Annotated in this window: 46 protein-coding genes, 8 tRNA genes and 1 pseudogene (1 of these 55 running past the window's edge); 14 read left to right on the top strand and 41 right to left on the bottom strand. The window is 63.2% G+C overall.

The annotated features are described in order from the left end of the window. The 7 genes from ACVOMF_RS01595 to ACVOMF_RS01565 form a co-directional block, all read right to left on the bottom strand. Window positions 1–1,645, bottom strand: partial view of a UvrD-helicase domain-containing protein gene (locus tag ACVOMF_RS01595; RefSeq protein ID WP_481507726.1) — the 5' portion only. The gene continues 32 nt to the left of window position 1, outside the view; 1,645 of the gene's 1,677 nt are visible here — the first part of the coding sequence; the start codon lies at window positions 1,643–1,645; its stop codon lies beyond the left edge, outside the window. After that, on the bottom strand, window positions 1,642–3,552 hold the full coding sequence (locus ACVOMF_RS01590; RefSeq protein ID WP_481507725.1) for an ATP-dependent nuclease: 1,911 nt from the start codon (window positions 3,550–3,552) through the stop codon (window positions 1,642–1,644). The genes ACVOMF_RS01595 and ACVOMF_RS01590 overlap by 4 nt, the downstream gene beginning before the upstream one ends. Next, window positions 3,549–5,177, bottom strand: a complete 1,629-nt coding sequence (locus ACVOMF_RS01585; RefSeq protein WP_481507724.1) for a type I restriction-modification system subunit M — start codon at window positions 5,175–5,177, stop codon at window positions 3,549–3,551. Before ACVOMF_RS01585 ends, ACVOMF_RS01590 begins: the two co-directional genes overlap by 4 nt. Then, window positions 5,174–6,658 (bottom strand): type I restriction-modification system subunit M, encoded by a 1,485-nt coding sequence (locus tag ACVOMF_RS01580; RefSeq protein WP_481507723.1) that lies wholly within the window; start codon window positions 6,656–6,658, stop codon window positions 5,174–5,176. The genes ACVOMF_RS01585 and ACVOMF_RS01580 overlap by 4 nt, the downstream gene beginning before the upstream one ends. 137 nt (window positions 6,659–6,795) lie before the next feature. Further along, a complete protein-coding gene (locus ACVOMF_RS01575; protein WP_481507722.1) occupies window positions 6,796–8,637 on the bottom strand; it encodes an N-6 DNA methylase in 1,842 nt (613 codons plus the stop codon). 2 nt (window positions 8,638–8,639) lie between these two features. Then, the gene (locus tag ACVOMF_RS01570; RefSeq protein ID WP_481507721.1) at window positions 8,640–8,855 is read right to left on the bottom strand and encodes a DUF4258 domain-containing protein; all 216 of its coding nucleotides are present in this window, start codon (window positions 8,853–8,855) and stop codon (window positions 8,640–8,642) included. Between the two features lie 723 nt (window positions 8,856–9,578). Further along, window positions 9,579–9,669 (bottom strand) — tRNA-Ser (locus ACVOMF_RS01565). 202 nt (window positions 9,670–9,871) lie between these two features. On the opposite strand from ACVOMF_RS01565, the pseudogene ACVOMF_RS01560 reads away from it, so the two are divergent. After that, window positions 9,872–10,573 (top strand): annotated as a pseudogene (locus tag ACVOMF_RS01560) (PP2C family protein-serine/threonine phosphatase); the annotation flags it as partial. Between the two features lie 41 nt (window positions 10,574–10,614). Here ACVOMF_RS01560 and dnaQ read toward each other — a convergent pair. The 3 genes from dnaQ to ACVOMF_RS01545 are packed head-to-tail and all read right to left on the bottom strand — an operon-like array spanning window position 10,615 to window position 12,362. Beyond that, window positions 10,615–11,337 carry a DNA polymerase III subunit epsilon gene (gene dnaQ, locus ACVOMF_RS01555; RefSeq protein ID WP_481507720.1) on the bottom strand — a complete coding sequence of 241 codons (723 nt, stop codon included), beginning with the start codon at window positions 11,335–11,337 and terminating at the stop codon, window positions 10,615–10,617. A gap of 8 nt (window positions 11,338–11,345) precedes the next feature. Next, complete coding sequence (gene rnhA / locus ACVOMF_RS01550; RefSeq protein ID WP_481507719.1) at window positions 11,346–11,798, bottom strand: ribonuclease HI; 453 nt, start codon at window positions 11,796–11,798, stop codon at window positions 11,346–11,348. 15 nt (window positions 11,799–11,813) lie between these two features. Then, window positions 11,814–12,362: a class I SAM-dependent methyltransferase gene (locus ACVOMF_RS01545; protein ID WP_481507718.1), complete on the bottom strand. Its 549-nt coding sequence runs from the start codon at window positions 12,360–12,362 to the stop codon at window positions 11,814–11,816. Window positions 12,363–12,478: 116 nt separating this feature from the next. On the opposite strand from ACVOMF_RS01545, the gene gloB reads away from it, so the two are divergent. Both gloB and ACVOMF_RS01535 read left to right on the top strand, forming a co-directional pair. Next, complete coding sequence (gene gloB / locus ACVOMF_RS01540; RefSeq protein ID WP_296247858.1) at window positions 12,479–13,243, top strand: hydroxyacylglutathione hydrolase; 765 nt, start codon at window positions 12,479–12,481, stop codon at window positions 13,241–13,243. After that, entirely contained in the window at window positions 13,240–14,457 is a 1,218-nt protein-coding gene (locus ACVOMF_RS01535; protein WP_481507717.1) for a lytic transglycosylase domain-containing protein, read from the top strand. Before gloB ends, ACVOMF_RS01535 begins: the two co-directional genes overlap by 4 nt. Window positions 14,458–14,798: 341 nt before the next feature. Here the strand turns inward: ACVOMF_RS01535 and ACVOMF_RS01530 are convergent, their stop codons facing one another. From ACVOMF_RS01530 to ACVOMF_RS01470, 13 genes are all read right to left on the bottom strand, one after another. Continuing rightward, complete coding sequence (locus ACVOMF_RS01530; RefSeq protein WP_481507716.1) at window positions 14,799–16,760, bottom strand: peptidyl-prolyl cis-trans isomerase; 1,962 nt, start codon at window positions 16,758–16,760, stop codon at window positions 14,799–14,801. Window positions 16,761–16,887: 127 nt separating this feature from the next. After that, window positions 16,888–16,964: transfer RNA gene (locus tag ACVOMF_RS01525), tRNA-Asp, on the bottom strand. Between the two features lie 31 nt (window positions 16,965–16,995). Next, window positions 16,996–17,070, bottom strand: a tRNA-Val gene (locus tag ACVOMF_RS01520). A 12-nt stretch (window positions 17,071–17,082) separates the two neighbouring features. Then, complete coding sequence (locus ACVOMF_RS01515) at window positions 17,083–17,355, bottom strand: HU family DNA-binding protein (RefSeq protein WP_282270927.1); 273 nt, start codon at window positions 17,353–17,355, stop codon at window positions 17,083–17,085. Window positions 17,356–17,560: 205 nt separating this feature from the next. Continuing rightward, a complete protein-coding gene (gene lon, locus ACVOMF_RS01510) occupies window positions 17,561–20,020 on the bottom strand; it encodes an endopeptidase La (protein ID WP_481507715.1) in 2,460 nt (819 codons plus the stop codon). A gap of 137 nt (window positions 20,021–20,157) precedes the next feature. Continuing rightward, window positions 20,158–21,447: an ATP-dependent Clp protease ATP-binding subunit ClpX gene (gene clpX / locus ACVOMF_RS01505; RefSeq protein WP_313173802.1), complete on the bottom strand. Its 1,290-nt coding sequence runs from the start codon at window positions 21,445–21,447 to the stop codon at window positions 20,158–20,160. 128 nt (window positions 21,448–21,575) lie between these two features. Continuing rightward, window positions 21,576–22,202 (bottom strand): ATP-dependent Clp endopeptidase proteolytic subunit ClpP, encoded by a 627-nt coding sequence (clpP, locus tag ACVOMF_RS01500; RefSeq protein ID WP_057629317.1) that lies wholly within the window; start codon window positions 22,200–22,202, stop codon window positions 21,576–21,578. Window positions 22,203–22,268: 66 nt separating this feature from the next. Then, window positions 22,269–23,564: a trigger factor gene (tig, locus tag ACVOMF_RS01495; protein ID WP_481507714.1), complete on the bottom strand. Its 1,296-nt coding sequence runs from the start codon at window positions 23,562–23,564 to the stop codon at window positions 22,269–22,271. Between the two features lie 176 nt (window positions 23,565–23,740). Then, window positions 23,741–23,825, bottom strand: a tRNA-Leu gene (locus tag ACVOMF_RS01490). Between the two features lie 158 nt (window positions 23,826–23,983). Then, window positions 23,984–24,059, bottom strand: a tRNA-Lys gene (locus tag ACVOMF_RS01485). A 77-nt stretch (window positions 24,060–24,136) separates the two neighbouring features. Then, window positions 24,137–24,213 (bottom strand) — tRNA-His (locus tag ACVOMF_RS01480). Window positions 24,214–24,247: 34 nt separating this feature from the next. Beyond that, window positions 24,248–24,324 (bottom strand) — tRNA-Arg (locus ACVOMF_RS01475). A gap of 44 nt (window positions 24,325–24,368) precedes the next feature. Then, window positions 24,369–24,445: transfer RNA gene (locus ACVOMF_RS01470), tRNA-Pro, on the bottom strand. A 140-nt stretch (window positions 24,446–24,585) separates the two neighbouring features. Between ACVOMF_RS01470 and ACVOMF_RS01465 the strand changes: the two genes are divergently transcribed. Next, on the top strand, window positions 24,586–25,347 hold the full coding sequence (locus tag ACVOMF_RS01465) for a Bax inhibitor-1/YccA family protein (RefSeq protein ID WP_481507713.1): 762 nt from the start codon (window positions 24,586–24,588) through the stop codon (window positions 25,345–25,347). Window positions 25,348–25,529: 182 nt separating this feature from the next. Here ACVOMF_RS01465 and ACVOMF_RS01460 read toward each other — a convergent pair whose 3' ends face one another. From ACVOMF_RS01460 to grxC, 3 genes are all read right to left on the bottom strand, one after another. After that, window positions 25,530–26,534: an isocitrate dehydrogenase gene (locus ACVOMF_RS01460; protein WP_481507712.1), complete on the bottom strand. Its 1,005-nt coding sequence runs from the start codon at window positions 26,532–26,534 to the stop codon at window positions 25,530–25,532. Between the two features lie 131 nt (window positions 26,535–26,665). Next, on the bottom strand, window positions 26,666–27,058 hold the full coding sequence (locus tag ACVOMF_RS01455) for a carboxymuconolactone decarboxylase family protein (protein ID WP_481507711.1): 393 nt from the start codon (window positions 27,056–27,058) through the stop codon (window positions 26,666–26,668). Further along, window positions 27,055–27,342, bottom strand: coding sequence for a glutaredoxin 3 (gene grxC, locus ACVOMF_RS01450; protein ID WP_481507710.1), 288 nt, complete (start codon window positions 27,340–27,342; stop codon window positions 27,055–27,057). The genes ACVOMF_RS01455 and grxC overlap by 4 nt, the downstream gene beginning before the upstream one ends. Before the next feature lie 153 nt (window positions 27,343–27,495). On the opposite strand from grxC, the gene ACVOMF_RS01445 reads away from it, so the two are divergent. From ACVOMF_RS01445 to lpxH, 8 genes are all read left to right on the top strand, one after another. Further along, window positions 27,496–29,151, top strand: a complete 1,656-nt coding sequence (locus ACVOMF_RS01445) for a M48 family metalloprotease (RefSeq protein ID WP_481507709.1) — start codon at window positions 27,496–27,498, stop codon at window positions 29,149–29,151. A 111-nt stretch (window positions 29,152–29,262) separates the two neighbouring features. Next, window positions 29,263–29,952, top strand: a complete 690-nt coding sequence (gene phoB / locus ACVOMF_RS01440; RefSeq protein ID WP_282269705.1) for a phosphate regulon transcriptional regulator PhoB — start codon at window positions 29,263–29,265, stop codon at window positions 29,950–29,952. Between the two features lie 80 nt (window positions 29,953–30,032). Then, window positions 30,033–31,373 (top strand): phosphate regulon sensor histidine kinase PhoR, encoded by a 1,341-nt coding sequence (phoR, locus tag ACVOMF_RS01435; RefSeq protein WP_481507708.1) that lies wholly within the window; start codon window positions 30,033–30,035, stop codon window positions 31,371–31,373. Then, window positions 31,370–33,454, top strand: a complete 2,085-nt coding sequence (gene ppk1, locus ACVOMF_RS01430) for a polyphosphate kinase 1 (RefSeq protein WP_481507707.1) — start codon at window positions 31,370–31,372, stop codon at window positions 33,452–33,454. Before phoR ends, ppk1 begins: the two co-directional genes overlap by 4 nt. Before the next feature lie 59 nt (window positions 33,455–33,513). Further along, the gene (ppx, locus tag ACVOMF_RS01425) at window positions 33,514–35,040 is read left to right on the top strand and encodes an exopolyphosphatase (RefSeq protein ID WP_481507706.1); all 1,527 of its coding nucleotides are present in this window, start codon (window positions 33,514–33,516) and stop codon (window positions 35,038–35,040) included. A gap of 171 nt (window positions 35,041–35,211) precedes the next feature. Next, window positions 35,212–36,351 (top strand): glycosyltransferase family 4 protein, encoded by a 1,140-nt coding sequence (locus ACVOMF_RS01420; protein ID WP_481507705.1) that lies wholly within the window; start codon window positions 35,212–35,214, stop codon window positions 36,349–36,351. Then, window positions 36,332–36,874 (top strand): phosphatase PAP2 family protein, encoded by a 543-nt coding sequence (locus ACVOMF_RS01415; RefSeq protein ID WP_481507704.1) that lies wholly within the window; start codon window positions 36,332–36,334, stop codon window positions 36,872–36,874. The genes ACVOMF_RS01420 and ACVOMF_RS01415 overlap by 20 nt, the downstream gene beginning before the upstream one ends. A gap of 20 nt (window positions 36,875–36,894) precedes the next feature. Beyond that, on the top strand, window positions 36,895–37,635 hold the full coding sequence (gene lpxH / locus ACVOMF_RS01410; RefSeq protein ID WP_481507703.1) for a UDP-2,3-diacylglucosamine diphosphatase: 741 nt from the start codon (window positions 36,895–36,897) through the stop codon (window positions 37,633–37,635). 162 nt (window positions 37,636–37,797) lie between these two features. Here the strand turns inward: lpxH and ACVOMF_RS01405 are convergent, their stop codons facing one another. From ACVOMF_RS01405 to ACVOMF_RS01365, 9 genes are all read right to left on the bottom strand, one after another. After that, complete coding sequence (locus ACVOMF_RS01405) at window positions 37,798–38,256, bottom strand: COG3650 family protein (RefSeq protein ID WP_481507702.1); 459 nt, start codon at window positions 38,254–38,256, stop codon at window positions 37,798–37,800. Window positions 38,257–38,520: 264 nt separating this feature from the next. Further along, window positions 38,521–39,291, bottom strand: coding sequence for a ferritin-like domain-containing protein (locus ACVOMF_RS01400; protein ID WP_481507754.1), 771 nt, complete (start codon window positions 39,289–39,291; stop codon window positions 38,521–38,523). Between the two features lie 172 nt (window positions 39,292–39,463). After that, window positions 39,464–40,930: an amidophosphoribosyltransferase gene (gene purF, locus ACVOMF_RS01395; protein ID WP_296251928.1), complete on the bottom strand. Its 1,467-nt coding sequence runs from the start codon at window positions 40,928–40,930 to the stop codon at window positions 39,464–39,466. Between the two features lie 29 nt (window positions 40,931–40,959). After that, complete coding sequence (locus ACVOMF_RS01390) at window positions 40,960–41,694, bottom strand: CvpA family protein (protein WP_481507701.1); 735 nt, start codon at window positions 41,692–41,694, stop codon at window positions 40,960–40,962. A 60-nt stretch (window positions 41,695–41,754) separates the two neighbouring features. Further along, window positions 41,755–42,771, bottom strand: coding sequence for an SPOR domain-containing protein (locus tag ACVOMF_RS01385; RefSeq protein ID WP_481507700.1), 1,017 nt, complete (start codon window positions 42,769–42,771; stop codon window positions 41,755–41,757). A gap of 66 nt (window positions 42,772–42,837) precedes the next feature. After that, window positions 42,838–44,112: a bifunctional tetrahydrofolate synthase/dihydrofolate synthase gene (gene folC, locus ACVOMF_RS01380; RefSeq protein WP_481507699.1), complete on the bottom strand. Its 1,275-nt coding sequence runs from the start codon at window positions 44,110–44,112 to the stop codon at window positions 42,838–42,840. Window positions 44,113–44,417: 305 nt separating this feature from the next. Further along, window positions 44,418–45,062, bottom strand: coding sequence for a histidine phosphatase family protein (locus ACVOMF_RS01375; protein ID WP_481507698.1), 645 nt, complete (start codon window positions 45,060–45,062; stop codon window positions 44,418–44,420). A gap of 893 nt (window positions 45,063–45,955) precedes the next feature. Next, window positions 45,956–46,171, bottom strand: coding sequence for a hypothetical protein (locus ACVOMF_RS01370; RefSeq protein WP_481507697.1), 216 nt, complete (start codon window positions 46,169–46,171; stop codon window positions 45,956–45,958). Window positions 46,172–46,445: 274 nt separating this feature from the next. After that, window positions 46,446–48,611, bottom strand: a complete 2,166-nt coding sequence (locus tag ACVOMF_RS01365) for a S46 family peptidase (RefSeq protein ID WP_481507696.1) — start codon at window positions 48,609–48,611, stop codon at window positions 46,446–46,448. A 135-nt stretch (window positions 48,612–48,746) separates the two neighbouring features. Between ACVOMF_RS01365 and tdh the strand changes: the two genes are divergently transcribed. Next, window positions 48,747–49,781 (top strand): L-threonine 3-dehydrogenase, encoded by a 1,035-nt coding sequence (gene tdh / locus ACVOMF_RS01360; RefSeq protein ID WP_303749069.1) that lies wholly within the window; start codon window positions 48,747–48,749, stop codon window positions 49,779–49,781. Window positions 49,782–49,913: 132 nt separating this feature from the next. Here the strand turns inward: tdh and ACVOMF_RS01355 are convergent, their stop codons facing one another. The 6 genes from ACVOMF_RS01355 to ACVOMF_RS01330 all read right to left on the bottom strand — a co-directional run bounded on the left by ACVOMF_RS01355 (window position 49,914) and on the right by ACVOMF_RS01330 (window position 56,098). Next, entirely contained in the window at window positions 49,914–50,666 is a 753-nt protein-coding gene (locus tag ACVOMF_RS01355) for a TorF family putative porin (RefSeq protein WP_481507695.1), read from the bottom strand. Window positions 50,667–50,786: 120 nt separating this feature from the next. Further along, window positions 50,787–51,830: a sulfate/molybdate ABC transporter ATP-binding protein gene (locus tag ACVOMF_RS01350; RefSeq protein ID WP_481507694.1), complete on the bottom strand. Its 1,044-nt coding sequence runs from the start codon at window positions 51,828–51,830 to the stop codon at window positions 50,787–50,789. Between the two features lie 7 nt (window positions 51,831–51,837). Beyond that, window positions 51,838–52,779: a sulfate ABC transporter permease subunit CysW gene (cysW, locus tag ACVOMF_RS01345; protein WP_481507693.1), complete on the bottom strand. Its 942-nt coding sequence runs from the start codon at window positions 52,777–52,779 to the stop codon at window positions 51,838–51,840. Further along, window positions 52,776–53,612 carry a sulfate ABC transporter permease subunit CysT gene (cysT, locus tag ACVOMF_RS01340; RefSeq protein WP_481507753.1) on the bottom strand — a complete coding sequence of 279 codons (837 nt, stop codon included), beginning with the start codon at window positions 53,610–53,612 and terminating at the stop codon, window positions 52,776–52,778. The genes cysW and cysT overlap by 4 nt, the downstream gene beginning before the upstream one ends. 23 nt (window positions 53,613–53,635) lie before the next feature. Further along, window positions 53,636–54,658 (bottom strand): sulfate ABC transporter substrate-binding protein, encoded by a 1,023-nt coding sequence (locus tag ACVOMF_RS01335; RefSeq protein WP_481507692.1) that lies wholly within the window; start codon window positions 54,656–54,658, stop codon window positions 53,636–53,638. 12 nt (window positions 54,659–54,670) lie between these two features. Beyond that, window positions 54,671–56,098 (bottom strand): OprO/OprP family phosphate-selective porin, encoded by a 1,428-nt coding sequence (locus ACVOMF_RS01330; protein ID WP_481507691.1) that lies wholly within the window; start codon window positions 56,096–56,098, stop codon window positions 54,671–54,673. A gap of 161 nt (window positions 56,099–56,259) precedes the next feature. Here ACVOMF_RS01330 and kbl point away from each other — a divergent pair, with 161 nt between their 5' ends. Then, window positions 56,260–57,474 (top strand): glycine C-acetyltransferase, encoded by a 1,215-nt coding sequence (gene kbl, locus ACVOMF_RS01325; protein WP_481507690.1) that lies wholly within the window; start codon window positions 56,260–56,262, stop codon window positions 57,472–57,474. Window positions 57,475–57,671 lie beyond the last annotated feature (197 nt).

The raw sequence follows: 57,671 nt of genomic DNA, 5'->3' as shown, positions 1-57,671 counted from the left end.
TGACGTAACCAAAGAACTCCTTGTGTGGAGTCCGTTCTTCCTGCCAACGATATGGATCAGAGGGCGGGGTTTTCCGGTGCTGACTCATGGTGACAACGAGCCGCCGCTTCGCTCGTGAAACACCAACAAAGAACCCGCAGCGCTCTGCATCAGGCTTGCCCCAAAAAGTCTGATTTTCAACACCTAGAATGATGACCGAGTCGAACTCCAAACCCTTGCTTTTGTGTATGGTCAGGATGCGCACGGCTTTGTCATCCGCAAAGCGTTCGAGCGCTTTAGGTAAGTCGGGCTCAAGTCTGAGCAGTTCTTCGATACGAGCCTTGGTTTCTCGTACCACCTCTTTGAGTCGATCCTGTGATTCGTAGTCGGGCGAGAGCGCCACCAAGGTTTCTCGTGGGATCTTGTTCAAAAATCCTCGCGCCGACTCCCACCAACCTGAGTGGGGCTGATCAATCAACTTCAGAAGTGATGCGCTCTTGCGCTGTGCTTTGATCAGGCGATCAAAGTCCCGGCGGGTTTTGCCCTGGATTTCATCGTCCGCAAAAGGTACCAGCAGATTCATCAGGCGCACCCATGGCTTGGGCTCACGCTTGCCGTAGATGCACGACAGGTAATCGACGACCAAGCGCGCTGCGGGCTCGGTGGTAATGTCTTGCAGCTGTTGTTCGTTGCGGTAGGGGATGCCTCTGGCTTCGAGCTGTTCAATGAGTTGATTGGCGTAGAGATCCGGTTGCTTTGAGATCAGTACGGCGATCTCCGAGTGTGGGACAAGTTCGTGATCAATCCACTCGGCAATCCGATCGGCCAAGTTCTCAGCTTCTTGTCGGCTGTTTTCGAAGCCCCAGGCGAAGACCTCTCCCTCATCCCCGGCAATTTGCTCTTCCGGCATGACCGATGCGGGGTCAAGCACGCGGATGATTTCGTTCTGCAAGCGCAGCAATCGAGGCTTGGAGCGAAAGTTGCGGTACATGTTGAGCGGAGTTGCAGCAAAATCGGCTGCAAAGGTCTGGAAGATGCCATCGAGCGCCCCGGCCCAGCCCATGATCTTCTGCTTGGTATCACCGACAGCAGTCAGCCGGATGCTTGTGCCTTGAAAGGCGAGCTTCACGAGATCGTATTGTTTGTCTGTGCAGTCCTGAAACTCATCCAGGAAGACGTCGCTGTAGGTCTGGCGAATAGCGTTCCGGGCAAGCTTTGACGTCTGAAGAATCTGAATAGCGAGGGGGATCAGATCGCTGAACTCAATCTGCTTATGCGTGACCTTCGGGCTGCCAAGTTTGTATCCTGGCTCAAGCGCATCTTTGCCGGTCAATACAGGACGGAAGCGATCAATGATGCGTTTGGCAAAGGCATGGAAGGTGTAGCTGTCAAAGCGTGAAGCGAGATCAGCACCACAACGGCGCTGCACGCGTTCTTTCAGATTCTTGCTGGCATCGACCTTGAACGAAATCGCCAGAATCCGTTTGGGATATCGGCAGGTGCCTGTGCGTAAAAGGAAGTCTGCTCGCTGCGCCAGCATCTCAGTCTTGCCTGCGCCGGGCCCAGCTGTGAGTGCAAGGCAACGCTCCTGCTCTTTTGCGGCAAGCAACGCGTTCGGTTCGAGCGTCAGCCCGTCTGCGGGCCGCCAGGCGTCGATAGCAATCACTCAGGCAGCTCCGCCAGTTTGGCGATAACGGCATCGGCCAGCCGGCTCAGTGATGCGGGCATGTCCTCCAGCAGCTCTGTATCCGTCAGTTGGGCAAGCGCCTCGATGTGGGCTGCTGGTTTGCTGCCAAGTTTGAACCGCTGGTGATAGGTGCTGAACAGATTCAGTTCATCTTCACTGTACTGGCCTGCGTCATGATGGCTTTTCCCAAGTACAGCCTTGATCGTTGATTCATCGGGCTCTTCTTCTTCGACTCCATAGGCTTCTGGGAAGGCAAGCAGCATGGCGAAATCGAGGTCTAATGGAGAAGAGAAATAAACGCCACGCTTTTCGAGCGCTTCGATATAGCAGCTGTAGTCATCGTCCCGGACCTTGTATTTTTCAGAGTCCCATTTAGGGATCTCGTAGTCATCCGGCAATTTCTTCTTGGGGCGATATAGACCTAGCTGATCGTTAACGTATTTGATTCGTCCCCAACCTGCGGCGTAACGCGCCACATCCAGATCAAGGAGCGTCAGGTAAGGGATCTGCAAAGCTGAGAGCAGGCGCCAGAAGTGATTGACGTGCCTGCCCCCCAGAGGCGCAATCGTGACTGCTGATTCATCAACTGGAGCGCCTTTGACTTGCAGCAGGCGTGGCAACACGATCTCTTCGCTATCGCCTTCGCCCAGGACGACGAGCCGCGAGAAATAGACCTCAGGAAATGCCTGGACGGCTTCCCGTACAAATTTGTGTGCGTCGTCCGTGTTTTCCGGCAATAGGATTTGAGTGACGCGTGATTGCCGATCTTCGGTCAGTCGAAGATAGCGGATGTGCTCTGGCGCAACGCGGCGCAGCATCGACGGCGCATGCGTAGCGATGAGGGCCTGGGCGTCCGGGTGCTGAACCATGGTGTTTAAGGCACTAACGATCCGCCCGAGGTAGTGCGGGGAGAGGCTGTTTTCGGGTTCTTCAACGGCGACCAGGGTAAAGACAGGTGGGCGCAATTTGTCGGGATCAAACGACGTGTCTTGCCCGGCGAGTACGGCGCGGCCGATGGCTTGAGACGACAGTGCGAGAGACAGGTACAGCATCGACTTCTGACCGTCACTCAGCCGCGAAAAATCGACCAGACTCTCATCGTGCCCAGGCGAAAATGAAACCGACATGTGGCGCAGTAAGGACTCGATCTCGGAGGCCACAAAGGTGATCTTCGGATCGGTGAAGAACTTGCCTTTGTGCAGCGTGTACCATGTTGTTTTGAGGCTTTCGCTCAACGCATTGACTGACGGGTTCATCGCCAAGCTGTCACTGATCTGATCGGTCAGCGTCTTGATCTCGTCACGCTCCGCATCCCACTTCACTGCGCGAAGCATTTTTCCTAGAAGGGCATTGGCGCCGTATGCGATGTGGTCGGCCGGATCACGCTGTGCCGGAAGATAGTGGACGTGGATTTGGTTACGCTCAGCTCTGGGAACTTGCGCAGTGCTGAGTGGCTCGCCGTCAGCATCCAGGTCCAGCACGTACGACATGGATTCTTCGATATCACCATCCACACCCAAGCTCGCATTGAGACGGTAACGAACGCGCGGAATACCGTCGAGCTCATCCAGCCGCATATGTGCAAAATGCGGGGCTACGGTTGTGTTGTCTTCGTCTTCTGCCAGCTCGGGAAAAAGGAAGTCGGCCTCGATCCATAGCTGACGCTCAGCAGGCGGCGCTGCTTCGTTTAATGGGACATGAAAGTCCGAGCGCAGGATTCGGCGTAGTGATGGATCAAAGGCAAACAGACGGCAAAGGGCTTGGAGTGCTGCTGTCTTGCCAGAGCCGTTAGGGCCGATGAGGTAAGTAATCTCCTCCAGCCGAATTTCGGTGGGCGCCGCTCCGAAGGATTGGAAGTTCGAGAGCCGGATCGTTTGAAGCTTCATTGGGTGTCCTCAGCCTTGGAAAGGCCATCAAGCGTTTCCATCAATGCGTCCATCTGAAGCCAAAATGCACGCCCTTCGGTATGCCATTGTTCCCAGGTAGAGCGTAGCGATACCGCGTCACCATTGCTGTCGGTGGCAACAGCGGCGGTAGTGCGCTTTACGTACAACGGGATCGATAGGTTACCTGCATTGGCACCGATCTCGGCCAGGGTGGCGACTTTGGCAAAGCCGGGCTCATCAGCAAAAGCATTCAAGGCGGCCAAAATACGATGCTGGTGCTCGGGCTTCAGAAAGCTCTGCGCGCGTTCCCGGGTGACCTCGTTCACCGCGTCGATGAAGATCACCTTCCCCTTGCGAGCGGCGGCCTTCTTGCGGTTGCAGATGACGATGCACGACTCCATCGGGGAGTTGTAGAACAGGTTGGGGCCCAAGCCGATGACTGCCTCGACCCAGTCCTGCTCGACCATCTTGGCGCGCATGGACTGTTCTTCGTTACGGAACAGCACACCGTGGGGCCAGAGCACGGCACTACGTCCCTTGGCCGTGAGGCTGGTCAGGATGTGCTGCTGGAACGCGTAATCGGCGCGGCCTTGCGGCGGCGTGCCAAGCGAATTGCGGCCCCACTTGTCCCTGCTCCAGGCCTCGCGATTCCATTGTTTAATGGAGTAAGGCGGGTTGGCCAGGATCACGTCGAACTGGCGCAGGCGGTCACCTTCGATGTGCTTGGGTTCTGCCAGGGTGTCACCCCGGATGATCTCGAAGTCCTCCACGCCATGCAGGAACAGATTCATGCGGGCGATGGATGAGGTAATGAGGTTGCGCTCCTGCCCGTAGAGCTTGAGCGTGCGGTACTCTCCGCCCGAGCGCTTCACTTCGTCCAGCGCTGAAATCAACATGCCGCCGGTACCGCACGTGGGGTCGTAAATCGACTCGCCCGCCTGAGGTGCAAGAAGTTGCGTCATCAAGTGGACGACGGTGCGGTTGGTGTAGAACTCGGCTGCCGTGTGGCCGGAATCGTCCGCGAACTTCTTGATCAGGTACTCGTAGGCGTTGCCGAGCTCGTCCTCTGGGACGTTGGCCACCGAGAGTGTCTGGGTCGAAAAGTGCTCGATCAGGTTTTTCAGTGTTTCATCGGGCAGCCGCTCGCGATTGGTCCAGGGGGCATCGCCGAAGATGCCGTCGAGCAGGTCCGGGTTGGCGGTCTCGATGGCGCGCATGGCCTTTTGGATGGCCGCGCCGACGTTCTTGGGCGCCTGACGGACATCGTTCCAGTGCGCCCCTTCGGGGATCTGGAAGCGGTGGTTCTCGGCAAACTGGGCATAGGAGAGGTCGCCCTTCGAGTTCGCCAGGGCCGCCTGGTATTCCTCCTCCCACACATCCGACACGCGCTTGTAGAACAGCAGCGGGAAGATGAACTGCTTGTAGTCGCCGGCGTCGATGAGGCCGCGCAGCAGAACGGCTGCGCCCCACAGGTAGCTTTCGAGTTCTTGTTGGCTGATGCGTTTGGTGCTACGAGCTTTCTCTTGTTCCATCTGGGCAAATTTTTCCTTCAGTCGAGCGCGCGCAGAATTAGCCAGTTCTTCAGTAAAGATCTTGTTGTCTTTGAATGGGCGGTCCGAACTCATTTCAGCCATCCCCCTTCAGTCATGACCTGCGCGAGCCGCTCTTCGGCTTCACGGCAGCGGGTGAGCGCGTCCTTGAATGCCGCGATGGCATCGGGCAGCGGTGGGATGTCTTCTTGCAATGGCGGCAGGACATAGCGCGAGATGTTCAGCGTCCAGTCCTCGGCTTTGATCTCGTCGAGGCTGACCACGCGGACCGCGTCCCGCACATCGGCAAAGCCGCGATACCAGCCGAGGATTTCGGTGGCGTGCTCGGGCTCCAGATAGTTTTGCGCACGACCCCGGCGGAACAGGCGTGACGCATCGGCGATCAGAACCTTTTTCCTGTGCTTAACCGGCTTGCGTTTGCGCAAGACCAGGATGCACGCGGCGAGGCCGGTGCCGTAGAAAAGGTTGGGCGCCAACCCGATCACCGCCTCGACCAGATCCATCTCCAGCAGCTTCTGGCGGATGTTGCCTTCCACACCTTTGCGGAACAGGGCGCCCTGGGGCAGCACCACGGCCATCCGGCCGCTGACGTCGGCCATCGACTTGACCATGTGCTGCACCCACGCGAAGTCACCGCTGGATGCCGGCGGCAGACCGGCAAAGTTGCGGCCGAAGGGATCGTTCAGCCACAGGTCCTCGCCCCACTTTTCCAGCGAAAACGGCGGATTGGCGATGACGCAGTCGAAGGTGGCCAGCCGGTCGCCCTCGAAGAAGGCCGGGCTGCGCAGCGTGTCACCACGCACCACATGGAAATCCTCGATGCCGTGCAGGAACAGGTTCATGCGAGCAATAGAGGAGGTGGTCAGGTTTTTTTCCTGGCCATAGAGCTTGCCCCACAGACGCTTGACGTCACCGTGGGTCTGGCGCACGTGCTCCACGGCCGCCAACAGCATGCCGCCCGTTCCGCAGGCCGGGTCATAGATCGTGTCTGCCTCCTTCGGGTCCAGCATGTCGATCATCAGGCGTACCACGCTACGCGGGGTATAGAACTCGCCGGCCTTCTTGTTGGTGGCGTCAGCAAACTTCTTGATCAGGTATTCGTAGGCATCACCCAGCTGATCGGAATCCACATCCTTGTTGCCGAAGGGCTGCATCGAGAAATGCTCGATCAGATCCTTGAGCAGCGCATCAGACAGACGCTCTTTGTTAGACCACTGTGCATCACCGAAAACGCCATAGAGCGTGTCAGGGTTGGCTTTTTCGATCTCGCGCATGGCGCGCTGCAGGGCAGCGCCGACATTGCTGGCGACCTCACGCACCTCGTTCCAATGGCAGCCCTTAAGAATCTGAAAACGATGGGATTCCGGGTACCAGGCCAACTGTTCATCGCCGGTCTCATCGACGATTTCCTGGTATTCCTCGTCCCAGACATCACAGATGCGCTTGAAGAACAGCAGCGGGAAGATGTAGGTCTTGAAATCAGCGGCATCCACGGGGCCGCGAAGGATGTTCGCCGACTCCCACAGATGGTTTTGCAATGCAGATGAAGTATTCAAATCTGTACTCATAAAGCGCCCTTGGACTTCAGTCGGCTGGACAGCTGGTTGACTCGAGAGTGACGCATCTCTCAACGTGAGACGCGCACTCTGAAATATTTCTGATGGATCATTGCCACGGGAAGCAGGTACTCGATTCAGCTCAGCAGCTCAGCCCAGAGATTTTCTGCCAAGCCAGACTGCTCTTCGCGCAGCTCATCAATACGTGCTTGCAGCTGCATCTCGTGCTGCAGGACTTCGCCAGCACGTGGCTGCTCAGCCAAGGCCACCACTGGAACTTCCAGCTTGCGCAGGGTCTGAATGGAAATCATCGGAATGGTCGAACCGGAAGTAATACCTGAAAGCACACCCTGACCCATCTTCGAACGCAGCCATAGTCCCAGCCAGCGCAGGTCTGCCTTGCCATCGGAACTGCGCAGAACGATGGCCGATTGCCCGGCAATCCAGCCACCTTGCCCAGCTGGCGGAACATCCTCCGGAACGATGCCAACCTTTCCGGTACTACCCTTGGTGATCAGCACCACATCGCCCGGACGGAGAAAGACATCGTTACCACTGCCACTGCGGCGCACAGGTAGAACGATATTGACCTTTTTCTCCGGGGTCTTGATGTAGCCGTTAGCAGGTAGGTCCTGGGCCCCTACTTCCAGCACCTCGATCGCCTCCGGGCCTTCCTGGTTGCGATCCTTGTTGGGCACAGGGTTCAACAACTCCGCGACCTCACCCAACTCAGCCGTTTCCAATCGCTGCATCTGCCCCTGCAGACGCCTCTGCGATTCCGAGACCACATAGCGCTCAACAGCGAATGAAAAATCGTTCGACTGGAGTTCTTCGAAGGAGGCAGTCACTGCCAGATCCTGGCCTAGCAGGGCACTTGCCCGCTCAGTGTCACCTTCAGAAAGTGCATTGCAGTAGGCAACGATGTCGCCGGTGTTGATCAGCGCCTTCCGGGTGCGGTTGATCGATTGGCAAAAATAGGGCTGGCCCGCATCGATGAAGCCGACCCGATCATGGGAACGACGGGTATCAAGAAGCAGCAAGCCACTGCCGATGCCAGTGTTCTTGTAGATCCCACCTGGCAAGCCAACGACCGCCGTCACCCAGCCATTTTCCAGCAGGTATTGTCGCAAGTCACGATCCCTGCCGGGACCAAACAGGAAACTGTTTGGCACAACAATCACGGCACGGCCATCGGTTTGTGCCAGGATGTGCTGGATCATCAGGCCCGTAACCGTTGCCTGCTTGATCGGGAAACGGCCATAAATGTCCTGGTTCGCCACCTCGCTCTTCGGTAGCATTCCGAAGGGTGGGAAAGACATCGCCGAATCAAATTTTTTCAGACGACCGCTTTTGATCGCTGTGGGCGTTGCCAACGGATCAGCCACCTCGCAAAGGATTTTGCCTTTGTGGAAGAGGGCAAAAAGCGCAACCAACGGCGACAGGTAAGGCGTTTCCACGAAAACTTCAATCGCTTCGCAGAGCGTCGCACTGATCAGTTGCCCTTCCATCTCCCACGGGCAGTAGACAGAACGAGCTCCGAACCCGACGGCCAATTCGGCCACCATGGCGACCAGCTCCTTGGGTAATCCAAGTGACGCATCGCGTGGCGTTGCCAGTTCTGCCGCGATATCGGCCGGCAAGAAACGCTCGAAGATGCCACCATCGGCCAGACGCTTGGCAGCAGACAAGGCGCTCTCGATATCCGTACCCGCCGCACGGGCATGGCTTGCCGCCCCGCTGAATGCATGCCCCAGCAGACCGTCAGACATGGAGAGACGGTTGAGCGCTTCGACAATTTCCCGGGAGCCACCGTGGAGCGCCGTCTCTGCCATATCGGCTGGATGAATCTGATGCTCTTCGCCGAGATGTGCCCAGACCAGCAATTGGAATGCCAGCAGTTGCGCGTCCTCCGGGCGTAGCGGCCCGCGCAGCTGATCGGTCAACTGAAACAGTACCTGCCCTGCTTTGCTGTCGGTCATGTTCAATGACTCCGACCTTCGTAGTTGTAAGTGGTCAGCTGGGATTCGCCGGCAGCAACAACGACCAAACCGCCCTTGTCCAGGATCTTGGCCAGCGTGCGTGCTGCATGCATCAGGCGCTCGGCGGCCTTGCGACTGAGGATGAGCTTGTCCCCCTGCTGCTCGCCGTACTCCATGACCAGCTGAACCATGTCCTTGTTGATGCCCCGCTGGGACATCCGCTTCTCGAAGTGAACCTTCTTTCGCATAGCACTTCGTCATCTTTGATGATGTAATCATACATCACAAAGGATCTTATATGGAATACTTTTTTCAAGAAGAGACAGTTATTTTTCCACCTTCTGCAGCTGCTCGACTGAATTGATTTGTAAGCTATTGATTTTTAAAGGAGGATAACACCGCACCTACAGCTCCCCCTTCATCTACTCCGCCCACAAAGCTTGCCAGACCAAGAGAGAGAATGAAGGTGCGCCTGCTCGCCTGCATCCTAAGCGTCGCGACCAAGGGCCAACCAACCAATCGCGCAACGCTACGGCGCATTGAAGCCCCGGAGCTCTAGCCTGACATCATGACCCACCTCGAAAGAACGACGTCTCCCGCCATCAGTAGCGGGGCGGTTTAGAGTCTAGGGGGCGACGTTACCTACACGCAGGCTGTCCAGATAGTCAGCTCACGCCTGCACCTCCGCCTTACGCAGCTCGCCAGGACGAGTAAAGACCAGCGGAGCCAGTCGCAAGGCGCGCAGCGTCGTGAACTGCCCAGTCTAGCGATCGATGGCATGCAAACGCCCCTTTCAGCAAGGCATATCTGCGCTAATTGCAGGCGTGCAGACGTCCAGAGTGATCCAGCAGCAGCCAGCTCCTCATGGCATACCAGATGGCATACCAGCCAGGCCATAAATGAAAAAAGCCCTTGGATATCAAGGGCTTAGTTCAAGTATCTGGCGGAGAGGGGGGGATTCGAACCCCCGAGGCGCTATAAACGCCTGCCTGATTTCGAGTCAGGTACATTCAACCGCTCTGCCACCTCTCCAGATGTCCCCGGCGAACCGGGCTGCGAATGATAAGGGGCATCAGCTGCGCGGACAAGCGGTTTTTAACAAAAAAGCACTATTGGCCATCCAGGCGCTGCATTCCGCCAGCCAAACGAGTGTCTGCGGGCGCTTGCCGTACACCTCCATGAACGCGATGATGCAGTGACCTTCACAACTGAAACACCGCCCGCTCGGGCACTCATGATCGAATTCGGACACCTCAGTCACGTCGGCCTGCGCCGCCAGCTCAATGAAGACACCTACTACGGTGACGGCGAGCTTGGCTTGTGGCTGGTGGCCGACGGTATGGGCGGCCATGCCTGCGGCGAGGTAGCCAGCGCCCTGGCGCGCGAAACCATCGTCCGCGAGGTACGCAATGGTGCCTCGCTGGTGCAGGCCATCCGCACCGCCGATGAGGAGATCATCCGCAGCTCCCGCCGCCGCAACGACAGCCTGCCGATGGGCACCACCGTGGTGGCCGCACGCGTGCAGGGCAATCGCTTCGAAGTGGCCTGGATTGGCGACAGCCGCGCCTATCTGTGGCGCGACGGCAAGCTGGGCCAGCTCAGCCAGGACCACAGTTATGTGCAGGAACTGATCGCCCAGGGCACGCTCACCGCCGAGCAGGCCCGCGCGCATCCGCACCGCAACGTGGTTACCCAGGCATTGGGCGTCACCGATCCGGCGCACCTCAACGTCGCCACCACCACCGGCGAACTCCGCCCCGGCATGCAGCTGTTGCTCTGCAGTGACGGGCTTACCGAAGAAGTCGACGATGCCGGCCTCACCGAGGCACTGGCCCACGGCGATTGCAGCGCGCAGGAATGCGTGGATGCGCTGGGCGCCGCCGCACTGGATGGCGGCGGCTCGGAAACCGCCCCGGTCGTCCTGGGCCGCGGCCACTACGCCAGGGGAATTCCATTTCATTCAACGACCGGCGCGACTCAGGCCGGCTCGCTCGGCGCTGGCTCGCCGTCCCACCACGCATGACCGGCTTTCTTGCGCAGCCTGGCCAGGCGCGCCTCGTGCGCCTCCTGCTCGGAGGCGGTCACCAGTACGCGGGGGCGCGGCAACAGCGCCGACACGTCGAACGTCTGTACAACACCGCCGGCACTGGTCGATTCGGCTTCCGGCTGACCAAAACCAATTTCCTCCTGGCCCGAGGTCAGCGCGATATAGACGTCGGCAAGGATCTGCGCATCGAGCAGGCCGCCATGCAGCGTGCGGTGGGCATTGTCCACGCCCAGCCGCCGGCACAGCGCATCCAGCGAGTTGCGCTGGCCGGGATAGCGCTCACGGGCCATCGCCAGGGTATCGGTCACCGTCACCCGGTTGGCCAGGCGGCCCTTGCCGGCCAGGCTCATCTCGTTTTCAAGGAAGCCCATGTCGAACGAAGCGTTGTGGATGATCAGCTCGGCGCCATCCACATAGGCGAGGAACTCATCCACCACTTCTTCGAAGCGCGGCTTGTCGGCGAGGAAGTCCAGGCTCAGGCCGGTGACTTCCGCCGCGCCGGATTCAAAGTCGCAATCCGGCTTCAGGTAACGGTGGAAATTGTTGCCACTGGGCCGTCGCTCAAGCAGCTCCACGCAGCCGATTTCGACCACGCGGTTGCCCTTCTTCCATTCCAGGCCGGTGGTTTCGGTATCAAGGACGATCTGGCGCATCGGCTACCTCAGTTGCTCGCGGCGCCAGCGCGCACGCGGATTGCAGCATCGCGGGCCAACTGGTCCACGCGTTCGTTGTCCGGGTCACCGGAATGGCCTTTGACCCAGCGCCAATCAATCTGATGGCGCTGGGTGGCTTCATGCAGGCGCTCCCACAGGTCACGGTTCTTGACCTGGTCACCGCCAGCGGTCTTCCAGTTGCGACGCACCCAGCCCGGCATCCACTCGGTGATGCCCTGGCGCACGTACTGCGAATCGGTGAACAAGGTGATGTTGCAAGGCTCGCTGAGCGTTTCCAGGCCCATGATCGCGGCCATCAACTCCATCCGGTTGTTGGTGGTATGTGCTTCGCCACCGGCCAGCTCGCGCTCATGGCCCTTGTAGCGCAACAACGCGCCCCATCCGCCGGGGCCTGGATTGCCGAGGCAGGCGCCGTCGGTATGTACTTCAATTGACTTCATAGTGTTCCGTTGAATTCAGGTCGCCACCGGGCCGCGCCAACTGACGCGACTGGCCTTGATCGGGCCGATGTAAGCCTCGGTGCGTTTTTCAGCTTCCAGCACGCACAAGGCGCGCAGGGCCGGCAAAGCCGTGCCCGGGGTGTTGCCCGACTGCGTCCATAGCGGGCCATAGTGCCGCAGCGAGCGACATCGTATGCCTTGCCGCTGCAATAGTGTCCTGCAACGTGTCACCGAGGGTGGCCGCGCGCCCTGCCACTGCCAGTGCGCGCGGTAGGGACTGCAGCGGTTGAGCAGGGTCACCCAGACCCGACCGCCGGGCATCAGCACCCGCGCGCATTCGGACAACAAGGGTTCCAGCTCCTCGGCCGCCGGGTGCTCGATGACGATCGCCTTGATCGACTCGCTGGGCAGCGGCAACGGCAGGCTGCAGCGCACATCTCCTACCCAGCCGGGCGTTTGCGGATTGCGATGCAGGCGCAGGCCACGCCCCTGTGGAGGCGGATCAGGCAGCCAGGAAGCGTCTGGTGCCAGCCACAGCCACGGCGGCGATGGAAATCCGCGCATTTGTTCAGACAGCAGCCGCTGCTCCCATTCGCGCATCGCCTGCGCCCCGGCTTTCTCAAACCAGGGCGAGACTGCAGCTTGACGGGGGGACGAGGCGGCAGGCATTTTTCAATTCTATGCGACTGATCGCCCTGCCCGCATTTCAGGACAACTACATCTGGGCGCTGCAAACGCCCGATGACCGCACGATTTTCGTCGACCCTGGCCAGGCCGGTCCGGTTTTCGAGGCCGCTGCGCAAGGCATGCAGCCTGCAGGTGTCCTGCTCACCCACCACCACGACGACCATATCGGCGGGGTGGCGGAGTTGCGCGAGCGCTGGCCGCGCTTGCGGGTCATCGCGCCGGTAGATGAACGCATCGCTCTGGAATGTGAACGAGTCAGCGAAGGCAACCGGGTAGAATTGTCGGGCTTCGACTTCAGCGTGATGGAAGTTCCCGGTCACACCCGAAGCCATATTGCCTACTACGGCCACGACCATTTGTTCAGTGGCGACATGTTGTTCAGCTTGGGCTGTGGACGCATGTTCGAAGGTACGCCGGCCCAGATGTTGGCCTCGCTCCGGCGAATGGCCGCCCTGCCCCCACAGACACTGGTCTGCTGCGGGCACGAATACACGCTGGCCAATGCCGTGTTTGCGCGGCATGTCGACCCCACCAACGCGGCATTGCAGCGCCGCCAACAGGAAGCCTCGGACATGCGCAGCAGTTCCCGTCCTACCGTTCCCGCCATCCTGGCAAGCGAACTGGAATGCAATCCGTTTCTGCGGACCGCCGATACCGCCATCGTTGCAGCGATCGCGGCGCGGCTTGGTCGCGCGCCCACCGACGAGGTGGAAGTCTTCGCCGAATTGCGGCGGTGGAAAGACGGTTTTCGCGCATGAGGCGGCTCTGCCTGCCGTTGGCGCTGGGGATGTTGTTGGGCACGGGCAGCGGCACGCTGGCCGCGCAGACGCTTCCAGTCAGCGCCGGCATGACCCAGAACGTCGCCGCGCTCACTGCATTACCGTTGGACCCGGCCTCGCTGCCGGCCCCGACCACCCGTAACGGCCGCGAGATCTTCGCCAACTTCCGTGAGGGCCTGGCCGCACCACAGTGCGACGCCGAAGCCACCAGCGCACGCTGGCGCAAGCAGTTCTCGCACGCCCCGTCGCGACTGGGCAATGTCGAGGACGATGCGCTGCCGCTGTTCGGCTACGTCGTCGACGAGCTGCGCAGCGCCGGCCTGCCGACTGAATTCGCGCTGATCCCCTTCGTGGAAAGCGGCTACCGCCCCGGCGCCCGCAACGCCAGCGGCCCGGCCGGGCTGTGGCAGTTCATCGCCACCACCGCGCGCAACCACCGCGTGCCGATGGAGAAGGGCTATGACGGCCGCCTGTCGGCCGTGGATTCCACCCGCGCCGCGGTGCGCTACCTGAAGACCCTGCACGGCATGTTTGCCGGTGACTGGCAGCTGGCGGTGATGGCCTACAACGCTGGTGAATACCGCATCCTGCAGTCGCTGCGCCGCGGCGGCATGAACGCACAGAACGCCACGGCTTCCGAGCTGCCGGGGCTGTCGCCGATCACCTACGCCTATGTTGAAAAGCTGCATGCCCTGGCCTGCGTGCTGGAACAGGCCGAGAACGAACCCGACCTGATGGCGGCGCTGGACCGGCAGGTGCCGATCCTGAAGGGCCACACCCTGCCGGCCAACACCACCTTGGCCGCCTGGTCGGCGCAGAATGCGCTGGATCCGGCCCGCATCGCCCGCCTCAACCCCGCCCTGACCAGCTCGCGCTCCGGTACCCGGGTGTTGGCACCGGCTGCGGCCATGGGCAGCGTGGAGAGCGACAACAGCGACAGCGTGCTGGTAGCCACCCGCGACGCGGCACCTGCCGCAGCGACGCCCGTCGCCAGCCGCCGTCCTGCTGCTCCCTCGCGCGCGGTCGCCTCGGCCAGCACTGGCAGCCGCCACACCGTCCGCAGCGGCGAATCGGCCTGGACCATCGCCCGCCGCTACGGCATTTCGGTGAAGACCCTGCTCTCGTCCAACAACCTGGATGCCAGCGCGGTGCTGAAGCCGGGCATGGTGCTGCGTTACGACGAGGCGCGCTGAGCCACCGCTCTCAAATGAAAGCAGAACCAGAAGCCCGGCCAAAAACCGGGCTTCTGCGTTTGATGTTGAGCTTCTGCGTTTGATGTAGTGCCGAGCCATGCTCGGCAGGGGCTTTGCCGCTGACCTCTTCGCTTGTGGGAGCGGTGTGAGCCGGGAAACTGGTGATCTTTACGGTTGCGCGGATGCCGGCGATTTCATTGCTGCCGGCTTCGCGGCTGACGCAGCTCCCACAAACTGGAAGAACACCGGTAACGCCCCTGCCGAGCATGGCTCGGCACTACATAACAAAAAGCCCGGCTTTCGCCGGGCTCTTGTTTGTTGCTGCTCAGATCCTCAGATGCTCAGAGCTGGGATTCCTGCACCTGCACCTTGTAGCGCTTGCGCATGCCGTCGACATAGGCCTTGGCTGCAGCGGCGCCGTCGATCTGGCTCAGCTGGTCCTTGAGCATGGCCTGCTGCGCTTCCGGCACTTCGGCCGGGTTGCCCGGCGTCACCTTGGTGACCGCGAACACGGCATAGCGGCCCGGCTCCATCTCGACCTTGCCATAGCTCGGCTTGTCGCCGACCGGAGCCGCGGCGGTGAATGCAGCGCGGTTGGCTTCAGCGGTCGGCATCGGCGCGGTGCGCGGCAGGCCCGGCATCGGCAGCAACTGCAGCTGCTCGCTACCAGCCAATGCCTGCAGGGTCTGGCCGGCATTCAACTTGGCCAGCAGGGCATCAGCCGCCTTCTTCGAGGCTTCTTCGGAACGGTGCGCACGTACCGCGGCAATCACCTGCTCACGCGCCTGCGCAAGCGGAATCGTCTGCTCCGGGGTGTGTGCGGTAACGCGGACCATGACCGTGTGGTTCGGCGCCAGTTCGATCGGGTCGCTGACCGTACCGTCTTCCTTCAACGTATCGGAGAACACAGCCTTCAGCACGGCCGGATTGGCAGCGATGCCGCTGGCGGTGGCGCGGTTGAACGGACCCAGGGTCTGCACCGGCAGGCCAACTTCCTTGGCGGCGCCACCCAGCTCGGTCGGGTTCTTGTAGACCAGATCGACCAGGCGACCGCTCAGCTCATTGAATGCCTTCTCGGTATCTGCCTGCAGCTGCTCGGCAGCCAACTGGTCACGCACTTCCTCGAACGGACGGCCTTCGCCACCCTTGATCTCGCGCAGCTTCAACACGTGGTAGCCAAACTCGGTCTTGACCGGGCCGACCACATCCCCGGCCTTCATCGCGAACAGCGCGTCTTCGAACGGCTTGACCATCACGCCCTTCTCAACCCAGCCCAGGTCGCCACCGGAATCCTTGGAGCCCGGATCTTCCGAGTTGGCCTTGGCCAGCGCGGCGAAATCGGCACCCGGCTGCTTGGCCTCCACGGCCAGCTTGGCCGCCTTGGCCTCGGCGGCCTTCTCATCGCTGCCCTTGGCAATCAGGATGTGCGAAGCCAGACGCTGGTCGGCGCTGACAAAACGCGCCTTCTCGTCTTCATAGCGCTGACGCAGCGTGGCTTCGTCAGCCGCCGTCGCTGCCGGCATGCTGGCAGCGTTGAGCTCGACGTATTCGATGGTGACGCTTTCCGGCTGGCGGAAGTCCTTCGGATGCGCCTTGTACCACTGGTCGATCTCGGCGTCCGTGACCGCTGCAGTATCAGGCGCAACGACCGGCAACAGTGCGAATTCCACGTCGCGGGTTTCGCCCAGCAGCTTCAGCAGACGCTCGCTCTCACCCTTGGTGGTGAAGCCCGAGCCGGCCAGCGCCGACGGAATGATCGACTGCTGCAGGCTGGTACGCACCAGCTGCTCGAACATCGCCGGCGTACGCGGCGGCATGCTCTGCGCAAGCGCCAGGCGGTACTGGTCCGGATCGAACTTGCCATCCTTCTGGAACGCAGGAATCGCAGCGATGTAGTCGCGCACGGCCTTGTCGCCGATGACGATATGCGCGTCTTCAGCCGCCAGGCGCACCACCTGCTCGTCGATCAGCTGATCGAGCACGAGGCGCTTGTTCTCGGCGGTTTCAAACTCGCGCGGGTCGAAGTTGTCGCCCTGCTGCTCGCGCGCCTGCATGCGCGCCTGTTCAAAACGGGTACGGAAGTCCTCGACGCTGACTTCGTGGTGGTTCCAAAGGAACGACATCGGCCACCATGACGGTGCCGAGGTCCACCACGACGGCGGCGCCGACACTTTGGCAACGTTCTGTGCGCCGACACCACCGAGGTAGCTGTTGTCGATCACAAACAGGAACGGGATCATCAACAGGCCCATGATCACCGTAACGATCCAGCCTGAGGTCTTGTCGCGAAGTTTCTGCAGCATGGGCAAATCGAGGCCTGAGTGGCGAGCCGGGCAGTTTAACCCGCTTCCTGCCCCGCGCCCAACTCGGCCGCTGCCAATAGCGGGGCAAAAAAAAAGCCCCGGCTTGCGCCGAGGGCTTTGAGACATCTGGCGGAGCGGACGGGACTCGAACCCGCGACCTCCGGCGTGACAGGCCAGCATTCTAACCAACTGAACTACCGCTCCACACTTTCAAACTGTACTGCAATGCTTAACTTGGTGGGTGCTGAGGGTTTCGAACCCCCGACCCTCTCCGTGTAAGGGAGACGCTCTACCGCTGAGCTAAGCACCCCAGCTGAGCCGCTTAGTTTACAGCGTCTTTCAGAGCTTTACCAGCCTTGAAGGCAGGATTTTTTGCAGCAGCGATTTTGATCTCTTCGCCGGTCTTCGGGTTACGGCCGGTGCGCGCAGCGCGCTCACGAACCTGGAACGTACCGAAGCCCACCAGAGTCACGGCATCACCCTTCTTCAGGGCCTTGGTGATCTCGGCGATGACGGCATCAACCGCACGGCCAGCTTCAGCCTTGGTCAGGTCAGCAGCACCGGCAACGCCATCGATCAATTCGGTCTTGTTCATTCTGTAAAACTCCCTTTGCGGTAATCCGCGGAATTATTGAGTGGCACCCGTACGTCCCCAAGACGCGCGACTGCCGAAGAACCTGCAAACACGCCGACAAAAAACCACTGCCGCGTGAGTCGCACTTTTATACCAGCGCCCCCCTACCCACGCAAGCTGAAAAGCCTTTAATGACGCGGGTTTTGAGGGGTTTTACGTTCACATTTCAGTGCTTGACGCGGGCCGTGGGAGCTGCCTTCGCCTTGCCGCGAACTGCGACACGCTGCGCACTTTTGCCTGCTTTCTTCGGCCTCAGCGGCGTTGCCAAGGCGATATCCAGCACTTCGTCGATCCACTTCACCGGCACGATCGTCAGGTCGCGGGTGACATTGGCCGGGATGTCCACCAGATCCTTGCGGTTCTCTTCGGGAATCACCACGGTGCGGATGCCGCCGCGCAGCGCGGCCAGCAGCTTCTCCTTCAGGCCACCGATCGCAGTGACGCGACCACGCAGGGTGATCTCACCGGTCATCGCCACTTCGGCCTTGACCGGCACCTTGGTCAGCGTGGACACCAGCGAAGTCACCATCGCGATGCCGGCGCTCGGACCATCCTTCGGCGTCGCGCCATCGGGCACGTGCAGGTGGACATCGTGTTTCTGCAGGAAATCCACGTCGATGCCGAGTGCTTCGGCACGTGCACGCACCACCGACAAGGCGGCCGTGGCCGATTCCTTCATCACGTTGCCAAGCTGGCCGGTGAGCGTCACCGCACCCTTGCCCGGGATCAGCGTCGACTCAACCTGCAACAGCTCGCCGCCGACTTCGGTCCAGGCGAGGCCGGTGACCAGGCCGATCTCGTTTTCTTCCTCGGCACGGCCGAAGTCGAAACGCTGCACGCCCAGGTACTTGTCCAGGTTCTTCGCATCCACAACCACCAAGGCCTTCGGCTTCTTGGCCGACTTCTTGGCGGCAGCCTTCTTCACCGGCTGCGGGCCGGCCAGGGCGATTTCCTTCACCACCTTGCGGCAGATCTTGGCGATCTCGCGCTCGAGGTTACGCACGCCGGATTCGCGCGTGTAATAACGCACGATGCCGCGGATGGCATCCTCTTCGATTGCCAGTTCTTCAGCCTTCAGGCCATTGGCCTTGAGCTGCTTGCTGAGCAGGTAACGCATGGCAATGTTGAGCTTCTCATCCTCGGTGTAACCCGGGATGCGGATCACTTCCATACGGTCCAGCAATGGGCCCGGAATGTTCAGCGAGTTGGAGGTCGCCACGAACATCACTTCGCTCAGGTCCAGGTCGACCTCGAGGTAGTGATCGTTGAAGGCGTTGTTCTGTTCCGGGTCCAGCACTTCAAGCAGCGCCGAGGACGGATCGCCGCGGAAATCCATCGACATCTTGTCGATTTCATCCAGCACGAACAGCGGGTTCTTGCTGCCGACCTTGTTGAGGTTCTGCACGATGCGGCCCGGCATCGAACCAACATAGGTACGGCGATGGCCACGGATCTCGGCCTCGTCGCGCACGCCACCCAGGCTCATGCGCACGAACTTGCGATTGGTCGCCTTGGCGATGGACTGACCCAGCGAGGTCTTGCCCACGCCCGGCGGACCGACCAGGCACAGGATCGGACCCTTCATCTGCTTCACTCGCGCCTGCACTGCAAGGTATTCAAGGATGCGATCCTTGACCTTGTCCAGGCCGTAATGGTCGGCATCCAACGTGTCCTGCGCGACCTTCAGGTCCTTACGGACCTTGGTGCGCTTCTTCCACGGCACGCCCAGCAGCCATTCCAGATAATTGCGCACCACCGCGGCTTCGGCCGACATCGGCGACATCTGCTTGAGCTTGTTGAGCTCGTTCTTGGCCTTGGTTTCAACCGACTTGGGCATGCCGGCTTCGGCGATCTTGCGCGCCAGCTCTTCCATCTCACCCGGCGCTTCATCCAGGTCACCCAGTTCTTTCTGGATGGCCTTCATCTGCTCGTTGAGGTAGTACTCGCGCTGGCTCTTCTCCATCTGCGATTTGACGCGACCGCGGATGCGCTTCTCCAGCTGCTGCACGTCGATCTCGCCGTCGACCAGGCCGACCAGCATTTCCAGGCGGTCGCCAACCTGCAGGGTTTCCAGCAGCTTCTGCTTGTCGGCCAAGCGCACGCCGATGTGGGCGGCAATGGTATCGGCCAGACGCGTTGGTTCTTCGATGCCAGCCAGGGTCTGCAACAGCTCCGGCGGCAGCTTGCGGTTGGTCTTGACGTACTGCTCGAACAGCGACATCAGCGAACGGGCAATCGCCTCGATTTCGCGCGGCTCGCGCGATTCGTCGGATTCGATTTCCATGCCATGGCCCTGCAGCGAGCCATCCTGCTCATAGACCTTGTCCACGGCAACGCGCGACAGGCCTTCAACCAGCACCTTGATGGTGCCGTCGGGCAGTTTCAACAATTGCAGCACCTGTGCCAGGGTGCCGACCGTGTACAGGTCAGCAGCCGCCGGGTCGTCGGTTTCAGCCGACTTCTGCGCAAGCAGCAGGATGCGCTTGTCGGCCTCCATCGCGCGCTCCAGCGCCTGCATGGACTTGTCGCGGCCCACAAACAGGGGGATGACCATGTGCGGGAACACCACCACGTCGCGCAGCGGCAGGACCGGCAGGTCGAGGACTTCGAGTTGGGACTGGGCCATGGGGGCTCCGAGATTCGGTGGAGGCTAAATAAAAAAGCCGATGGCCCCGTTATGGGGCCATCGGCGAGGTGTTGCAAGAGCTGTCGAAAGCTGAACGTGAGCGGCGCAACCGCCTATTCACCTCAGTTCGCCCGGGTTCACTCGCCAGAGGCGGTTTTGACCGGTTCCGGCGGCGTCTGGTAGACGATGTAGGGCTCGGATTTGTTCTCGATGACCGATTCGTCCACGACCACCTTGCTGACGTTTTCCTGCGAGGGCAGCTCGTACATGGTGTCCAGCAACACCGACTCGACGATGGTGCGCAGGCCACGGGCGCCGGTCTTGCGCTTGAGCGCCTTCTTGGCGATGGCCGACAGCGCATCGGGGCGGAACTCCAGCTCCACGTTCTCCATCTCGAACAGCTTCTTGAACTGCTTGGTGATGGCGTTCTTGGGCTCGGTCAGGATCTGGATCAGGGCGGCTTCGTCCAGCTCTTCCAGGGTCGCGACCACCGGCAGGCGACCAACGAATTCCGGGATCAGGCCGAACTTGATCAGGTCTTCCGGCTCGACTTCAGCCAGCACCTTGCCCACTTCCTGCTTGCGCTCGGCACTCTTCACCTTGGCACCGAAACCAATGCTGCTGGTATCGGTGGAACGGGCCTGGATCACCTTGTCCAGGCCGGCGAACGCGCCGCCGCAGATGAACAGGATGTTTTTGGTGTCGACCTGCAGGAACTCCTGCTGCGGGTGCTTGCGGCCACCCTGCGGCGGAACGCTGGCCACGGTGCCTTCGATCAGCTTCAGCAGGGCCTGCTGTACGCCTTCGCCGGACACATCGCGGGTGATCGACGGGTTCTCGCTCTTGCGCGAGATCTTGTCGATTTCATCGATGTAGACGATGCCCTGCTGCGCCTTCTCGACATCGTAGTCGCACTTCTGCAGCAGCTTCTGGATGATGTTTTCCACATCCTCGCCCACGTAACCGGCTTCGGTCAGGGTGGTCGCATCGGCCATGGTGAACGGCACGTTGAGCAGGCGCGCCAGCGTTTCGGCCAGCAGCGTCTTGCCCGAACCGGTCGGGCCGACCAGCAGGATGTTGGACTTGGACAGCTCAACGTCGTCGCTCTTGGAACGGCTCTCGATGCGCTTGTAGTGGTTGTACACCGCCACCGCCAGCGTGCGCTTGGCGCGATTCTGGCCAATCACGTACTGGTCGAGCACCTCGAGGATCTCGCGCGGCTTGGGCAGCGAACTGCGCGCCGACTGCGCCTTTTCCTCAAGTTCCTCACGGATGATGTCGTTGCACAGCTCCACGCATTCATCACAGATGAACACGCTCGGGCCTGCGATCAGCTTACGAACTTCGTGCTGACTCTTGCCGCAGAACGAGCAGTACAGAATCTTGCCGCTGCTGTCCCCGGTACGACCTTGCCGGTCTTCGCTCATGCTTCGCTTACCCAGTTGCTTCCCCCTCTGAACAGGGGGTTCAATTTCGAGAATAGCACAGGGCCGGAGGGACACCAGTCCGGTTCCGACCCTGCAAAATCAGGCCGATTTTCTGGCCGTTCAACGCATCAGGACGCCTGGATGCTCTCTTCCGGACGGCGCTCCAGCACCTGGTCCACCAGGCCGTAAGCCGCAGCTTCGGCCGCGCTCTTGAAGTTGTCACGCTCGGTGTCGCGGGCGATGGTCTCCAGGTCCTGGCCGGTGTGTTTGGCCAGCACTTCATTCAGGCGCGAACGCAGGGTCAGGATCTCACGGGCGTGGATGTCGATGTCCGTGGCTTGGCCCTGGTAGCCGCCAAGCGGCTGGTGGATCATCACGCGCGAGTTCGGCAGCGCGAAACGCTTGCCCGGCGCACCAGCAGCCAGCAGCAGCGCGCCCATCGAGGCGGCCTGGCCGATGCAGGTGGTGCTCACGTCCGGCTTGATGTACTGCATGGTGTCGTAGATCGCCATGCCAGCCGTGACCACGCCGCCCGGCGAGTTGATGTAGATGCTGATTTCCTTTTCCGGGTTTTCCGACTCAAGGAACAGCAGCTGCGCGACCACAACATTCGCCATGTGGTCGTCGATCGGACCGACCAGGAAAATCAGGCGCTCTTTGAGCAGGCGCGAATAGATATCGTAGGCGCGCTCGCCGCGGCTGGTCTGTTCGACCACCATCGGAACCATGTTCAGAGCTTTGGTTCGGTTGTCCATTACGTGAGGCACCTATTTTGGGAGGGAACTCCCCGCGCCGCAGCGCGGGGATGAAACACCGCCAGCTTACTGGCGGATGGCTTCCTGGAACGTCAAGGCCTGCTCGGTGTGCTGGGCACGCTCGGCGATCCAGTCGATGACCTGCTCTTCCATCACACGGTTCTGCAGACCCGACATAAGCTGGGGATCATTGCGGTACATCTCAATGACCTGCTCCGGCTCTTCGTAGGTCGAAGCGATCAGGCGCATGGTTTCGTTCAGGCGCTTCGGGTCCAGGCGCAGCTCGTTCTTGCGGGCCACTTCACCGACCAGCAGGCCGACCAGCACGCGCTTGGAAGCGGCGTCCTTGAAGCCTTCGTGGGCATCGGCCGGCACTTCGCCCGGGTTGCCGCCCTGGCGACGGATGGCATCGATCTGCTGGGCCAGCATCGAGCGGGCTTCACCCTCGACCAGGCGCGGCGGCAGCTCGACCGAGGAATAGGCGGCGATCAGCTGCTCACCCACTTCACGGCGCAGGCGGTTCATCAGCGCGCCCTTCAGCTCGCGCTCCAGGTTGGAACGGATGTCGGCGCGGAACTGCTCCACGTCGCCGTTCTTCACGCCGAAGCTCTTGATGAAGGCGGTATCGACTTCCGGCATGTCCTGCTCGGACACTTCAACAGCCTTGACGGTGACCTGCACGGTCTTGCCCGCCAGTGCCGGCACGCGCCAGTCAGCCGGGAACTCGACGTCCAGGGTCTTTTCTTCACCCTTGGCCAGGCCGATCAGGCCCTTTTCGATCTGCTCGAACATCATGCCCTGGCCGATGATGATGGTGCCCTTCTCGACACCCTCAGCCGGCAGACGCTCGTCGCCAGCCTGCGACCAGGTTTCCAGGCCAACCAGATCGCCTTCCTGGGCGCCGCGTGCAACCGGCTTCCAGGTGCGGCGCTGGGCACGCAGGTTCTCGATCATCTGGTCGATGTCGGCATCGCTGATTTCGGCGGTGTGGCGCACGACGGTCAGCTTGGTGACGTCGACGTCGCCGAAATCCGGGATCAGCTCAACGGTGGCAACGAAGTCGAACTCGCCTTCGCCGGCCTTGTCGATGCGCGGGTTACCGGCAATGCGCAGCTCATGCTGGCGCAGGGCTGCGTCAAAGGTCTCGCGCAGCAGGCCATCCAGCGCCTCGGCGCGCACCTGCGGGCCAAAACGCTGTTCGATCACCTTGGCCGGCACCTTGCCCGGACGGAAACCCTTGATGCGCGCGGTGCGCGCGATTTCGCCCAGACGGCCGCTGATATGCCCCTGCAGACGCTCTTCCGGCAGCGAGAAGCTCAGGCGGCGTTCCAGATTGCCGGTGGATTCGATCGAAGCTTGCATGTTGACTCCTGCCACCGGCGGCAACCGCGCCGGTTCGATGTGATGGATGAAACGGTTGTAGGGCGCGGTTATGCACCGCAGCCCTTTAGTTTGGCCGATATCGCCCGTGGCCGCCAGCGGGCAGACCCATACAGGTTGTCTGAAAAGGCCCGCAGCGGGCAGAGAACACCACTGACTGGTGCGAAAGGGGGGACTCGAACCCCCACGCCTTGCGGCACTGGAACCTAAATCCAGGGCGTCTACCAATTCCGCCACTTTCGCAATACTGACTCAGCGCAGCATTGTTGCAGGAGCGCCAGCAAAGCGGAAGCCGCTTCGCCCGCGCATCGCTCCAATAATGAGCGCCTCAACAACGACCGGACGGCATGCCGCCCCGGCTAAGAAAAAAGCCGCCAGATTTCTCCAGCGGCTTCTTGATTTGGTGGGCTGTCAAGGATTCGAACCTTGGACCTATTGATTAAGAGTCAACTGCTCTACCAACTGAGCTAACAGCCCTGAAAATCAGGAGGCGAATAATGCCGCAACCTGGTTTTTATTGCAAGCCCGGATTCTACTCCGAAGCCTTGAAACAGTGGGGTGGCTGAGGGGATTCGAACCCCCGACCACCGGAATCACAATCCGGTACTCTAACCAACTGAGCTACAGCCACCACTGAAACCTTGCTACCTACCGCTTGCGCCTGATGGCGCGCCCGACAGGAATCGAACCTGTAACCGCCGGCTTAGAAGGCCGGTGCTCTATCCAGTTGAGCTACGGGCGCTCTGACCGGATTGTCGCACTCCAACACGCGCTTGGTGCGTTGGATGGTCGGGGTAGAGGGATTCGAACCCCCGACATCCTGCTCCCAAAGCAGGCGCGCTACCAGACTGCGCTATACCCCGGCGGTGAATCCTTCCAATGCCCCGGAAAGGTCGGCTATTGTGGGAAGAACGCGCCTGTCTGTCAACGGTAAATTTCATTTAATTTGAATTGGGTATGCTTGCATGCAATTCCCGCCCACTTCATAGCAACGGAGCATTGCATGCGCAGCGGCAACCCTGCCCTTTCCGATACCACCTTCCTCGACCTTGGCAGCGGCAGCGTGGTGTCACGCGGCGCCGATGCAATGACCATCAATGGCACCGTCAACAAGACCGCCATCCTGCTGGTGCTGGCTGCATTGACTGCTGCGTTCGCATGGAACGGCACCATCAGCGACAGCGGCGAACTGCTGCCGGCGGCCAAGCTCTACATGTGGGGCGGCCTGATCGTTGGCTTCATCCTGTCGCTGGTGACCATCTTCAAGAAGACCTGGGCACCGGTCAGCGCGCCGCTGTATGCACTGGCTGAAGGCCTGTTCCTTGGCTCGATCTCGGCCGTCTACGAAGTGCGCTTCAACGGCATCGTGTTCCAGGCGGTACTGCTGACCTTCGGCACGCTGTTCGCCCTGCTGTTCGCCTACCGCAGCGGCCTGATCAAGGCCACCGAAAACTTCAAACTGGGCGTGGTTGCGGCCACCGGCGGCATCGCCCTGGTATACCTGGCCACCATCGTGCTGGGCTTGTTCAACATCAACATCCCCTACATCCACGGCTCAGGCCTGATCGGCATCGGTTTCAGCCTGTTCGTGGTGGTGATCGCGGCGTTGAACCTGGTACTGGATTTCGACTTCATCGAAAGCGGCGTGGAAGCCGGCGCACCGAAGTACATGGAGTGGTACGGCGCGTTCGGGCTGATGGTCACCCTGGTGTGGCTGTACATCGAGTTCCTGCGTTTGCTGTCGAAGCTGCAGTCGCGCAACTGAGGTTGCTGCAGGTTGTTTGCGAAGGGCGCCCATTGGGCGCCCTTTAGCTTTGTAGTGCCGAGCCATGCTCGGCAATGGCATTACCGATAAGGCCCCATGCCGAGCATGGCTCGGCACTACGAAAACAAAAAACGGAGCGCTTTCGCGCTCCGTTTCTGTACCTGCACCTACCGCAACTGCACTCAGAGGCGGCTGGCGATGGCCTGGGCGAAGCCCATGGTGGAGCCGGTGCCGCCCAGGTCGCCGGTCAGCGAATCCTTGGCTTCCATCGTGGCAACGATGGCCTTGCGCAGGCGCTCGGCGTTTTCCGGCTGGCCGACATGGTCCAGCATCTGTGCAGCGCCCAGCAGCAGCGCGACCGGGTTGGCCTTGCCCTGACCGGCGATGTCCGGTGCGGTGCCGTGCACGGCTTCGAAGATGGCCGCATCAACGCCGATGTTGGCACCCGGGGCCAGGCCCAGGCCGCCGACCAGACCAGCACACAGGTCGGAGATGATGTCGCCGAACAGGTTGGTGGTGACGATGATGTCGAACTGCTCCGGACGCATCACCAGCTGCATGCAGGCGTTGTCGACGATCATTTCCTGGAACTCGATTTCCGGGTACTTGGCGGCGACTTCGCGCGCCACGTCCAGGAACAGGCCCGAGGTCGACTTGATGATGTTGGCCTTGTGCACGGCAGTGACCTTCTTGCGGCCGGTGCTCTTGGCCAGCTCGAAGGCGTAACGCACGATGCGCTCGGAGCCCTTGCGGGTGATGCGGGTGCCGGAGAACGCGGTCTCGCCGTCGGCCGACACTTCCTGGCCTTCGGCCAGATAGGCGCCTTCGGTGTTCTCACGCACCGTGATCATGTTGATGTTCTCGTAGCGCGACTTGGTGTTCGGGAACGAGATGGCCGGGCGCACGTTGGCGTACAGGTCGAACTGGCGACGCAGGGCAACGTTGATCGAGCTGAAACCGCCACCGACCGGCGTGGTCAGCGGACTCTTCAGGGCGACCTTGTTCTTCTTGATCGACTCCAGGGTGGAAGCCGGGATCAGCTCACCATGCTTTTCCAGCGCGGCCAGGCCGGCGTCGGCAAACTCATAGTTCAGGCCAGCGCCCAGCTTGTCCAGCACGAACAGGGTGGCGTCCATGATTTCCGGGCCGATGCCATCGCCGCGGATGACGGTGATTGTCTGCGTCATTTCTAGGTATTCCGAACAGGGAGGAGGAATGCGCCATCCGGCTGCCCGGAACCCGGCGCGATTGAAAAGGTTTCAACTGTCAATTATGCCTGATCAGCCGCGCCAGCCCCAACTGGACGAAGGTCTGGGGTTCAGCTGTGCTCGTGCCCGGCCGGCGCCGCAGCCGCCCCGCTCTCCAGCTGGTCGAGGAAATCCACCGCCCGCCGCAGGTGCGGGATAACGATGGAACCCCCCACCACCAGGCCGACCGAGAAGGTCTCGAAGAACTCCTCGCGGCTGACCCCGGCCTCCTTGCACTGGGCCACGTGGTAGCTGATGCAGTCATCGCAGCGCAGCACCATCGAGGCCACCAGGCCCAGCAGCTCCTTGGTCTTCACATCCAGCGCACCGGCCTGGTAGGTCTGGGTATCGAGCGCGAAGAAGCGCCGCACCACCTGGTTGGGCTCGGCCAGGATGCGCTGGTTCATGCGCTGGCGGAATTCGGTGAATTCGGCCAGACGGTCCTTTTCGTTGTCCGCGCTCATGCGCCCTGCCCGGCCAGCAGCGGCTCCAGCTTGCCTTCGCGGTGCAGCGCGATCATGTCGTCGTAGCCGCCCACATGAACGTCGCCGACGAAGATCTGCGGCACGCTGGTGCGCTTGGCCAGCGCCATCATCTTTTCGCGCGCGGCCGGGTCCAGGTCGATCCGGACCTCGGTCCAGGACTGGTTCTTGCTCTTCAGGAAATTCTTGGCCGCTACGCAGTACGGGCAGACGGCGGTGGAGTAAATGGTGATCTCCGGTGCACCGGTGCTGGATGAGGTTGTCACAACGAAACTCCTGGATGGAAACATTGTCTATATATGGTACCGGTCGCGCGGATTATCGATGCCACCGGCAGAACACAGCGGGTTAACCTGTGCTTCACACCCGCGCCCCGCTTCCCCGTCATCCTCCGCCCTGCCACTACCCGGAGTCACCGCTTGCGCAACCTGCTGCTTGCCACCGCCATAACCCTGGCCCTGGCCACCCCGCTGTCCCATGCCGATGAAAGCAAACTGCCTGACATTGGCTCGTCGGCCGGCGAGCTGCTGACCCCGGCACGGCAGGCGGAGTACGGCGGCATGATGCTGCGCGAGCTGCGCAACTACGGCTACCTGCTGGACGACCCGCTGGTGGCCGACTGGCTCACGACCATGGGCACCCGGCTCGGCTCCAACAGTGCCCAACCGCAGCAGAAGTACACGTTCTTCATGATGAAGGACCGCCAGATCAATGCGTTTGCCACATTGGGCGGCTACATCGGCATGAACGCCGGCCTGGTCCTGACTGCTGAACGCGAGGACGAGGTGGCCGCGGTGCTGTCGCATGAAATCGCACACGTCACCCAGCAGCATGTGCTGCGCGGGGTGGAGCGCGCCCAGCGCGACCAGATCCCGATCCTGCTCGGCATGCTGGCGGCGGTAATCGCCGCCCAGCAGGCCGGCGGCAACTCCTCTGGCGATGCGACCATGGCCGCGATCACCTCCGGCATGGGGCTGATGCAGCAGCGGCAGATCAACTTCACCCGTTCCAACGAATCCGAGGCCGACCGCCTTGGCATCCGCACCCTGTCCCGCAGCGGCTATGACGTGGACGCGATGGCCGGCTTCTTCGAACGCATGTCGGCGGCGATGCGCGGCAACGAAGGCGGCTATTCCACGCCGGACTTCCTGCGTACCCACCCGGTCAACATCACCCGCATCAGCGAGGCCAAGGCCCGCGCCGAGCAGATGAAGAAGGACACCGTCCTGCTGACCACCAAGACCCCGACTGGGGTCCTGCAGGAGCGGGTCAACCCGTCAGTACCGGATACCAGCAGCAGCCCGCTGAGCGGCGGCAACCCGCTGCTACCGGCCGGCCTGCAGCTGTCCCTGCCCGACAACAGCCTGCCACGCGGCGCCACCGGCCTGTTCGACTGGGCCCGCGAACGCCTGCGCGTGCTCAGCGCGCCTACCCCGTCAGAACTGGTACGCGAATACGAAGGCCTAAAGCGCAGCCAGAAGAACGGCCTCACCGATGCGCAACGCTACGGCGTGGCCATCGCCCGGCTGCGTGACGGCGGCGCCGGCGGCGTTGCCCAGGCCCTGCCCGAACTGCAGCAACTGCTGCAGGAACACCCGGACAACCTGTGGGTCAACCTGGCCGTGGGCGAGGCCGAATCGCGCAGCGGCCGCCACGAAGACGCCAACAAGCGCTTCGACGCCCTGCTCAAGCGCCTGCCACAGAGTCGCCCGGTGGCCTTGACCTATGCGCAGGTACTCAATGAGCAGGGCGGCGTCGCCGCCGGCCAGCGCGCGCAGACCATGCTGCGGCCGCTTCTGGCCCGATCCAGCGACGATCCAGTGTTCCAGGCCACCTTCGCCCGCGCCAGTGAACTGGCCGGCGACAGCACCCGCGCCAGCGAGGCCTACGCCGAAGCCGCGTACTTGAACGGGCGGCCGGAGCAGGCGCTGATCCAGTTCCAGGCCCTGCTCAAGCAGCCCGGGTTGGACTATGTGAGCCGCGCACGGGTGGATGCCCGCATCGAGTCGATCATGCCGACCGTATTGGAAATGCGCCGACTCGGCGTGCACGACCCGGAAATGTCACGAAAGTGAACCTGCTCGCGACATTTGCCGGGTTTAGCGTCCTTCCATGTCACAAACCCGTCATCAAACCGTAGTCTACTGAGCACATCCCTTCTTGATGGGCATTCCGGTAGGCGCCACGTGCAGAAACGTATCCTGATTGTCGACGACGAACCCGCGATCCGTGACATGGTCGCCTTCGCCCTGCGCAAGGGCGAGTACGACCCGGTCCACGCCGGCGACGCACTCGAAGCACAGACCGCCATTGCCGACCGGGTACCGGACATGATCCTGCTGGATTGGATGCTGCCGGGTACCAGCGGGCTGGAGCTTGCCCGCCGCTGGCGCAAGGAAGTGCTTACCCGCGACGTGCCGATCATCATGCTCACCGCTCGCGGTGAGGAAAATGATCGCGTCGGCGGCCTGGAAGCCGGCGTCGACGACTACGTGGTCAAGCCGTTCTCGGCGCGCGAACTGCTGGCACGCATCCGTGCGGTGATGCGTCGCACCCGCGACGATGACGAAGACGGCAGCGTCGGCGTTGGCAACATCCGCATTGATGGCGCCGCCCACCGCGTCTTTGCCGGCGATGTTCCGGTGCCGATCGGCCCCACCGAGTATCGCCTGCTGCATTTCTTCATGACCCACCCGGAGCGCGTCTACACCCGCTCGCAGCTGCTCGACCATGTCTGGGGCGGCAGCGTGTATGTGGAAGAACGCACCATCGACGTGCATATCCGCCGCCTGCGCAAGACACTGGAACCCTTTGGCGCCGAGAACATGGTGCAGACCGTGCGCGGTGCCGGCTATCGCTTCTCCGCCGCTACCTGAACGGCGGCGGCCACGCCGCCGCAGGCGATGCTATAACCCGGGATGACCCCACGGATCCACCCAGTACCACCGAGAGCGCAATGCCCCGCCAATTCCGATCTGCCTGGTTGAAGACGCTGGCCACCGTGGCCGCGTTGCTGTTGCTGGCATGGGGGCTGGGCGCACTACTGGGTCATCCCGCCCTGACCGTAGCGATCACTGCACTGGCGATCCTGACCTGGCACTACTGGCGCCTGCGCCAGTTGCTGCTGCGGCTGACCGCACGCCAGCGCTGGGACACGCCGCAAGGTGTTGGCGTCTGGAACGTACTCGACCGCCTGCTGTCACGCAACCAGCAGGAGATGCGCGCACGCAAGCGCCGCCTGGTCGAGATGCTGCGCAGCTACCGTGCCGCCGCCGCCGCGCTGCCCGACGCGGTGGTGGTGGTCGACCGCAATACGCAGCGCGTGCAGTGGTTCAACGAAGCCGCCACCGCCCTGCTCGGCCTGCAGCATCCGGCCGACATGGAAGCTGCGCTGGTACCCCGCCTGCAGCCGCTGCCGCTGGCCCATTGGCTGGCCGGTGGCCGCAATGCCGAACCGATCCTGGATGCGAACTCGCCGGTCGATCCGGCCATCCGCCTGCATATGCGTTTGATCCCGTACTCGGATCACCATTGGCTGCTGGTCGCGCGCGACGTGACCAAGCTGCTGCATCTGGAACAGGTGCGCCGCGACTTCGTCGCCAATGTCTCGCACGAGCTGCGCACGCCGCTGACCGTGGTGCACGGCTATCTGGACATGATGGACCCGGAGGATTTCCCCGATACCGGGCCGATGCTGTCGGAAATGCGCAAGCAATCGCAGCGCATGGCGCAGCTGGTCGAAGACCTGCTGACCCTGTCGCGACTGGAATCACAGCAACATACCGAGCTGGAAACGGTGGGCATGACCTCGATGCTGGCCTCGCTGCGACGCGAAGCCGAGGCACACAGCCAGGGCCGCCACACCATCGTCGTCGAGGACCAGGCCGGGGTGGATCTGGCAGGTTCCAACAAGGAACTGCACAGCGCCTTCTCCAACCTGCTGACCAATGCCGTGCGCTATACGCCGGCTGGCGGCCGCATCACCCTGACCTTCAGTCGTGAAGGCAATGGCGCGGTACTGGCGGTCACCGACACCGGCTATGGCATCCCGGCCAATCACCTGCCGCGCCTGACCGAGCGCTTCTACCGTGTTTCCAGCAGCCGTTCGCGCGAAAGCGGCGGCACCGGGCTGGGCCTGTCCATCGTCAAACACATTCTTGGCCTGCACCAGGCACGCCTGGAAATCCGCAGCGAAGTCGGCCAGGGCAGCACTTTTGCCTGCCACTTCGACGCCGAGCATGTACGCCCGCGCAATGCATCCCCCTCGCCTTTGTCCATGGAAGACTTTCCGGCATGACTCCTCCTCCGCCCCCCGCCGCGCCCGCTACCGGCAACGATCCGCTGCGTGATCCGTCGCTGTATATCAACCGGGAACTGTCACAGCTGGATTTCAATTTCCGCGTGCTGGCCCAGGCGATGGATGAGCAGGTGCCGTTGCTGGAGCGGCTGCGCTTCCTGTGCATTTCCTGCACCAACCTGGATGAGTTCTTCGAGATCCGCGCCGCCGCGGTACGCCATGCGCAGGAATTCGGCCTGCCGCCGGCACCGGATGGCATGAGCCCGCAGGCCATCCTCAACGCCATCCATGACCGCGCCGCCGAACTGGTGGACCAGCAGTACCGCTGCTGGAACCAGGTACTGCGTCCTGCGCTGGGCGAGGCCGGTGTCGGCATCCTCGCCAACAAGACCTGGACCCCGCGCCAACGCCGCTGGCTGCGTGCCTACTTCCGCAACGAGATCATGCCGGTGCTGTCGCCACTCGGCCTGGACCCGTCGCACCCGTTCCCGAAGATCCTCAACAAGTCGCTGAACATCGTCGTCGTGCTGAAGGGCACCGACGCCTTCGGCCGCGCCGGCCACCTGGCATTGGTACGTGCACCGCGTTCGCTGCCGCGCATCATCCAGCTGCCCGAATCGCTGGGCGGCCCACAGAACTTCGTGCTGCTGTCGGCGGTGTTGTCGGCCTTCGTCGATGAGCTGTTCCCCGGCATGGATGTGCAGGGCGCCTACCAGTTCCGCGTCACCCGCAATTCCGAGCTGGTGGTGGACGAGGAAGAAGTGGAAAACCTGGCGTTGGCGTTGCGCGATGAACTGGTAGACCGCGGCTATCGCCCGGCGGTGCGGCTGGAGATCGCCCACGACTGCCCCAAGCCCATCATGCAGACCCTGCTGCAGAATTTCGGCCTGTCCGAAAACGCGGCCTACCGCATCGATGGCCCGGTCAACCTCAATCGCGTCATCCAGGTGTATGACCTGCTGCAGCGCGCGGACCTGAAGTACCCGCCGATGACCCCGCGCGTGTTCAAGTCACCCGAGGGTATCTTCGAGACCGCCGCGCAGGGCGACGTGCTGCTGCACCATCCGTTTGATTCCTTCAGCACCGTGCTGGAGCTGATCCGCGAAGCGGCGGTCGATCCCAACGTACTGGCGATCAAGCAGACGCTGTACCGCACCGGTAAGGACTCGGGGATTGTTGAAGCGCTGATCCTGGCCGCGCGCAACGGCAAGGACGTCACCGTCGTGGTCGAACTGCGCGCGCGCTTCGATGAAGAAGCCAACCTCGGCTTGGCTGATCGCCTGCAGGATGCCGGCGTGCAGGTCGTCTACGGCGTAGTCGGCTACAAGACCCACGCCAAGATGCTGCTGATCGTGCGCCGCGAAGGCCGCAAGCTGCGCCGCTACGTGCACCTGGGCACCGGCAACTACCACAGCGGCACCGCCCGCGCGTATACCGACCTGAGCCTGATCACTGCCGATCCGGACATCGGCAACGATGTGCACCTGCTGTTCCAGCAGCTCTCCGGGCTGGCGCCGAAGATGAAGCTCAAGTGCCTGCTGCAATCGCCGTTCACCCTGCACGCTGGCCTGATCAAGCGCATCGAGCGCGAGACCAAGCTGGCATTGGAGGGCAAGCCGGCACGCATCATCGCCAAGATGAACGCCCTCAACGAGGCGCAGGTGATCCGCGCCCTGTACGCGGCCTCGCAGGCTGGCGTGCAGATTGACCTGATCGTACGCGGCGCCTGCACCCTGCGCCCCGGCGTGGAAGGCGTGTCGGACAACATCCGCGTGCGTTCGATTGTTGGGCGCTTCCTCGAGCACAGCCGCGTCTACTGGTTCGGCAACAATGGCGCACCCGAGCTGTACTGCGCCAGCGCCGACTGGCTGGAGCGCAACCTGCTGCGCCGTGTGGAAACCTGCTTCCCGATCCTGGATACCGATCTGTCCCGGCGCATCTACCGCGAGGTGCTGCAGAACTACCTGGACGACAATCTCAATGCCTGGGACCTGCAGGAGGACGGCCGCTACATCAAGTGCGAGCCCGCGCCCGGCCAGCCTCCGCATTCAGCGCAACAGGCATTGATGGAGGGTCTGTAGGAGCGAAGATTGCCGGGGCAAGGTGACGCCGACCCCCGGGCTTCGGCTACCATTCCGCCATGCCCCAGTCCTCTCTGACCCCACCGCCCCTGCAGGACGGCGACCTGCTGGCCGCCATCGATCTGGGCTCCAACAGTTTCCACATGGTCATCGCGCGCTACCTGCTTGGGCAGCTGCGGGTGGTGGACCGTCTGCGCGAAACCGTGCGCATGGCCGATGGCCTGGATGGCAAGGGCGGCCTGTCGCCCGAAGCCCGCCAGCGCGCGCTGGAATGCCTGGCCCGTTTCGGCCAGCGCATCCGCAACATTCCGCCCTACCGCGTGCGCGCCCTGGCCACCAATACCGTGCGCCAGCTGCGCTCGCCGCTGTCGTTCCTGATGCCGGCCGAAACCGCGCTCGGCCACGCCATCGAAGTGGTCAGCGGCCGCGAAGAAGCGCGCCTGATCTACCTCGGCGTTGCCCATGCACAGCCACCCAAGCCCAACCAGCACCGGCTGGTGATCGACATCGGCGGCGGCTCCACCGAGTTCATCATCGGCCAGGGCATGCAGACGCTGGAACGCGAAAGCCTGCAGGCCGGCTGCATCGCCAGCACCAGGCGTTTCTTCCCCGGCGGCAAGCTGAGCAAGAAGCGCTGGAAGGACGCACTCACCGAGATCGGTGCCGAGTTCCAGCCCTTCGCCAACAAGTACAAGGCATTGGGCTGGCAGGAAGCACTGGGCTCGTCCGGCACGCACAAGGCGATCAGCGAGATCTGCGCGGCGATGAAGCTGAGCAAGGGCGCGATCACCGCTGAAGCGCTGCCGCAACTGCGCGAAGAACTGCTGCGCGCCAAGAACATCAACGAGATCGAGCTGCCGACGCTGTCCAGCGAGCGCCGACCGATCATCGCCGGTGGCGTACTGGTGCTGGAGGCCGCCTTCCAGGCCTTGGGCCTGCAGAAGCTGCTGGTCAGCAAGGCGGCGATGCGCGAAGGCATCCTCTACGACATCATGGGCCGCGCCAACGACAACGATCCGCGCGACGAGTCGGTGGCCGCACTGACCCAGCGCTACGCCATCGACGAAGCCCAGGCCCAGCGCGTCGAAGCCACCGCGCAGCGACTGTTCGAACAGGTATCCGACGCCTGGAAGCTGGATGTCGACGATGCCCGCATGCTGGGCTGGGCCGCACGCCTGCACGAGCTCGGTTTGATGATCGCGCACAGCGGGTACCACACCCACGGCAGCTACGTGATCGAGCACTCGGACATCGCCGGCTTCTCGCGGCAGGAGCAGCAGATGCTGGCCGCACTGATCCGCACCCATCGCCGCGGCATTCCCAAGAGTGCCTTCGAGGCCCTGCCCGAGCGTCTGTTGCTGCCGGCCAAACGCACGGCGGCAATACTGCGGCTGGCGGTACTACTACACCGCGCCCACGAGTCCGACCCGATCCCGACCTTGGAGCTGTCCGTAGACGGCAATGCCCTGTCGCTGATCCTGTCCAAGGACTACATCGACGCCCGCCCGCTGCTGCGCGCGGATCTGGTCGGCGAAGCTGAAGGCATGACCGGGTTGGGTTTCAGCTTCAGGCCGTTTGTGGCCTGAGCGGCGCCCGCCACACCGACACGGGCGCTCGCGCCCACGCTGGACAGACGAAAACCACGGCCCTTTTCAGGTCGTGGTTTTCGTCTTTCAGGGCCGTCACAAAGCAGTCAGATCACAGTAACAGTCGCTTCATTCCCGGCGCGCATCCTCGCCAAAAACCGGGAGCCAGCCATGCGCTTTGCGATCGTCACCGAGACCTATCCGCCGGAGGTCAATGGCGTTGCCTTGACCGTGCAGGGACTGGAACACGGCCTGCGCAACCGTGGCCACGACGTCGATGTGGTGCGCCCACGCCAGCAACAGGACACCGCGGGCGCTGCCCATGAAATGCTGGTGCGCGGTGCCGGCCTGCCCCGCTATCCCGGCCTGCGCTTCGGCCTGCCGGCACCCTTGCGGCTTGCCAGGCAATGGCAACAACAACGCCCGGATGCGATCTACGTGGCCACGGAAGGCCCGCTGGGATGGTCGGCAATGCGCAGCGCGCGACGCCTGGGCATCCCGGTCGCCTCGGGCCTGCACACGCGTTTTGATGAATACCTGCCCGACTATGGCGCTGCCTGGTTGCAGGGCACCGCACTGCGCTGGATGCGGCGCTTTCACAATCAGGCAGAAGCCACCTTGGTCCCCACCCGCGAGTTGCAACAGTTTCTTCTGGACAATGGATTCTCCCGCGCGCGGCTGCTCGCGCGCGCGGTAGATGGCAGTCAGTTCGACCCAAACAAACGCGATGCCGCCCTGCGTGCCGACTGGGGTATCGAAGGCGAAGGTTTCGCAGTGATCTATGTTGGCCGCATCGCCGCAGAAAAGAACCTGGGGCTGGCAATCAAGGCATTCCGTCGCATCCAGCAGCAGCGGCCGAAGGCACGCTTTGTCTGGGTCGGCGATGGCCCCCTGCGCGAAAAGCTGGCCGAGCAGAACCCGGACTTCATCTTCTGCGGTGTGCAACGCGGCGAGGCATTGGCACGGCATTTCGCCAGCGGCGATCTGTTCCTGTTCGCCAGCCGCAGCGAGACCTTCGGCAACGTCACCCTGGAAGCCATGGCCAGCGGCGTGGCGACGGTGGCCTTCAACTACGGTGCGGCCCGCGAACACCTGCAGAGTGGACACAGTGGCGTTGCGGTCGACAACGATGAGAACTTCATCGCCGCCGCCGTGCAACTGGCCAATGATGACGAAATGCGCAGCACCCTCGGCGCCAATGCCAGCCGTGCGATGCAGCGCCTGCACCCGGAACACGTGGTCGCCGAATTCGAAGCACTGCTCAGCGAACTGGCCTCCCGGAGACGCTGTCATGCGATTGCTGCCGCCTGAAGGCATCGCCGCACGCGAGGCACGCTGGTGCCGCCGCGCAAACCGCTACGGCCGCCGCCGCGGCATCCGCCGCCTGTTCTCGGTGCTGAGCCGGCTCGGTGATGGCGTGTTCTGGTACATGTTGATGGGCGCGCTGGTGCTGGCCGATGGCCTGGACGGCCTGCAGGCCTCCGCGCATATGGCCGCCACCGGCGTGCTGGCACTGACCCTGTACAAGCTGCTCAAGCGCTGGACCCGGCGCCCGCGCCCATTTGCCGCCGACCTTCGCATCCGCGCCTGGGTCGCGCCACTGGATGAGTACAGCTTCCCGTCCGGCCACACCCTGCATGCGGTGTCCTTCACCGTAGTGGCGCTGGCCTACTATCCCTGGCTCGCCCCGCTGTTGCTGCCCTTCACCATCGGCGTGGCGCTGTCGCGGGTGGTGCTGGGCCTGCATTACCCCAGCGATGTACTGGCTGCCACCGCCATCGGTGTGCTGCTGGGCGCAGGCTCGCTGCAGTTGCTACCGCTGCTCGCAGGCTGATCAGGCTCTACAATGCGGGCATGACAACGCTGTTCATCTCCGACCTGCACCTGGACCCCAGCCGTCCAGCCATCACTGAACTGTTCCTCGACTTCCTGCGCGGCGAAGCGCGGCAGGCCGAGGCGCTGTACATCCTTGGCGACCTGTTTGAAGCCTGGATCGGCGATGACACGCCCTCCAGCGCCGCCGACGCGGTTGCGCTGGCGCTGCGTGCAGTCAGCGATGCCGGTGTGCCGGTGTACTTCATCCGCGGCAACCGCGACTTCCTGCTCGGCAACGACTATGCCGCCCGCGCCGGCATGCAGATCCTGCCGGACCCCTCGGTGATCCAGCTTTACGGCAAGCCGGTGCTGCTGCAGCACGGCGACCTGCTGTGCACCGATGACGTTGCCTATCAAGCCTTCCGCGCACAGACCCGAAACCCGGCCTTCATCGCCCAGTTCTTGTCGCAGTCGCTGCAAGCACGCGTCGCCTTCGCGCAGAAGGCCCGTGCCGCCAGCCAGGCGCATCAATCTGAAATGAAGCAGGACGACAAGGCGACGTTTGAAACCGTCACTGACGTGGCGCCGGCCGAGGTGGTTGCCACCTTCCAGCGCTATGGCGTGGACACGATGATCCACGGCCACACCCATCGCCCGGCGATCCATACAGTGAACAGCGGCGAGCACAGCTTCACCCGCATCGTGCTGGGGGACTGGTACGAGCAGGGTTCGGTGTTGCGTGTGGATGCGGATGGGTTCCGGTTGGAAGCATTGGGCTGAAAGCCAGCACAGGGATTTGTGGGAGCGGTGTGAGCCGCGAAGCTGTTACAAAAAAACCGCCAGAGTTGGCTGCAATCGCAGACCTTTCTGGCGGTTCTTGTTTTCTTGGTTTCGGGGCTCACGCCGCTCCCACAAAATTTAGATTTGGATCAAGCGCCCGGCTCAGGGTGCTTCCACCGGAACCGACGGGTCGCGGGCGCAGCCCTTGAAGGTGTCCTTGCCGAGCACGAACTCAGCGGTGAACGGATGGCTCAGGTCGGACATGCCGTCCGAGCACTCGGCGCGCTGCACGGTCAGCCGGAATGCATCCTTGCCCTCACCGCCCTGCACTACCAGCAAGCCATCCTGCAGCGTGCGGCTGCCCTCCAGGTGCAACGGGCTGGCCTGGGTTTCCGGGGTGCTGTAGTCGAGCTTGCCGCCATCCGCGCGCACGCTCCAGAACGGCTCATTGCCAAAGGCCTGCACGATGACCGGGAAATCATCCTTGGCAGCTACTGCTTCAGCTGCTGCGACAGGCGCAACCGGAGCCGGCGCTGTAGCACTGGAATCGGCCGCAGGCTTGGGACCGTTGCATGCCGACAATGCCACTACCAGCGCGGCCAGCATAAGAATCTGCTTCATTGTTTTCTCCTTGATTGCATCGTTGCCGATCGAGGACACAGTGACATGCGACTCGACCTGATGTTGGCGCATGCCCTTGCATCAACCCGTGAAAGACGGGGATACGGAAAGCCGCATCTGCCACGCCGATGGTGGAATGCAGGCGCGCTGGCCGTCAATCGGACACGGCCCGAGTTGCGGGGATCATTCATCGTTGAGCCCTGCATTGCCGACGGGAACAGGCGCCGCCAATGACGCGGCGGTCTGCCTCACCGCGCGCGGCATTCAACCGGCTTGTTCAACCAGATAGTCCAGTTCGTCTTCATCGAAACCGGCCAACAAGCGCGCTTCCAGATTGAAGGGCCCGCGCAGATAGCCACCGGCGTATTCGCCCAGCAGCTCTTTGAATCGCTTGCGTGGCTCGACCCCAACGCGCGCGCAATACCAGTGGTACCAGCGCGTGCCGGCAGCGACGTGGGCCACCTCTTCGCGCAGGATCACCTCCAGCACGTCGGCAGTCGTTGCATCACCCAGCGAGCGCAGCTTGCTGATCATCGCCGGGGTCACATCCAGGCCGCGCGCTTCCAGTACCCGCGGCACCAACGCCATGCGTGCCAAGCCGTCGTGCGCGGTCTTCTCGCACATTTCCCATAGACCGTTATGCGCGGGGAAATCGGCGTAGTCATGGCCATGTGCCAATAGGCGATCACGCAGCAGTACGAAGTGGCGCGACTCATCATCCGCACAGCTCACCCAATCGGCGTAGAAGCTGCCCGGCAGGCCACGGAAGCGATAGACCGCGTCCCAGGCCAGGTCGATGGCATTGAGTTCGATATGGGCGATGGCATGGATGAAGGCAGCGCGGCCATCCACGGAACCCAGGCCACGGCGTGGCAGGTCGCGCGGGTGCACGAGCACCAGTTGCGGCGGGCGGCCTGGCGCACGGATCGGTTCGGGATCTGGCGCTTCTGCTGGCAGCTTCAAGGTGCCAGTCCGGTAGCGCGCTGCGTAATGCTGGGTGAGCGCGACTTTCTCAAGCGGATCGGCGGCGGCCATGCAGATGCAGGCTGCATCGAGCAGGGAGAAGTCGGCTGCTTCGGGCGGTGCGGCGAATGCTTGGTTGGTTATGGACGGCAGTGCTTGTTGCGGGTTCATGGGTGCTCACATGTTGCCGCTTCGTTCTGCCCTCACCCCAACCCCTCTCCCGCAGGCGGGAGAGGGGCTTAGATCAGGCGCGGCGCTGGGTCTTGGCTTCGTCCGAGCGCAGCTGTTGGATGCGCTCGAAGTAACCCGGCTCGATGCCGGTGACGTACTCGCCGTTGAAGCAGGACGAATCGAATTCCTTCAGCTCCGGGTTGCCTTCACGCACGGCGACTTCCAGGTCTTCCAGGTCCTGGTAAACCAGCCAGTCACAGCCCAGGTGCTTCTCGATTTCCTCGACGCTGCGGTTGTGCGCGACCAGCTCTTCGGCGGCCGGCATGTCGATCCCGTAGATGTTCGGGAAACGCACCGGCGGCGCAGCGCTGGCCAGGTAGACCTTGCGTGCGCCGGCATCGCGCGCCATCTGCACGATCTGCTGGCTGGTGGTGCCGCGCACGATGGAGTCATCGACCAGCAGCACCACGCGGTTGCGGAATTCCAGATGGATGGGGTTGAGCTTGCGGCGCACGGATTTCACCCGCTCGCCCTGGCCCGGCATGATGAAGGTGCGGCCGACGTAGCGGTTCTTGACGAAGCCTTCGCGGTACTTCACGCCGAGCACATTGGACATTTCCAGCGCGGCATCGCGCGAGGTGTCCGGGATCGGGATGATGGTGTCGATGTCATGGTCCGGACGCAGGCGCAGGATCTTCTCGCCAAGCTTCTGGCCCATGCGCATGCGCGCCTTGTGCACCGACACGTTGTCCATCATCGAGTCGGGACGCGCGAAGTACACATACTCGAAGATGCACGGCGTCTGCTGGGTGTTGGTCGCGCAGATCTCGGTGAACAGCTCGCCGCGCTCGGTGATGACCACCGCTTCGCCCGGCGCCACATCGCGCATGCGCTCGAAGCCAAGCACGTCCAGCGCCACCGATTCGGAGGCCACGGCGTACTCGACGCCTTCGGCATGGTTGCGCTTGCCCAGCACCAGCGGGCGGATGCCGTGCGGGTCGCGGAAGGCCACCAGGCCCAGGCCCAGCACCACGCTGACCACTGCATAGCCGCCCTTGCAGCGACGGTGCACGCCGGCCACGGCGCGGATCGCCGCTTCCGGGGTCAGCATGCGCTGTGCATCCAGCTCGTAGGCGAACACGTTCAACAGCACTTCGCTGTCCGAATCGGTATTGATGTTGCGGCGGTCGGCCTCGAATACCTGGCGGCGCAGCGCCTCGGTATTGATCAGGTTGCCGTTGTGCGCCAGCGCGATGCCGTACGGCGAGTTGACGTAGAACGGCTGCGCCTCGTCGGTGCCTTCCGAGCCTGCGGTCGGGTAACGCACATGGGCGATGCCGATGCGACCCTGCAGCAGCGCCATGCGCCGCTCGTCGAATACATCACGGACCAGGCCGTTGGCCTTTTCCACGCGCAGGCGGGTGCCGTCAGCGGTGGCGATACCGGCCGCATCCTGGCCACGGTGTTGGAGGACGGTCAGGCCGTCATAAAGCTGCCCGGCGACGTTCTGGTTGCCGACGATTCCGACGATGCCACACATGTTGCGCGATCTCCGCTGGGCGATGCCCGTTAACGTGAAGGTGGCCGTGCCTGGCCTTGAGGCTCAACCCGTATCGGCTTGAGTTGACCCGGGCGCACCTGCGCCGGATCGATGTTGGAGGGCAACGCCCCCGCCGGGTCAGCTCGGCCTTGCTCTGCACTGCGCTGGCGGGGATCAAAACGCGTCCCTGCCAACGGCGCCGGTAGCAAGCCACTGCCCGCATCTGCTTCGTTCGGTCCGCCATTATCGCCTGCCAACACCGACTTACCCAAGTCCATCAGCGCCATTGCCGGCGATTCAGGTGGCTGCGGCAGCTTTTCACGCATCCAGCCAGCCATCGGCTGCAGCCACGGCACCACACTGGACTGCCGCCAACCCGGCTCCTGAGGCATCGAGGTGAAACCCAGCAGCAGTACCGCCAGCACCGCGAACAGCCCCCCGCGCACCACGCCCAACGCCAGGCCCAGCAGCCGATCCGGCCATTTCAGCAGCACCGTGGCATCGACCACGCCACGCAGCAGGCGCCCGACCAGGGTCGCCGCCAGCAACACGCCGATGAATACCAGCAGATAGCCGCCGACGTATTCGCCGGTGCTGGGCTGGCCTTGATCGGCCAGCAGCAAGGCAGCGCGCTCACCGTAGTAGAACGCGGCCGCAGCGGCCAACAGCCAGTTCACTACGCCGAGCACGGTCGCCAGCAGCCCGCGCATCAGCCCGAACAGGGCCGATACACCGATCAGCGCCAACAACAGCAGATCAATCACCGCAGACCCCGCACGTGAGGCGCAGCGCTGGGCGACTGATAGACGGGACGCAACGCCGCATCAAGGATGCGGGCGGACCATGCCGGCAATGCCGACCTTGGCCGCGACCTGCGCCTTGAGCTGCTCAGCCTGCTCGCGACTGGCAACCGGCCCGACTCGGACACGGTTGAGCACGCCGTTATCGGTACGCACCTGTTCAACAAACGCACTGAAGCCGGCGGCACGCGCGCGATCACGCAGCGCATTGGCATCGGCGGCCTGGCCGAAGGCACCCAGCTGCACGGCGAAGCCCACACCGCTGGCGGCCGGCGCGGCCGGGGTGGTGACCGCCGGCTTGGCCGCAGTTGCCGCTACCGGCTTGGCCGGTTCAGGCTTCGGTGCCTCCGGCTTGGGCGCTGCAGGTTTGGGCGCGGCCACGACCGGCTTGGCCGGCTCCGGCGGCAAGGCCTCGGTGCGCACCGGCGCGGTGTTCGAGGCGGCAACAGGGGTGCTGCTGGTGGCCGGTGGGACGGCAGCGGTCGGCGCAGCGACGGCGTTTTCGGCAGTGGCGTTGAGCACCACCACCTGCGCATTCACGTCGTTGCGGACCTTGCCCGCTTCCAGCCGCACCAGTTCGGCCTGGGCACGATCGGCATACGGACCGATGCGCACACGCCAAGCCTGGCGACCATTGATGGTGTCGGCCTGGCGGAAGCCCGGCAGATTGGATTTCTTCAGGTGCGCGATCACCGCATCGGCGTCAGCCTCGCTGCCATAGGCACCAAAATTGACCGCGTAGTTGCCAGCGGCGGTCGCCGGCGGCAGGCCATTGGCCGGCGGCTCGACGGCCGCGGCCACGCCGGTTTCCGGTTGCGCGGCCGGCATGCCCAAAGCACCACCCGCCGGTGCGCCCGGCGCGACCAGCGGCAACTCGCGAGTCTCGAACTGGCCTTCGGCCGGTGCTGCGGGCGCACTGAGCGGCACGTCCTGTACGCCACTGTCCGGTGCAGGCCCTTTGACCAGCATCGGCAGGAAGATCACGGCAAGCGCCACCAGAACGATGGCACCAATCAGTCGCTGTTTCAGAGGAGTTTCCACAATTGGCGTATGCGCGGCGCGGCGGAGTGCCCCGGTGATTATATGCGGGGCACGCGTGGCAGCGTCTTAGTCAGCTGAACGGAGTACCGGCAGCGCTTCGGCCACGGTATGGAAGGAGCCGAACACCAGCACCCGGTCGCCTGGCCTGGCCTGGGCCAATGCAGCGTCCAGCGCCCCGCTGACGTTGGCGGACAAACCGGCCTCGGCGGCATGGGTCTGCGCCAGGCGTTCGCGCAGGTGCGCGGCGGTCTGCCCACGCGCACCTTCCAGCCCGGCCAGGAACCAGCCATCGACCTGCGACTGCAAGGCTTCGACCACTCCCACGGCGTCCTTGTCGGCCAGCGCGGCATACACGGCCAGCGTGCGCCCCTGCACCGGTTCTGCCTTCAATGCCGCAGCCAGCGCAGCAGCAGCCTGCGGGTTGTGGCCGACATCCAGCAACACCTCCACATCACCGCGCTGGAAGCGCTGCAGGCGCCCGATTACTTGCGCATCGGCAATACCCTGCGCCCACGCAGCGCGCGGCACCAGCTTGTCCAGGGCGCGCAACGCAGCGACTGCGGTTGCGGCATTGTTGCGCTGGATCGGCGCCCACAATGCCGGCTGCGGCAGTTCCAGGCGGAAGGAGACATCACGCCAGCGCCACAGTTCGCCATCAATGTCCTCGGCGAAGAAGTCGCTGCCGAAGCGGATCGCATTGGCACCGAGCACGTAGGCGCGACGCAGCACGCTGGAGGGCGGATCGATCTCGCCGAGGATCAGCGGCTTCCAGCCACGGATGATGCCGGCCTTCTCCTGGCCGATGGCTTCGCGATCGGCGCCCAGCCAATCGGCGTGGTCGATATCGACGGTGGTGATCACAGCCACATCGGCGTCGATGATGTTGACCGCGTCCAGCCGCCCACCGAGGCCGACTTCAAGCACGGCCAAGTCCAGGCCGGCCTGCTGGAACAGCCACAGCGCACACAAGGTGCCGTATTCGAAATAGGTCAACGCGGTGTCGCCACGGGCGTCTTCAACCGCATTGAAGCCGGCGACCAGACTGGCGTCATCCACATCCTTGCCATCGATGCGCACGCGCTCGTTGTAGCGGAGCAGGTGCGGCGAGGTGTAGGCACCTACCTTCCACTCCGCGGCGCGGGCGATGGACTCGATGAAGGCCACGGTCGAACCCTTGCCATTGGTGCCGCCAACCACGATGCAGTGCTCGGCCGGCCGCCCCAGCTGCATGCGCTGGGCGACTTCGCGCACGCGCTCCAAACCCATTGCAATGGCTTGCGGGTGCTGCTGTTCGATATGGGCGAGCCACTGTTCAAGCGTGGCGGGACGGGCGGAAGACATGCGGAAGACTCTCGGGATCATGGGCCGGCACTGAAAGCCGGCTGCGCGTTGCGCGCGGGAATGGTGCCAATGATACAGCGGCGGCTGCACGCGGCCGCCAAGCTTGCCGGCATGTCAGGCCGGGACGTGTGTAGTGCCGAACCATGCTCGGCATGGGCTTCACCAGCAAGCCATCAACACCGAGGGCCGCAGGAGCAGCGTAAGCTGCGAAGCCAGTGCAGGATCAGAAGCGATAAAGCCAACCCCTCCCCAGCCCTCCCCTTCGCTACGCGAAAGGGAGGGAGCAACGGCGGCCCTGCTGCGCCTTACAGCGCGCGATGCTTTGCTTCGCCGAAGAACGGGGTGTGGTGGGCGCAGTCGTTCAGGCGCACCACTTCCAGGTGCTCGACGTCCGGGCCTTCCAGCAGGTTCAACGTGGTCGGGGCCTGGCGGAAGCTCCACAGCTTGGCAATCGGCAGACCAAGGATCCTGCACAGGATGACGCGGTTGACCGCGTCGTGCGCGACCACCAGCAAGGTGTCGTCTTCGCCCAGGCCTTCGGCGGCAGCGGTCAGGCCGCGCCAGCTGCGGTCCAGCACCTGCCGCAGCGATTCGCCGCCGGGCATCAGCACGGTATCGGGTTCCTCGCGCCAGGCGCGCAGACGTGCCGGGTCTTTCTCGTCGATCTCGCTGGCTAGCAGACCTTCCCACTCACCGTGGGCGATTTCCTGCAGGTCCGGCTCGGTCAGCAACATGGATTCGCGCGCGCTGCCCAATGCGGCCTTGGCGGTGGCCTGCGCACGGCTCAGCGGCGAGGCCACGGCACGGGTGATCTGCACATCGGCCAACCGCTCCCCCAGGGCCTTGGCCTGGGCCTCACCCACCGGCGAGAGGGGAATGTCGATCTGGCCCTGGTAGCGGCCTTCGGCGTTCCACGGCGTTTCGCCGTGACGGGCAAGCAGGATGCGCATGCAGCTGTTTCCATTGTGGTGGGGGTCCCGCCAGCTGTCCGCGACGGGAGGGGCATCATAGCCCGGCCGTGCGCCGATACCGCCCACGGTTACCTTCGATACGGATCCTGCGTCGGTACCCGACGCAACTGTGCCCACGATTTGCCGCAGCGGCTTGAGCAGACCGCAGCAGTAGCGGGCAACAGCACTGACGGCACGGTTGCGCACCGGGCGCAGGCGTTACCATGCCGGTTCCCTGTCGGTGGCACGGTGTGACTTCCGCACGAGGGCAGCAACTTCAAGGCCCCAGAACGCGGCATGACCAGCACCTCAAGTTCTCCCAAGCAGTTCAAACTCAAGCTCTGGCATGAACGTCGCGACCGCTGGGTCGCGATGCTGGTCACGGCGGTGCTGCATGTGCTGATGCTGCTGCTCCTGATGTACTCCAATCCGCCAGTGGTTTCCTCGCCGCAGGGCTCATCGGGCGGCGGCCGCACCAAGGTCGATTTTGTTGGGGAAGCACCGCCGTCCACGGAGCAGAGCAAGGTGCCGCCAAAGGACAAGCCCAACAAGACCACGCGCTCGCAACCCAAGCCGACCACGCAGCGGCGCAGCGAGGAACGCAAGCCGGTGCCGGAAGCCCGCTATATCGAACCGCCGAGCGAGCCAGAGCAGGAAGAAACCAGGACCCAGGAACTGGCCCAGACTCCGGCCGCGCCAGCGGCGGCGGCCAGCCCGTCTGAAACCGTGCCGCGTCGTCCGCAGACCTGGACCGGGCGCCCGCCCGGTTCGCTGGACAGGACCACCGCGCAGGACAATTACGGTCGCTCCGCTGGCCAGGGCAATGACAGCGGCAGAAGCGTCGACCGCAGTGCCGGAGCTCCGGCCATGGAAGTCGGCGGCTACCAGATCGTCTATGACCTGCTCAGCGAGGAGAAGCTGCGCGCATGGATGGACGGGGCCAAGGAGGTCAATGGCAAGAAGGAATTGTCGATCCCGCTGCCCGGCACCACGTATTTGATGGTCTGCCCGGCCGAGGTTGCACTGCGTCGGGGCTCCAGCAAGTGCCGCATGCTGCAGGCCGGCTCGCCCGAGTTGCAGGACATCGGCGATGCGCGCCAGTTCGTCATCGTGATGTACGTCTACCGCTACGGCGAACTGGGGGGGCTCTTGCGGGTGGCTTTCGGCTTACGTGTATGCGCCCCCCTTGCCCGGATTTGGCTGCTCGGTAATTGCCGCAGCGTCGCTTGGCGCGGCTCTACAACGGCAAGCCTGCCGCTGCATCAGCCCGCCAGAAGCTTACCCCTCCCCAGCCCTCCCCTTCGCTGCGCGAAAGAGAGGGGGCAAAACAAAAGCCCGGACGGTTTCCCGTCCGGGCTTCCTTATCAACAACGCAACCCGAACTTACTTCGAGGCGGCGTCCATTTCCTTCAGCAGCTGCGGCGCCGGTGCCACTTCCTGCATGATCCAGCGCATGTAACGCTCGTCGACCGAGATCATGCGGGTCATCACCGGGTCGAACACCCAGTTGCTGGCGACCGATTCCCAGATACCGTCAAACGCCAGGCCAACCAGGCGGCCGTGCGCGTCCAGCACCGGCGAACCGGAATTGCCGCCGGTGATGTCCAGGTCGGACAGGAAGTTCACCGGCACGCTGCCGATGCGCTTGTCCTCGAAGCCGCCGTAGCGCTTGGCCTTGACCGCGTCAATCAGCGCCTTCGGCGAATCGAACGGGTCCTTGCCGGTTTCCTTGGCGACGATGCCTTCCAGGTCGGTGAAGGCTTCCTGCACCTTGCCGTCCAGACCGGTGTAGCCCTTCACGTTGCCGAAGGTGATGCGCAGCGACAGGTTGGCATCCGGGTAGACGAACTCACCCTTGGTCTTCTTGTAATCGGCAATGGCCTGCAGGAACAGCGGACGTGCCACCAGCTCCTCGCCCATGCGCAGCTTGCGCTGGTGCTCCAGTTCCAGCAGTGCCGGCATCACTGCCACGGCGTACTGGATGGCCGGGTCATTGCTGGCTTCGAACGCGGCCTTGTCGGCACCGAACCACTTCAGGCGCTCGTCCAGGCTGCCCAGCTTGGAGCCGTCCAGACGCGCCACCGTTGCATCAACCGCCTTGGCATCCACGCCGCCGATCCACTTGTCGAACGCGGACAGATGCTGGCCCGCCGGCAGCTGCACGTACTGCTGCAGCCAGTACTGCTGGAACTGACGGTCCATGGCCGGCACGTAGCGGCGGTCCATCTGCTTCAGGCCACCTTCGATGGTCGGCAGATCGCGTTCCTGGTAACCCTCTTCACGCTGTGCGTCCGGCTTGGCCTTCTCGATCGCCAGACGGTAAAGGCGCACGGCGGTGCCGAGGGTGCCGGTGCGGTTGAGCATGGCCAGGTTCAGGTCACGCGCCTGGTTCATGCGCGACTGCTGGCCCAGCGTCTGCAGCTGCGTGAACGCATCCAGCGCCGGCTTGCCGGCAGCACCCTGGCCGCGCAGCCACTCCAGTACCGCGGTTTCCGCAGCCTGCTTCTGGCCAAGCACGTTGTTGCGCTTGAAGCCGTCCAGCTGGCCGTCATAGTTCTTGCTGGTGTTGTTCCAGCTGGCCATGTTGGACGCGTACTTGACCGCGATGTCCTGGTTGTCCTTGCTGGCCGCTTCGACCATCGCGATCTGATCCTTGTAGGCCTTGGCGATCGACGGGTAGGTCCAGATGGCGGTGTTCTCGAATTCGCTGACCAGCGCATAGCGATCGGTGCGGCCCGGGTAACCGGCCACCATCACGAAATCACCCTCGCCCAGCGGCTGGTTGGCCAGCTTCAGCCAATGCTTGGGCTGGTACGGCACGTTGTCGGCAGCGAACGCCGCCGGCTTGCCGTCCTTGCCAACGTAGGCGCGGTAGAACGAGAAATCGCCGGTGTGGCGTGGCCACATCCAGTTGTCGACGTCACCGCCGAACTTGCCGACGCTGCCCGGCGGCGCATAGGCCAGGCGCACGTCCTTGATCTCCATGTTCTTGAACAGGCGGTAGGTGTTGCCGCCGGAGAAGCTGTACAGGGTGCAGCTGTAGGCGTCATCGGTTTCGCAGGCGGCGATGGCCTGCTTCTCGAAGGCTTCCAGTGCCTGGGTGCGCTTGAGCGGGTCATTGCCGGCGCCAGCGATGGCAGCCTTGGCCTGTGCGGTGACGTCGGTGATGTCGTCCAGCACGTAGATGCGGGCGTTCGGGCCAGCGCTCAGCTCGTCCTTCAGGGTCGGCGCGTTGAAGCCGTCCTTGATCAGGTTCTTCTCAGCCGTGGAGTTCAGCTGGATCGAACCGTAGGCGCAATGGTGGTTGGTCACCACCAGGCCCTGCGGCGACACGAAGCTGGCGGTGCAGCCACCCAGCGCAACCACCGCGCCCATCGGGTCGCCGGTCAGGTTGGCCAGCTGCTGCGGGTCCAGCTTCAGGCCAGCCTGCTTCAGCGGGCCGGCAATTTCAGGCAGCTGCTGCGGCACCCACATGCCTTCGGCGGCGTGCGCGGTCTGCGCCAGGCCAAGGCCAGCAACGATGGAAAACGCAAGGAAATTCACGCGCATTACGCACATCCGAAAGTTTGGAAGGCCCGATTGTAGCCGTTGTAACCGTCCACCTCCCCTGCCATCGGTCAGTACCGGGCGGTTACGGCTGAAAGCTTATAATCGCGGTCTTTCCTCACACTGCGGTTCCCTGCAATGGCACAGACGATGAAGGCGCTGGTGAAGCGCGAAGCGACCAAGGGCATCTGGATGGAAGAGGTGCCGGTGCCTACGCCGGGCCCGAACCAGGTGCTGATCAAGCTGGAAAAAACCGCCATCTGTGGCACCGACCTGCACATCTACCTGTGGGACGAGTGGAGCCAGCGCACCATCAAGCCGGGCCTGACCATCGGCCACGAGTTTGTCGGCCGCATCGCCGAGATCGGCCCGGGCGTGACCGGCTATGAGATCGGCCAGCGCGTCTCGGCCGAAGGCCACATTGTCTGCGGCCATTGCCGCAACTGCCGCGGCGGCCGCCAGCACCTGTGCCCGAACACCGTCGGCATCGGCGTCAACGTCAACGGCGCCTTCGCCGAATACATGGTGATGCCGGCCACCAACCTGTGGCCGATCCCGGACCAGATCCCGTCCGAGCTGGCGGCGTTCTTCGACCCCTACGGCAACGCCGCGCATTGCGCGCTGGAGTTCGACGTGATCGGCGAAGACGTGCTGATCACCGGTGCCGGCCCGATCGGCATCATTGCCGCCGGCATCTGCAAGCACATCGGTGCGCGCAACGTGGTGGTCACCGACGTCAATGATTTCCGCCTGAAGCTGGCCGCCGACATGGGCGCCACCCGCGTGGTCAACGTCGCCAACCAGTCGCTGAAGGACGTGATGGCCGAGCTGCACATGGAGGGCTTCGACGTGGGCCTGGAAATGAGCGGCAACCCGCGCGCCTTCAACGACATGCTCGATTGCATGTACCACGGCGGCAAGATCGCCATGCTCGGCATCATGCCCAAGGGCGCCGGTTGCGACTGGGACAAGATCATCTTCAAGGGCCTGACCGTGCAGGGCATCTACGGCCGCAAGATGTACGAGACCTGGTACAAGATGACCCAGCTGGTGCTGGGCGGTTTCCCGCTCGGCAAGGTGATGACCCACCAGCTGCCGGTGGACCGTTTCCAGGAAGGTTTCGACCTGATGGAACAGGGCAAGGCCGGCAAGGTCGTGCTGAGCTGGAATTGAGCCCAGGCAGAATCGGTAGTGCCGACCCATGGTCGGCATCGGCGTCACCGGTAATGCCCGTCGCCGTCCATGAGTCGGCACTACAGAAAAAGGCGCCTTTCGGCGCCTTTTTCATTTTGCATCACACTCGAATCAGGGCACGTCCACCGACACGGTGAACACGACGCCCGGCTTGTAGGTGTCCGATTCGCGACGCAGGTCAGCAGCATCCGAACCAAAGGTGTCGTAGTAACCCAGGGTTGCGGTTGCCGGGCCGAAGGCCTTGGATACCGAGACCGAGCCATCGTAGTAATCGGCGCGACGCGGCCACTCGTTGGCCTTTTCTTTGATCGTGGTGTAACCGGCCGAAGCACCGATCGAGAAGCCGCTGTCACCGATGTCGTAGCTGGCCTCCAGCGCGCTGTAGGTCTGCTTGGCACCGGTGTTGCTGTAGTCGTTGGCATAGCCGAGCAGGCCGCTGACGGTCACCGGGCCACTCCAGGTCACCTTGGCCAGGTACTCGTTGTAGTCGATGTCGCCGTAACCACTGGAAGCGCCTTCGTAGGTGTAACGGTTCACACCCAGGTCCAGGTTCCAGCTGTCACTCAGGTCCTTGCTCCAACCGATGTTGTAATCGACTTCGAAGTTCGGGCCGCCGTCACCGAAATCGACATTCGAGCCCCACACGCCCACGTACAGGCCGAATGGCGCGGTGTAGTTGGCGCCGGCCTGGAATGCCGGACCGTTGTCGGTCTGCGACACGCCACGGAACACGTAATCGGTGGTTACGCCGAAGCTGGCGCTGAACGGAGAGGTGGACTCCTCACTCTCCTGGGCACTGGCGGCAAACGGAACGGACAACAGGGCGGCGCAGGCCACGGCGACAAGACGCTTGTTGTGCATCATGCAGATCTCTCCAGGAAGTGGGGGCATCGGGATAGGACAAATCCCGATTCACAAATATTTAACCGCAATTATATTGCGATGCAACATCTATTTCACCCCAACTGCCCCGCCCCATCCTATTCAGCCTGCCGCTGCTGGAAAGACCCCGTAGCGACGGGCCCCGAGCCGGATTGACTGCCCCGCCGCATAAGACGGCGCATCGGCTGGCAACTCCACTTCCAACTCGGTAGTTGCGCCCGCCAGGCGCGCGCGCAGACGCTGGCGTGGGCCACTGCGCTGCACCAGCCCGACCGTGGCCTGCCAGTGGCCATCGGCCTCGACCACCAGATCCTCGGGCCGCACGAACACCTCCAACGCCTCGCCTTCCGGCACTGCGCTGGTGCGAGGCCACTGTGCCCCGGCCACTTCCAGCGTCTGCCCCTGCGCACGTGCCGGCAGCCGGTTGGCCTCTCCGACAAAGCCATAGACGAAGGGCGACGCCGGCTGGTCATAGACCTCGCCCGGCGTACCCACCTGTTCGATGCGGCCACGGTTGAGGATGGCGACACGATCGGCCAGCTCCAGCGCTTCCTCCTGATCGTGGGTGACGAATACCGTGGTCAACCCGGTGCGGTCGTGCAGTTCGCGCAGCCAACGGCGCAGGTCGCGGCGCACCTGCGCATCCAACGCGCCGAAGGGTTCATCCAGCAACAGCACACGCGGTTCGATCGCCAGCGCGCGAGCCAGTGCCACCCGCTGGCGTTGGCCACCGGACAGCTGCGCCGGGTAACGCCCGCCCAGCCCATCAAGTTGTACCAGCGCCAGCAGTTCATCGACCTTGGCGTCGATGCGCGCCTTCGGCCAACGCTCGGCACCGCGCCGCACTTCCAGCCCGAAGGCGATATTGCGGCGCACGTCCAGATGCTTGAACAAGGCGTAATGCTGGAACACGAAACCAGCGCGGCGTGCCTGCACACTCAAACCGGTGGCGTCTTCGCCATCGAACAGGATCTCGCCGCGCTCGGGATGTTCCAAGCCGGCCAGCGCGCGCAGCAAAGTGGTCTTGCCTGAGCCGGATGGACCCAGCAAGGCCAACAACTCACCACTGCGGATATCCAGGCTCACCCCATCCAGCGCGGGGAACGTGCCGTACTGCTTGCCCAGGTTGTGTATGCGGATGTTCATTGCGACCTCAATGACGGTGGGCGGCGGACAGCGATTGACCGTGGCGCCACTCCAGGAAAGATTTCACCACCAGCGTCAGCAAGGCGGTTGCGGCCAACAACGAGGCGCAGGCAAAGGCGGCGCTGTAGGCGTATTCGTTGTAGAGAATTTCAACGTGCAGCGGCAGCGTATTGGTGCGACCGCGGATATGCCCGGACACCACCGACACCGCGCCGAACTCACCCATCGCCCGCGCGCTGCACAACAGCACGCCATACAGCAAGCCCCAACGGATGTTCGGCAAGGTCACCTTCCAGAACATCTGCCAGGCATTGGCACCCAGCGTCAGCGCTGCCAGCTCTTCGTCACTGCCCTGCTGCTCCATCAGCGGCATCAGTTCGCGCGCAATGAAGGGAAAGGTGACAAACACCGTGGCCAGCACGATGCCGGGTATCGCAAACACGATGCGCGGCAGCTGCAGCAAGGTTTCGCCCAGCACCGGCAGGTGCAGGCGCAGCCCATCCTCGATCATCGGCCAGAACCAACCATCGCGGCCGAACAACAGGATGAAGACCAGACCTGCCACCACCGGCGATACCGAGAACGGCAGATCGATCAGCGTCACCAACCAACGCTTGCCCGGGAAAGTGTGCTTGCTCACCACCCAGGCCGCGGCGACGCCGAAGACCAGATTCAAGGGCACGACGATCGCCGTCACCAGGAGCGTCAGGCGTATCGCCGACAAGGCATCCGGATCACTGATCGCGTTCCAGAACGCCAGCACGCCACCACGCAGTGCCTCGACGAATACCAGCACCAGCGGCAACAACAGGAACGACAGCAGAAACCCCAGCGCGCCCAGGATCAGCAACACCTGCACCCAGCGTGGCTCGCTGGTCACCTGCTGCGGCTTGGCCACACGCGCACTACGTTCGATAGCCACCGGCAACTCCGACACCAACTCGTTCATCGCGCACCCCTGCGCTGCAGGCGTGCCTGCAAGGTATTGACCAGCAGCAGCAGCGCGAACGACAGCAACAACATCGCCCCGGCAATCGCGGTGGCACCGGCATAATCAAATTCTTCCAAACGGATGGTGATCAGCAGCGGCGCGATCTCGGTGACGCTGGGCATGTTGCCGGCGATGAAGATCACCGAGCCGTACTCCCCCACGCCACGCGCGAAGGCCAACGCAAAGCCGGTCAGCATCGCCGGCCACAGGCTGGGCAGCACCACCCGCACGATGGTCTGGAATCGTGTGGCACCCAGTGTGGCCGAGGCCTCCTCGAACTCGCGCTCGGCTTCGGCCAATACCGGCTGCACGATGCGCACCACGAATGGCAGGCCGACAAACACCAGCGCCACCACGATGCCGAGCGGGGTGTACGCCACCTTGATGCCCAACGGCTCCAGCCATTGCCCGATCCAACCCTGGCCGCCGTAAAGCGCAGTCAAGGCGATACCGGCCACGGCGGTCGGCAAGGCAAACGGCAGATCGATCATTGCATCGAACAGGCGCCGGCCGGGGAAGTTGTAGCGCACGAATACCCACGCCACCCACGTTCCCATCACGGTATTGAACGCAGCCGCGGCAAACGCGGTGCCGAAGCTCAGCCGCAGTGCGGCCAGCACGCGCGGTTCGGTCCATATCTGCCAGATGCCACCCAGGCCCAGCCCTGCCGCTTTCAGGAATACGCCCAACAGCGGGATCAGGACGATCAGCCCCAACCAGAACAAGGTGATGCCCATACCAAGACCAAAGCCGGGGAGTACCCGGCGTTGGCTTCGCACACGCGGCTGCAGTGTTTGTGCGGTTGCTGACACGTCTACTTGCTCGCCTGGATCTGATCGAAGACGCCGCCGTCGGCGAAGTGCTCGGCCTGCGCCCTGCCCCATGAGCCGAAGGCACTGCGGATGGTGACCAGTTGCACCTGCGGGAAGCGCGCCACGTCAGCCGGTGCGGCGTACTGCGGCGAACGCGGGCGGTAGTAATGACGCGCTGCGATGCGCTGGCCTTCCGGCGAGTACAGGTATTGCAGATAGGCCTGGGCGACATCGCGGGTGCCATGGCGGTCGACGTTGCGATCCAGCAGCGCTACCGACGGTTCGGCGAGGATCGATAGTTTCGGCACCACGATCTCGAACTTGTCCGGGCCCAGCTCTTCCTGGGCGAGGAAGGCTTCGTTTTCCCAGGCCAGCAATACGTCACCAATACCGCGTTGGACGAAGGTGGTGGTGGCACCACGCGCACCTGTATCAAGCACCGGCACATTGCGGAACAGCGCGCGCATGTAGTTCAGGACCTTGCTGCGGTCGCCTTTGAAGATGTGATCGCCGTACGCCCAGGCTGCCAGATAATTCCAGCGCGCGCCGCCGGAGGTCTTGGGATTTGGCGTCACCACCGATACGCCGCTGCGCAGCAGGTCCGGCCAGTCGCGGATGCCCTTGGGGTTGCCCTTGCGCACCAAAAACACGATCGTCGAAGTGTACGGCGCGCTGTTTTCCGGCAGGCGGGTCTCCCAGTTGGCAGGCAGCAGCTTGGCCTTGTCGGCGATCGCGTCCACGTCATAGGCCAGCGCCAGGGTAACCACGTCGGCCTCGATGCCGTCGATCACCGTACGCGCCTGCTTGCCGGAGCCGCCGTGTGAGGTTTCGATGGTGACGTTGTCGCCCTTGGTTTCCTTCCAGTGCTTGGCGAAGGCGGCGTTGAAATCGCGGTACAGCTCGCGGGTCGGGTCATAGGAAACATTGAGCAGTTGCACATCACGCGCGAACGCAGCGCCGGCACTCAAGGTCAGGGCGAACGCCAGTGCTGCAGTCGCAAGGCGTGAAACATAGGAATGTGTCATCAGGGCTCTCCGTCAGAAAGAAACTTGCAGGCGCGAGAAAACAGCTTTTTCATCAGGCAACTTCGCGCCAGCGGAAGCCGCATCAAAACTGCTGTGCAGATAGTTGGTCGCCAGCTTGAGGTTGGCGGTCAGGTACCAGTTGGCACCGACTGTCCACGAGCGGACCTGTGAAGCCGACACGGCCGGATCGGCATAGAACGGGAAGGCGGCATCATCGATCTGCAGCTCGCCGTAGCGCGCGGTCAGTTCCACCGCGCCATGCCCACCATTTGCGCCAAACGGGCGCGAAGGCGTGACGCCGCGATAGCTCGCATCCTCACCGGTCAGTACATAGCTGGCGGTAGCCTGCCAGGCGCGGTTGTCCAGGCGCTTGCGGATGCCATTGCGCGCGACTTCCTGTTCCGAGGCGATGTACTCGGCCTGCAGGCCCAGCCCATTGCGGTAGAACCAGCCCTGCGGCGACCAGCGGCGGTGCTCGCCATCGGCAACCACGGCACTGCGGTAAGCAAAGAACGTGGCCTGGCCGGGCGTGCGATAACGCGGCAGGAAGTTGTTGCCGCTGCCATGCTTTTCGCCGCTGCTTGCGCCCAGGCCAAAGCCCAGACCTGCCCATGCGCTGTCGCTGCCCTTGAGCGGCTCGAAGAACACGCGCCCTGCATACTCGAAGTCGTCATCCGGATTGCTGGTGACCGCGTCGCGACCATCGACAGTACCGTTGAACACACCCAGCGCATAGCTGAACTTGCCCTTGGCCACTTCGCCCTGCAGCTGCACACCGAGGTCACGGTTCGGTGCCAGTTCGCTGGCCAGCGCGCGCTCCACATCGACCAGTGCCGAGGATGACTGCAGGCGTTCCAGACCGACCGGCGAGGTGAACTTGCCGACGCGTACGGTGTACGCGGGATCGAAACGCAGATCGGCATAGGCATCGACGATGCTGGCGCTGTCACCTGCAAACTCCGGGGTGAAGCGGTACGCCACCAGCTTGCCCAGCGAACCTTCCAACGTGGGCCGCGCGGTACGCAGCAGGAAGGTGTCGTTCTGGTTGGCGTCGCCGCCCAGGAACGCGCGGGCATCACCTTGCAGCAGACCGCGCAGCTTCAACTCATAGTTGCCATCGCCGGATTTGAACGAGGCGCCCTTCTGGTCGATGGCGATCTTCGGTGCACTCTTGGCGGTAGCAACCCGCTCTTCTTCCGCCAGCTCAAGGCGGCGCTCGAGGATGCGCAGGCGCTGGTCCAGATCAGCCAGACCTACACCTTCGGTCGCACCATCGCTGACCCCGGCCAGTCGCTCCAATCGCTGCAGGCGCTCCTGCAACTGTTCCACGGTGAGTTGCTGCGCCTGCGCCGATGACCCCGCCCCACACGCCACCAGGGCCAGGCTGAGGGACAACAGCTTCCTGGTCGGCAGGGTGAATGGGGGGCGTGTGAAGGTCATCGGCGTCTCCTGGTGGGTGGGTGTGCCGTCGATGCTGCGGGTGCACACCCGTTACCGAGAAATGACTTAGGCCGCCGCGCTTATAGCCTTTGCGCATGACGACAACGCCGGGACACGGGGAAGGCTAAAATTGGCGTTCCACTTGACCGCAAGACCCCGCCATGACCGAAACCGCGAACATCTCCCCGCTGACCCGGCACTACGCCGAGGAACTGGACGCCATCCGCGCGCAGGGGCTGTTCAAGTCCGAACGCATCATCACCAGCCCGCAGTCGGCCGAGATCACCCTCGACGACGGCCGCACGGTGCTGAACTTCTGTGCCAACAACTACCTGGGCCTGGCCGATCACCCGGAGCTGATCCAGGCCGCCAAGGATGCGCTGGACACGCATGGCTTCGGCATGGCCTCGGTGCGCTTCATCTGCGGCACCCAGGACTTGCACAAGCAGCTGGAGAAGCAGATCGCCGAGTTCTTCGGCAAGGACGACACCATCCTCTACGCCGCCTGCTTCGATGCCAATGGCGGCCTGTTCGAGCCGCTGCTGGGCGAGAACGACGCGATCATCTCCGACGCGCTGAACCACGCCTCCATCATCGATGGCGTGCGCCTGTGCAAGGCCAAGCGCTTCCGCTACGCCAACTGCGATATGGCCGATCTGGAAGCACAGCTGCAGGCCGCTGATGCAGCCGGCTGCAAGACCAAGCTGATCACCACTGACGGCGTGTTCTCGATGGACGGCTTCATCGCCCCGCTCGATGAAATCACCGCGCTGGCGAAGAAGTACGGCGCGCTGGTGCACATCGACGAATGCCATGCCACCGGCTTCCTCGGTGCCACTGGTCGCGGCTCGGCCGAAGTGAAGGGTGTGCTCGACAAGATCGACATCATCACCGGCACCCTCGGCAAGGCCATGGGTGGTGCGCTGGGCGGCTTCACCTGCGCCAGCGCCGAGGTCATTGAACTGCTGCGCCAGCGTTCGCGTCCCTACCTGTTCTCCAACTCGCTGCCGCCGCATGTGGTTGCTGCCGGCATCAAGGCATTCGAGATGTTGGCTGCCGCCGACGACCTGCGTGCAACGCTGCGCGAGAACACCGCTTACTTCCGCGAGAAGATGACCGCCGCCGGTTTCGACGTAAAGCCGGGCGTGCACCCGATCAGCCCGGTGATGCTGTACGACGCACCGTTGGCGCAGAAGTTCGCCCAGCGTCTGCTGGAAGAAGGCATCTATGCGATCGGCTTCTTCTTCCCGGTGGTGCCCAAGGGCCAGGCCCGCATCCGCACCCAGATCAGTGCCGCGCACAGCCGCGCACACCTGGATCGCGCGATCGATGCCTTCACCCGGATTGGCCTGGAGCTGGGCGTGATCAAGGGCTGAGGGTTGGTCTTGGATTGAAATGCAAACAGGCGCCGAAAGGCGCCTGTTTTGTCTTGCCCTGTAGTGGGGGGGGGGGGGGGGGGGGGGGGGGGGGCGCGGGGGGGGGGGGGGGCGGGGGGGGGGGGGGGGGGAGGGGGTGGTGGGGGGGCGCGGGCGGGGGGCGGCGGGGGGGGGGGGGGGGGGGGGGGGGGGGGGGG

The sequence above is a fragment of the Stenotrophomonas sp. STEN022 genome, from assembly GCF_056760155.1.
Note: the sequence above shows the minus strand (reverse complement) of the source record. Positions and strands in the feature narration are given on the sequence as shown.

Bases quoted from the DNA above. Each gene is read 5' to 3' on its own strand.
- ACVOMF_RS01590 (WP_481507725.1), bottom strand. From the start codon at position 3,552: ATGAAGCTTCAAACGATCCGGCTCTCGAACTTCCAATCCTTCGGAGCG.
- ACVOMF_RS01585 (WP_481507724.1), bottom strand. From the start codon at position 5,177: ATGAGTTCGGACCGCCCATTCAAAGACAACAAGATCTTTACTGAAGAA.
- ACVOMF_RS01575 (WP_481507722.1), bottom strand. From the start codon at position 8,637: ATGACCGACAGCAAAGCAGGGCAGGTACTGTTTCAGTTGACCGATCAG.
- ACVOMF_RS01570 (WP_481507721.1), bottom strand. From the start codon at position 8,855: ATGTCCCAGCGGGGCATCAACAAGGACATGGTTCAGCTGGTCATGGAG.
- dnaQ (WP_481507720.1), bottom strand. From the start codon at position 11,337: ATGCGCCAGATCGTCCTTGATACCGAAACCACCGGCCTGGAATGGAAG.
- rnhA (WP_481507719.1), bottom strand. From the start codon at position 11,798: ATGAAGTCAATTGAAGTACATACCGACGGCGCCTGCCTCGGCAATCCA.
- ACVOMF_RS01545 (WP_481507718.1), bottom strand. From the start codon at position 12,362: ATGCGCGGATTTCCATCGCCGCCGTGGCTGTGGCTGGCACCAGACGCT.
- gloB (WP_296247858.1), top strand. From the start codon at position 12,479: ATGCGACTGATCGCCCTGCCCGCATTTCAGGACAACTACATCTGGGCG.
- ACVOMF_RS01535 (WP_481507717.1), top strand. From the start codon at position 13,240: ATGAGGCGGCTCTGCCTGCCGTTGGCGCTGGGGATGTTGTTGGGCACG.
- ACVOMF_RS01530 (WP_481507716.1), bottom strand. From the start codon at position 16,760: ATGCTGCAGAAACTTCGCGACAAGACCTCAGGCTGGATCGTTACGGTG.
- ACVOMF_RS01515 (WP_282270927.1), bottom strand. From the start codon at position 17,355: ATGAACAAGACCGAATTGATCGATGGCGTTGCCGGTGCTGCTGACCTG.
- lon (WP_481507715.1), bottom strand. From the start codon at position 20,020: ATGGCCCAGTCCCAACTCGAAGTCCTCGACCTGCCGGTCCTGCCGCTG.
- clpX (WP_313173802.1), bottom strand. From the start codon at position 21,447: ATGAGCGAAGACCGGCAAGGTCGTACCGGGGACAGCAGCGGCAAGATT.
- clpP (WP_057629317.1), bottom strand. From the start codon at position 22,202: ATGGACAACCGAACCAAAGCTCTGAACATGGTTCCGATGGTGGTCGAA.
- tig (WP_481507714.1), bottom strand. From the start codon at position 23,564: ATGCAAGCTTCGATCGAATCCACCGGCAATCTGGAACGCCGCCTGAGC.
- ACVOMF_RS01465 (WP_481507713.1), top strand. From the start codon at position 24,586: ATGCGCAGCGGCAACCCTGCCCTTTCCGATACCACCTTCCTCGACCTT.
- ACVOMF_RS01460 (WP_481507712.1), bottom strand. From the start codon at position 26,534: ATGACGCAGACAATCACCGTCATCCGCGGCGATGGCATCGGCCCGGAA.
- ACVOMF_RS01455 (WP_481507711.1), bottom strand. From the start codon at position 27,058: ATGAGCGCGGACAACGAAAAGGACCGTCTGGCCGAATTCACCGAATTC.
- phoR (WP_481507708.1), top strand. From the start codon at position 30,033: ATGCCCCGCCAATTCCGATCTGCCTGGTTGAAGACGCTGGCCACCGTG.
- ppk1 (WP_481507707.1), top strand. From the start codon at position 31,370: ATGACTCCTCCTCCGCCCCCCGCCGCGCCCGCTACCGGCAACGATCCG.
- ppx (WP_481507706.1), top strand. From the start codon at position 33,514: ATGCCCCAGTCCTCTCTGACCCCACCGCCCCTGCAGGACGGCGACCTG.
- ACVOMF_RS01420 (WP_481507705.1), top strand. From the start codon at position 35,212: ATGCGCTTTGCGATCGTCACCGAGACCTATCCGCCGGAGGTCAATGGC.
- ACVOMF_RS01415 (WP_481507704.1), top strand. From the start codon at position 36,332: ATGCGATTGCTGCCGCCTGAAGGCATCGCCGCACGCGAGGCACGCTGG.
- lpxH (WP_481507703.1), top strand. From the start codon at position 36,895: ATGACAACGCTGTTCATCTCCGACCTGCACCTGGACCCCAGCCGTCCA.
- ACVOMF_RS01405 (WP_481507702.1), bottom strand. From the start codon at position 38,256: ATGAAGCAGATTCTTATGCTGGCCGCGCTGGTAGTGGCATTGTCGGCA.
- ACVOMF_RS01400 (WP_481507754.1), bottom strand. From the start codon at position 39,291: ATGGCCGCCGCCGATCCGCTTGAGAAAGTCGCGCTCACCCAGCATTAC.
- purF (WP_296251928.1), bottom strand. From the start codon at position 40,930: ATGTGTGGCATCGTCGGAATCGTCGGCAACCAGAACGTCGCCGGGCAG.
- folC (WP_481507699.1), bottom strand. From the start codon at position 44,112: ATGTCTTCCGCCCGTCCCGCCACGCTTGAACAGTGGCTCGCCCATATC.
- ACVOMF_RS01375 (WP_481507698.1), bottom strand. From the start codon at position 45,062: ATGCGCATCCTGCTTGCCCGTCACGGCGAAACGCCGTGGAACGCCGAA.
- ACVOMF_RS01370 (WP_481507697.1), bottom strand. From the start codon at position 46,171: ATGACGAACTGGCGCGCATCGCCGATGTCCTGCAACTCGGGCGAGCCG.
- ACVOMF_RS01365 (WP_481507696.1), bottom strand. From the start codon at position 48,611: ATGCGCGTGAATTTCCTTGCGTTTTCCATCGTTGCTGGCCTTGGCCTG.
- tdh (WP_303749069.1), top strand. From the start codon at position 48,747: ATGGCACAGACGATGAAGGCGCTGGTGAAGCGCGAAGCGACCAAGGGC.
- ACVOMF_RS01355 (WP_481507695.1), bottom strand. From the start codon at position 50,666: ATGATGCACAACAAGCGTCTTGTCGCCGTGGCCTGCGCCGCCCTGTTG.
- ACVOMF_RS01350 (WP_481507694.1), bottom strand. From the start codon at position 51,830: ATGAACATCCGCATACACAACCTGGGCAAGCAGTACGGCACGTTCCCC.
- cysW (WP_481507693.1), bottom strand. From the start codon at position 52,779: ATGAACGAGTTGGTGTCGGAGTTGCCGGTGGCTATCGAACGTAGTGCG.
- ACVOMF_RS01335 (WP_481507692.1), bottom strand. From the start codon at position 54,658: ATGACACATTCCTATGTTTCACGCCTTGCGACTGCAGCACTGGCGTTC.
- ACVOMF_RS01330 (WP_481507691.1), bottom strand. From the start codon at position 56,098: ATGACCTTCACACGCCCCCCATTCACCCTGCCGACCAGGAAGCTGTTG.
- kbl (WP_481507690.1), top strand. From the start codon at position 56,260: ATGACCGAAACCGCGAACATCTCCCCGCTGACCCGGCACTACGCCGAG.